This window comes from Falsiroseomonas sp. (assembly GCF_041690465.1).
Lineage (GTDB): Bacteria > Pseudomonadota > Alphaproteobacteria > Acetobacterales > Acetobacteraceae > Falsiroseomonas.
In genome coordinates, this window is record NZ_JAWLHG010000006.1 from 166,126 (window position 1) to 211,131 (window position 45,006).

Sequence of the window (45,006 nt, forward strand, 5' to 3'; positions counted from 1 at the left end):
CCCTCCCCGACCCGCGCGCCCGGCTCGAAGCCTATGCGCGCCAGAACCTGCCCCGCTACACCTCCTACCCCACCGCGCCGCATTTCGGGCCGATGGCGGAGGCCACCTATCGTGGCTGGCTGGCCGCGATCCAGCCGGGCGATACGCTCTCGCTCTACCTGCACATCCCCTTCTGCAAGGAGCTGTGCTGGTACTGCGGCTGCCACACCGCGATCACCCGCAGCCAGGCGCGGCTCTCCCACTACGCCGCCGGGCTGGTGCGGGAGACCGGGTTGCTGGCCGCGGCCCTGCCGGTGCGCCCGCCGGTCGTGTCACTGCATCTCGGCGGCGGCACGCCCTCGGCGATCGGCGCGCGCGGGCTGGGCGAAGTGATGGCGGCGCTGCGCGAGGCCTTCGCCTTCCGCGCCGATGCCGAGCTTTCGGTGGAGCTCGATCCCCGGACTCTGGAGGATGACGCCGTCGCCCTGCTCGGCCGGGCCGGCTTCAACCGCGCCAGCCTCGGCGTGCAGGACATGGATGAAGGCGTGCAGAGGCTGATCGGCCGCATCCAGCCGCGGGAGATGGTGGAGAGCGCCGTGACCCGGCTGCGCGGCGCGGGCATCCAGGCGATCAATTTCGACCTGATGTACGGCCTGCCCGGCCAGGATACGCGGCATGTCGCCGCCAGCGCGCGTTTCGCGGCCGAGATGGGCGCCGACCGCGTCGCTGTGTTCGGCTATGCGCATGTGCCCTGGATGAAGCCGCACCAGAAGGCGATTGCCGAGGACATGCTGCCGGATGTGCTCGCCCGCATGGAACAGGCCGAGGCGGCGGAGCGCGCGTTGCTCGAAGCCGGCTACGTGGCAATCGGCCTCGACCATTTCGCGCGGCCGGAGGACCCGATGGCGGTGGCGAGCCGCGCCGGCGTGCTGCGCCGGAACTTCCAGGGCTACACGACGGATCGCGCGCCGGTGCTGCTCGGCCTCGGCGCCAGCGCGATCGGCGCGTTGCCGCAGGGTTACGCACAGAACCTGCCGGATGAGCGGGCGTGGCTCGCCGCCGTGGAGGGCGGGCACCTGCCGGTGGCGCGCGGGCTGGAACTGACAGAGGACGATCGCATCCGCCGCGCCATCATCGAGGCCGTGATGTGCGACCTGCAGCTCGATCTTCAGCGCGTGCCTGCCCTGGTGTGGGAAAGCGCCGTGCCGCGCCTCGCCCCGCTGCTGCGCGATGGGCTGGCGCGGCTGGAAGATGGGCGGTTGCTGGTGACCGAAGCGGGGCGCCGCTTCGTGCGCCATGTCGCTGCCTGCTTCGATGCCCGCCTCGCCGCTGCGGCCGCACGCCACAGCGCGGCCGTCTGAACCAATCGCTCCCGGACGAGGTGCCGCCGCGGAGAGGCCGCCGCTAGACCGCTTGGCGGCAGATGCGCCCCAGCATCGAGGTCAGCTCCTGCGGATCGTACGGCTTGGCCAGCACCATCGCGTGCTGGTGCCCCGCCGGCAGGCCTGAGGCGCCGTAGCCGGTCGCGATCACATAGGGGATGCCGCGCGAGGCGAGCTCATCGGCAACCGGGGTGGAGGTCTCACCCGCCAGGTTGAGGTCGAGCACCACGGCATCCGGCCGTTCCTGGTCCAGCAGCGCCATTGCCTCTTCCACGGTCGCGGCTGGCCCCATCACGCCGAAGCCGGCATCCAGCAGTGCATCCTCGACCAGCATGGCCACAAGCGCCTCGTCCTCGACAACCAGGACCTTGCGCGATCCGTCCGACATGCAGCACTCCTTGGCCTCGCCGAACCGCGAGGAGCCTCCACGTCTAACGCGGCGTGCGTCGCCGCGTGGCTCACATTCGCGCGTGCGGGGCCCAGGATGCAAGGCATTCGGCACGCCAGCGCGGCGCAACCCATGCCCGCGCCCGCCGCGGGCCACGCGGCGTCGCCACCCGCACCGGCAGAAGCGCGTAGGACGCGCCCTCATAGGCGGCGAGCCGCGACAGCGCCTCGGGCGGGAGACGCGGCAGCAGCAGCCCCTGCACCTCCCCCTTGCCGCGCATCAGCGTGGGATAGGGCGTGCCGCGCAGGCGCACCCGGCGGAACCCCGGGAGCCGCGCCGGCATGGCGCGGCGCAAGGGCGCGCGACCGGCGAAGCGGGCGAAGAGCCGGGGATCGAGCAGCGTGCCGTAGAGGAAGATCGGCACGCCGCCGCCCTCAATGCCCCGCGTTGGCGCCGGAAAAATCCGGCGCGGCCAGGCCCGAGGCCTCCAGCTGGCGGGCGATCTGCGCCTTCAGCCGGTCGAGCCCCGACTCGCTGCCCGCCTCGGCGCGCGCGACCAGCACCGCCTGGGTGTTGGAGGCGCGCAGCAGCCACCAGCCGTCATCGGTCAGCACCCGCACGCCGTCAACGTCCTGCACCCTTGCGCCCTCGGCGGCGAGGCGGTCCTTGACCTCCTGCACCACCTGGAACTTGCGGGTGTCGGCGCAATCGAAGCGCAGCTCCGGCGTGTTGATCACCTGCGGCAGCGCGGCGCGCACGGCGCTGAGCTTCCCGCCCATCCGCGCGACGATGCCGAGCAGGCGCACCGCCGAGTAGGGCGCATCGTCGAAGCCGTACCACTTGTCGGCGAAGAAGATGTGACCCGACATCTCGCCGGCCAGCGGGCTGCCGGTCTCGGCCATCTTCGCCTTGATCAGCGAATGGCCGGTCTTCCACATCAGCGGCGTGCCGCCGGCCTTGGCGATCTCGTCGAACAGCACCTGGCTGGCCTTCACATCGGCGATGATGGTGCCGCCCGGCTTCGCCTTCAGCACGTCGCGCGCGAGCACCACCAGCAGCTGGTCGCCGAACAGGATATGGCCCTCGTCGTCCACCACGCCGATGCGGTCGCCATCGCCATCGAAGGCGATGCCGAGATCGGCACCCTGTTTCGCAACCTCCGCGATGATTTCCTCGAGGTTCTTCGCGACCGTCGGGTCCGGGTGGTGGGCCGGGAAGGTGCCGTCGATCGTGCCGTTGATGACGTAGTGCGTGCCCGGCAGCTTCGCGACCAGCTTCTTCACGATCTCCGCGCCGGACCCATTGCCGGGGTCCCACACCACCTTGAGGGCGCCCGCCTTGCCAGACGCTTCGCCGCCATCCCAGTCCTGCAGCATGCGGGCGACATACTGGTCGGCGACATCCACCTGCCGGTCGGTGCCGACCGCGGAGGGCACCACGTCCCCCTCGGCGGCCATCCGGCCGATCTCCTGGATCTGCTTCCCGAAGAACGGCTTCTTCGACAGCATCATCTTGAAGCCGTTGTAGTCCGGCGGGTTGTGGCTGCCGGTGACCATGACCGCGCCATCCGCCTCCAGCGCGTAGGAGGCGAAGTAGAGCATCGGCGTCGGCCCGCAGCCGATGCGCAGCACTTCCAGCCCGCAGGCGCGCAGCCCGGCGACGAGCTGCGCCTCCAGTTCGGGCGAGGAGAGGCGGCCATCGTAACCGACCGCGACCTTGGTGCCCTTGGCGCGCACGACGAAGGAGCCGAAGCAGCGCCCGATGGCGAAGGCGTCCTCGGGGTGCAGCGTGCGCCCGACGATGCCGCGGATGTCGTACTCGCGCAGCGTCGTGGGATCGAAGCTGTGATGGAAGACAGTCATCAGCGGTCGCGCTCCGGCTCGCCGTTCAGGCGTATTTCTTGAGGATGGCCTGCATGGCCGGTGCCATGTCCTCGCGGGACAGCGCGAAGGCCACCTGGGCTTCGAGATAGCCCGCCTTGTCGCCGCAGTCGAAGCGCCGGCCCTGGTAGCGCAGGCCGTGGAACGGCTGCGCGCCGATCAGCTTCGCCATGCTGTCCGTCAGCTGGATCTCGCCGCCCGCGCCCTTCTCGAACTTCGAAAGGTGGCCGATCACCTCCGGCATCAGCACGTAGCGGCCAATGACCGTGAGGTTGGAGGGCGCCTTCTCGACCGGCGGCTTCTCCACCAGGCCCTTCACCTCGACCAGGTTGCCCTGCGTCGCCCCCGGCGCGATCACGCCGTAGCGCGAGACATGCTCCTTCGGCACCTCCTCGATCGCCACCACGTTCCCGCCGGTCGCCTGATAGGCCTCGGCCATCTGCTGCGTGCAGGAGACGTCGCACAGCATAAGGTCATCGGGCAGCAGGATGGCGAAGGGGTCGTCCTGGATGAAGTTGCGCGCGCACCAGATCGCGTGACCAAGACCGAGCGGCACCTGCTGGCGGGTGGAGACGATGGCGCCGGGCGGCAGCGCCTGCTCGCGCAGCGCCTCCAGCTCCTTCGCCTTGTTGCGCTCGGTCAGCACGCGCTCCAGCTCGAAGGCCACGTCGAACTGGTCCACCAGCATGGACTTGCCGCGGCCGGTGACGAAACAGAACTGCTCGATCCCGGCGGCGCGCGCCTCCTCGACCGCATACTGGATGAGGGGCTTGTCCACCACCGGCAGCATTTCCTTCGCCATCTGCTTGGTGGCGGGCAGGAAGCGGGTCCCGAGACCGGCGACGGGCAGCACGGCCTTCCGGAGCGGCTTTGGCACGATCGGTGTATCTCCTTTGGGCGGTGGTCCCGGCGGAGGAGTGCCATGGACGGCGCGAGGCGTCCATCGGCGGAAGGCGGCTCAGCCGAGCAGGGTGTCGCGAGCCTCGTTCAACCTTGAGGCAAGCCAGTCCGAGCCACCCTGGTCGGGATGGGCGGCACGCATCAACCGCCGGTGGGCGGCGCGGATCTCGGCCTCGCTCGCCCCCTCGGGAAGGCCGAGCACCGAGAGCGCCTCCTCCCGCGTCATCCGGCCGGAGGAGGGGCGGCCGGGCGGCGGGCCGGCATCATGCCAGGCGGCGGCGTCCCGCCAGTCCGGATGGGCGCGGTCGAGCCAGGCCTCCAACAATGGCATGCTTTCAGGGTCGCGCGCTGCCAACTCCGCCAGTAGGTCGAGGAGGCCGGGCAGGTCGAGATCGGCGAGCTCCCGCCCGGCGTAGCGACCCTGCTTGATGCGGCCCCACATGCGGCCCGTGTCGTGGTCGAGGCCCATTTCCAGATGGGCCGTCTCGACATCGCTGGCGCCACCCGGGCTGGCCGCCCCGCCGCGGGCGAAGGTGCGCGCCGCGCGCCAGCCCTGGAACATCCGCCAGACCGCGGGCCCGAACAGCACCGCGGCCCAGAGCGCCTGCGCGCCGCGGCCCGAGGCGAGCAGCACCACCAGCAGCACCGCGCCGAGCAGCCCGCCTCCCCAGGCCGCCGCCTGCTTCACCTGGCCGGGCTTCGCCTCCACGAACAGCTTCGCCAGCGCCAGCAGCGCCAGCAGCGCGAGGACCCCGACCAGGAGATAGGCCACGGCTCAGCCCCTCCGCGGCGCCGGGAGCTGGCCGGCGATCCGCCGGGCGCCGTCCGAGGTGAGCCGCGCCAGCGCCTGCCGGCCGCCGGCGGCGAAGACCGCGACGGCGCGCAGCAGGTCGCGCAGCGTGCCGGCGCTGGCGGCATCGAACGGCGCCCAGGCGCCGCCCGAGAGGCGCGCGACCTGGCGGAAGGCGTTGCCGGCGATCGGGTTCTGCCCCTCCTGGAAGCAGAACACCGGCGTGCCGCGCAGGCCGAGCTCGCCGGCGACGTGGCAGATCGGGTCCACATCCTCCTCCAGCGCGTCGCCGATGAAGATCACGGCGTTGACCTTGTCGCGCTGGGTTTCGGCCAAGGCGTGCTTCAGGGTGCGCAGGATCTGGGTCTGGCCGCCGAGGCAGCTCACGCCGGTCATGCGCCGGGCGAGGTCATCGGCATTGGTCAGGAAGGGGGTGGCGGCGAATTCCTGGAAGCCGCGGTAAAAGGCCAGGCTGACGGCAAGCCCGCCGATCTCCTTCACCGCGAGGAACATCTCGGCCTGCAGGTGGCAGGCGCGGTCCCAGGTGGGCTGACGGGAGGCGGTGGCATCGATGGCGAAGATCAGCCGGCCGGGCTTGCCGGAGGCGGGCCGCACAGTCGGCATGGAGGCGACCTTCTGGATGAAGGCCGCGACGGCGGGGTTGCCCTTCTTCTCCGGGAGGTTGCTCATGAGCGGAATGTGGGCGCGGGGCGGCACGGGGGGAAGGTCTGGCAGCGGGAAGGTCGAGGGGCCATTATAGATCAGTGTCGCCTGCGGGAGTGCTGGATGACCGATGACGCCCGTTCCGAGCCCCTGGACCGAGACGAGGAGGAGCGGCTTGCCCTGGAAGCGGCCGTCGCCGAAGCCCGTGCGGGCGGCCCCGGCATTTCGCACCTGGTCTTCCGCAAGCGTCTGCTCGAAATGATCGCGGAGGCGCGGGCAAGAGCAAACGAATTAGCCCGACGCCGGCACAATGCCGAGGCGGTCGGGAAGTGACAAACAGCGAACGGATCGTGCGCTGGCGCGATGCAGCGAATGACGATCTGGCGCGGATCTTCGCCTATCTTCTGGAGGAGAATCCGCACCAGAAGAGGTCGTCACGGAACGTGTCGTTGCTGCCGATAGTCTTGCCGGCTTCCCCTTCCGCGGTAGACGGGGCCGGGCGCGCGGAACGCGGGAATTGGTGATCGTGCGGCCGTATATCCTGGCCTATGAAGTGACGGGCGACGAAGTCTCGATCCTTCGCCTTTGGCACGCCCGTCAGGACAGGGGCTGAGGGCCATCACGCAGTGAGGGTGGCGTCTATGCTCAGCGCTCTCCGGGGAGCCGAGCACAGTCATTGTCATTTTCCGGGTGGGGATCGAACACGAGGCGGCTAGCCAAGACTTGAGGTGGTCCTTCCCGCGGCACACTGACGTCATACCACTGCACTCCGGAACGCCATGGACCGAACTTGAGCGGCGGCGGCAGGAGGAGTCCCATACTCTGCAAAGCACACCGCATCCGGGCCGCGAAGCGACGGTAGCATGGAACGGTTCGAGCAGCTGCGTTCTCTTCGATGCCGGCGTCGGCACACGTCATACGCGCGTGAGAACGAAGCCCTCTGAAGTCAAGCCGGTTGTCGCGGATGACCCTGTTCAGGTCATCGACGCTCTGCCGCTCAATGGCGCGGGTCATACAAGGACCGATGACGTCACGATCAGCATTATCACACCACCATCTGGTGATCCCTGCCCGCGGTCCAGACATGTTCCAACGGGCGTACTGCGCATGGAACATGTCCCCGTCTCCCGTCGCGCAGCCGCCCAGCGCAACGACGGCAAGCATGGAGGCCAAGGGTCGGGCGAAGTGCGGAAGGGCACGCAAGCGGCTCACTGACATCCCCTACCCCGCCCGCAGCCCATTCGCCTGGGCTGCCGCCAGCGCCGTCATGTTCACGATCCCCCGCGCCGTCACGCTCGGCACCAGCACATGGATGGGCTTGGCCATGCCGAGCAGGATGGGCCCGACCTGAAGCCCCTCGGCGGCCGCCTTCAGCAGGTTGAAGGCGATGTTGGCGGCGTCGATGTCGGGCATCACCAGCAGGTTTGCCGCATCGGTCAGCGTGCTGTCGGGCACCGCGCGGTCTCGGATCGCGGGCACCAGCGCGGCATCGGCGTGCATCTCGCCATCCACCTCGAAGTCCGGCTGCTTCGCCCGCAGCAGCTTCAGCGCCGCCCGCATCTTCTGCGCGCCCGGCGCACCAGAGGCACCGAAGGAGGAATGGCTGAGCAGCGCCGCCTTGGGCACGATGCCGAAGGCGCGGATCTGCTCGGCGGCGAGCAGCGTCATGTCGCAGATCTGCTCCGGCGTCGGGTCCACCGTCAGGTGAGTGTCCACGAAGAACAGGTGCCCGGTCTGCAGGATCAGCGCGGAAAGCGCATAGACGCGGCTCACATCCGGGTTGCGGCCGATCACGTCATAGGCGTGGTGCCAGTGGCTCAGCCAGTCGCCGGTGCCGCCGCAGAGGCAGGCATCGGCGAGCCCGGTTTCCAGCAGCAGCGCGGCAGCGACGGTCGGGCGGTTGCCGACGCGGCGCGCCGCGGCATCCGGCGGCACGCCGCGGCGCCCGACCTTCTGCTGGTAGAGCGGCACCAGCCGGTCGAACACATCGGCATCCGCATTGGGGTCCAGCACGCGGACGGACTGGGAGAAATCCATGCGCAGGCCCATCGCGGCGGCGCGTGCGGCTATCGCCTCGCGCCGCCCGATCAGGATCGGCTCCGCCAGGCCGTCATCGAGCACGGTCTGCACCGCGCGGAGGGTACGCTCGTCATCGCCCTCGGCGAACACCACGCGCGCGAGCCGGCTCCGCGCCACCTCGAAGACCGGGCGCATCAGGTTGCCGGAGCGGAAGACGAAGCGCTCCAGCTCGCGGCGGTACCTGCCCAGATCCTCCAGCGGCCGGCGCGCGACGCCGGATTCGGCAGCCGCCTTCGCCACCGCCGGCGCGATCTCCAGGATCAGCCGGGGGTCGAAGGGCTTGGGGATGATGTAGTCCGGGCCGAACACCGGCGCCTGGCCGCCATAGGCCGCCGCGACCACCTCGGACGCTTCCATCCGCGCCAGCGCGGCGATGGCGTCCGCGGCGGCGACCTTCATCTCCTCATTGATCGTCGTCGCGCCGGCATCCAGCGCGCCGCGGAAGATGAAGGGAAAGCAGAGGACATTGTTGACCTGGTTCGGGTAGTCGCTGCGCCCCGTGGCAACGATTGCGTCCGGCCGCGCGGCGCGCACCGCCTCGGGCAGGATCTCCGGCTCGGGGTTGGCCAGCGCCAGCACCAGCGGCTTGCGCGCCAGCTTGTGCAGCCATTCCGGCTTCAACACGCGCGGCGCGGAGAGGCCGAGGAAGACGTCGGCACCTTCCAGCACCTCCTCAAGCGTGCGGGCCGCGGTGTCCTGCGCGTAGGCGGCCTTGAAGGGATCGGTGTTGGGGCGGCCCGCCCAGACAACGCCGTCGATGTCGCAGATGGTGACGTTCTCGCGCCGGAGCCCCATCGCCACCAGCAGGTCGAGGCAGGCGATCGCCGCGGCGCCCCCGCCGGTGTTCACCACCCGCACATCCTCGATGTGCTTGCCCTGCAGCAGCAGGCCGTTGCGCACCGCGGCGGCGACGATGATGGCGGTGCCGTGCTGGTCGTCGTGGAAGACCGGGATCTTCATGCGGGCGCGCAGCGCGCGCTCGATCGCGAAGCACTCGGGCGCCTTGATGTCTTCCAGGTTGATCGCGCCGAAGCTCGGCTCCAGTGCCGCAACCGCCTCGATGAAGCGGTCGGGGTCGCGCTCCTCCACCTCCAGGTCGATGGAATCGATGCCGGCGAACTTCTTGAACAGGACCGCCTTGCCCTCCATCACCGGCTTGCCGGCCAGCGCGCCGATGGCGCCAAGCCCAAGCACGGCGGTGCCGTTGGAGATCACCGCGACCAGGTTGCCGCGCGCCGTGTAGTCCCAGGCGGCGTCCGGGTTCTTCGCGATCTCCTCGCAGGCGGCGGCGACGCCCGGACTGTAGGCGAGCGCCAGGTCACGCTGGGTCGCCATGCGCTTGGTCGGCTCGATGCTGAGCTTTCCGGGCCGCGGCAGGCGATGGTAGTCAAGCGCGGCCTTGCGGAAATCCTCGTCCATTTGCGGTACCTCCGCCCCCAGGCTAGCCGAGCCGCGCCGGTTGCGCGACCTGGTCGGCCAGGCCTTCCGGTGTCGGGCGAAGCGGCGATGGGGCAGTGCTACGCTGTCTCCCGGGTTGGCGGCCACTGCCACCGTCCTGAGCAGCATCGCGGGAAGCGCTTGCCCTGCAGCGCCCGGTTGCCGCGGGCATTGCGCACGCTTGCAGCGAGCGCGCGGTCCGATCACCACGTCCTCGTGCGGGTGCGCGGTGAGGGCGGGGGCCGGTGTTGCGTGGGGCTGGCATTCCTCGATGCGGGCCAACGCAGTGCGTTGGCCCATCTCGCCCCGCGCGCAGTAGATCCGCTCGTAGAGGCTGCGGGCAGCGGCCTCCTCAGGCTTCAGCGAGGTGACGACGAAGCGCGGATTGGCCTCGCCGCGTGTCCACTTGGCCTTGACCGCGACGCGGCGGCGGCGGCGGCGCGACCAACTGTCGAGCGTCGACCAGCGGAAGTCGCGGACACGGAACGCCCATGACTGGACCAGCCGCTTCCCCGAGACCGCGGGGGCGCTGTCGCAATTGCCGGACAGCATCATCGACGGCGGACCGGTCGCGCTGGACGCGGAGGGCAACCCGGACTTCGCCGCCCTGCAGGCAGCAATGGAGCATAAGACCACCGGCGCACTCATCTTCTACGCCTTCGACGTGCTCGCCATGGGCGGCGAGGACCTGCGCGACCTGCCGCTGACGCAGCGAAAGGATCGCCTGCGCGCGCTGCTGGCGAAGGCGCCGGCGGGCATCAGGTTGGTCGAAGCCTTCGACACGCCGGGCGACGCGATGCTGCGCTTGGCCTATGACCTACATCGGCGGCCGGCTGCTCTCTCTGGTCCGGCCCCCCGACGGCATCCACGGCCAGCGGTTCTTTCAGCGTCACGCCATGCCGGGCACCTCCAGCCTGATCCGCCTCGTGGAGGTCGCCGGCGAGAGCAAGCCGCTGCTCGCGGTGGATCGCCCGGAGGCGCTGACCGCGGTGGCGCAGGCGGGGGTGCTCGAGATCCATCCGTGGAGGGGGGCCAGCATGGGCGACGAGATCCGTCCCGACCGCCTTGTATTCGACCTCGTTCCCGACAAGGGCCTGCCATTCGGGCGCGTCGTCGAAGCCGCGCAGGAGTTGCACTCGCGGCTCGAGAGTCTCGGCCTCGGCGCCTTCTGCAAGGCCACCGGCGGCAAGGGCCTGCACGTCGTCGTGCCGTTGAAGCCGAGGTCGGAGTGGCCCGAGGTGAAGAACTTCTGCCGGGCGATGGTGGAGGTGATGGCGGCGGACGGCCGCGACCGCTTCACGACGACCATGAGCAAGCGGGCGCGGACGGGAAAGATCTTCCTCGACTGCCTCAGGAACGACCGCGGATCGACGGCGGTGGCCGCCTGCCCGCCGCGCGCACGTCCGGGCGCGCCGGTGTCCATGCCGGTGTCCTGGCGCGAGGTGAATGCGAAGCTCGACCCCGGCGCCTTCACTATCGTCACCGCGCCGGCGCGGGTGAGACGGGCCGATCCCTGGGCGGACTACAAGACGGCGGCGCGACCTCTTCCGAGGATCCGATGATGGCGTTGCCGCGCCAGGTCCGCCCACCATCCGGTCCCACACCTACCCCCGGGAACTCCTCGGGGATCGGAAACGCGGTCCTCTGCGGCGACGGCAGCAATCTCGCTCAGAAGCCATACGGCGAAGGTCCGGGCGGCAAGCCGAGTGCGGCGAGGCCGTCCGGGATGGGGCCGTCGTCACCCATCGCCCGGCCCGCGCGGATGCGTGGCAGGTGCAACATCACGACTTTGACCGTGATGGCGGGATAGGCGCGACGGAGCCGGCCGAGCGACGCGCGGGCGGCCGCCCGTTTGCCGAGCGCGAGGTAGTAAGGGGCGAGCACCCGGTTGAGCCCCACGGCGCCGGGGTTCTCCGCCATCGCTCGGCGCAGCCAGGACGCGGCTTCCGCGTGCCGCCCGGCGGCGAAGTGGGCGGTGGCGGTGCCCGCCAGGCAGTTGGCCATCGGCGCTCGCGGCCGCTTCAGGGCGATCGCGCGCCGGAAGTGCGCGAGCGCGGCCTCCGGCTCCCCGTAGTTGGCCCTCACCCAGGCGCTCCTCTCCCAGCTCCAGGCGAAGCTTGGCGCCATGGCCTGGGCGCGCGCCAGCAGCGCGTCGCCTTCCTCGCGGTGCGCCGCCGCGACGATGCTGCCGCGTGCCGCCCGGCGGCGAAGTGGGCGGTGCCGATGCCCGCCAAGCAATTGGCCATCGGCGCTCGCGGCCCCTTCAGGGCGATCGCGCGCTGGAAGTGCGCGAGCGCGGCCTCCGGCTCTCCGTAGTTGGCCCTCACCCAGGCGCTCCTCTTCCAGCTCCAGGCGAAGCTTGGCGCCATGGCCTGGGCGCGCGCCAGCAGCGCGTCGCCGTCCTCGCGGTGGCGCGCCGCCGCGACGATGCTGCCGCGTGCCGCCAGCACCAGCGGATCACCGAGCGGGTCCAGCGCCGCCGCGTGCTCGGCAAACCGCAGCGCGCGCCTCCGCTCGGCCATGGGATCGGGCGCGGTGTGGTAGAGCGCCAACTGCGTGCGGCACCACCCAGCCAGCGCGACCGGCGCCGGGTCGTCGGCGTCCAGGCCCAGCGCCTCTTCCAGAAGCGCCAGTGCCCGTCGCGCACTGGTCGGATCCGCGGCAAGAACGAATGGCAGCGCACGCAGGACCAGGTCGTGCGCCGTGACTTCGCCATCCGGCTTGCTCCGGGCGCGCTCGATCTCCGCTGCCTCGCCCGCCGAGACCGCCCGCACCACGCCTTCGGCCGTGCGGTCCTGCCGCCCGCCGGGATCTGCCGCGGTCCCGTCGAAGGCGTCGCCCCAGACAGGCGCTGCTGCAACGAGAGGGCTACAGGAGCGCGATCGCCGATCCGGCGGTGGTCGCCGCGATCTGCGGTGGCGCCGGCGGCGCCATCGGTGTCGCCTATGTCGAGTGGGCCGGCGCCGGCTACCAGCGCCTGGTCGTCCCCTGGACCCGCATCGCCTCGCTGGCCGATGCGGAGGCGTTCGCCGCCCGACTGCCGGACCTCTGCGGCGCCCGGATCCCGCCGTCACCTCAGACCTCCACACCTCCATCTCCGGCGGGATCGACTTCTCGCGCAGGCTGCTGTCGGAGGTGCCGTGGAGCGCCATGCGGCGGGTGATCGATGTGTCCGGCGACGGCGGCAACAACAGCGGGCCGCCGGTGGAGCAGGCACGCGGCCGCTCCGTCGCCGAGCGCATCGTCATCAACGGCCTGGCGATCGCCAAAGATCACCCGCCTTTCGCCTATGCCGGGCCCGTGCCGCTGGAGGACTACTACCGCGAAGCGGTGATCGGCGGCCCCGGCGCCTTCGTCGTCCCCGCGGAGGACTTCAACCAGTTCGCCAGCGCGGTGCGCCGCAAGATGATCCGCGAGATGGCCGGGCTGCCCAGCCGGCCTCGCATGGCGTTGGCCGATTAGGTGGCGGCAGGCTTTCGCATTCCCGGCCGCACCGCGGGTGAACACGCGTCTGCCCGGCCCATTCAAGCAGGCGAACGGTTGTCTGCGCAGTCAGCGTCCCGCAACGCGACGGGATTCGTCGCAACGCGTAGGGTGCGACGCTCCTCTATCGCGATGGCTGGCCGCTGCGCTCGGTGGAACCTAAGGAAGCCAGTCGCCGAGCCAGACGACCACGCCCGCCCGACGTTGGAGGCGACATGGCCTACCTCGCTCGCAGGTCTGCGCCGAGGACAGGGCCGACCCGCCCGCCGCCTGGCGTGCCAAGCGTAACTTCTCCCGTTCCATCGAACCCCGGGGCGCGGCGTCGGCTGCACCGGCACCGACGCTGCGCTTGGTCATTCAGATCCAGAAGCACGCAACCATGGAGCAGATCGCAGCCGGGCAGCCCTGCTCCGCGGCGAAGGTAAACCGGGGCCGCCGGCCGAAGGCGGCGGCCGAGATCGGGAAAACCAACGCCGCAGATCCGGCCGGGCGCACGAAGCAGCCCCGCGCCGCTTACCAGGCCGCCTGGATGGTGGTCGGCGACGGCTCGCTGGCAATCGGCAACGGATTCCGCGGCCGAGCGGTGCTGAGTCTGGCCATCACCCGCAGTGTCGGGAAGATGAAGCGCTGAAACGGCGCGCCTAGGCCAGCCCCGGAGTCGTGCGGCGCAACGCCTCGTAGGCGGCACGAATGCGGGTGGCGCCGTCCTCGGCCGCTTGGTCGCGCAACTGCTCGAACAGCCGTGTCTTGACGAAGAAGCGCCAGTGCACCGGCAGCGCAGCGAGGATGCCGGTGAGTTCGGCATACGCCGACGGTGTCCAGATCCGCTCGAACGCGTCGCGCTCGGGGCCGAAGTGGAAATGGCCGCCCGTCTCCTCCGCGCGCATCTCGGCACGGCGCCCTTCGGTCGCCGCGATGTCCACCGCACCGCCGCGGATGACGACCCCGTACTCGGCCTCCGCCGCCGCCGGCGAGACATAGCCGTAGCGGACGTCGCGCAGTACCCGCTCTGGCTCGCGGTCCAGCGGGCTACCGCGACCAGCGCCACCGGGAGAATGGATGTGCAGCACCTCGCCCGGATCCAACGCAATGGTATCGATGTTGCCGAGGACGCGCTGCTTCGCCGTGCCGGGGTTAAGTACGAAATCGGAGGGCTTGCCCGCTTTGCCTCCCAACGTGCCCCAGGCGCGGAAGCGGCAGCGGTCGCGGTTGCGCGCGGTGACGCGCGAATTCGGCGCGAACACCGTGAAGTCGAGCGCCGTGCCGAGCCCTCCGCGCCACCGCCCGGCCCCGCCGCTGTCCGGCATCAGGCCGTAGCGCGTGATCTGGATCGGCACCTCCGTCTCGGTGATCTCGATCGGCGTGTTCTTGAGATAGGCGGCATCGGCGCCCGATCCGTTGGTGCCGTCGCGTGTGGGGAAGCCGCCGGCGCCACCGACCACCGGATTGATCGCCGCCAGCACGCTGCGATGCGTGCGGTTGTCGGTGGTCATCACGTTGAGAATGGAGGAATTGCCGGCCGGTGCGGCGGGCATGCGCTCCGGTACCGCCAGGCTGAAGGCGCCGAACACCAGGCTGCGCAGTCGGCCGCAGGTCAGGCTGCGCATGCCAACGGCCGCGGGGAATTGCGGGTTCAGCACCGTGCCTTCCGGCACAATGCAGGTGAAGGGTCGCGTCAGGCCGGAGTTCAGTAGGATCTGCGGATTGAGCGCGGTCAGCACGTAGTAGACCCCCACCAGCAGCAGCGTGTGCCGCGGATCGCTGCCGGTCGGCACGTTCAGCGCCGAGGTGAGCTGCGGATCGGTGCCGGTGAAGTCCAGCACCGCGCTATCGCCGCGGATGGAGAGCCTTAAGGCCAGCCGCACCGGGTTCCCGTTCGGTCCGTCCTCATCGCAGTAGTCGCAGAAGTCGTACTCGCGATCGGGAATGGAGCGCAGGACCTCGCGCGCCTGATGCTCGGCGTAGTCGAGCAGACCGGCGCAACCCGCCTTGAAGCCGGCCGCGCCGAACTTGGCCAGCATGGCGCGGATCTTCCGCTCGCCGGTGTCGAGCGCGCCGCGGAACGCCTTGAGATCGCCGAGGTTCTGCTCCGGCTTGCGCACGTTGAGCAGCATGATACGCACCACTTCCTCGTTCAGCACGCCGGCGCGCACCATCTTCATCGGCGGGAAGCGAATGCCTTCCTGGTGAATCTCGGTCAGCGCGCGGGAGAGGCTGGCCGGCACCGCGCCGCCCATGTCGGTGTTGTGGATGTGGCCGGTGGCATAGGCGACGATCTCGCCCTCATGGAAGATCGGCTTCCACATGTGCATGTCGGGCGCGTGGGTCGCCAGAAACCCGCTGTAAGGATCGTTGGTGAAGCCGATATCGCCGGGCTCGTAGCCTTCCTCGATCATGCGGATGGCGCGGCCGTAGTAGAGGCCAGGATACCAGGTGGCGCCGAGGTCCATCGGCACGGCGATCACGTTGCCGTCGGGGTCGGTGATCTGGACCGTGAAGTCCTCCGTCTCCTTCACGAAGGTGGAATGCGCCGTGCGGTAGAGCGTGTAGGCCATGTTCTCGGCCGCGGCGCGGGCGTGGTTGGCGAAGACCTGCAGGGTGACCTTGTCCATCTCGCGCGCCCTCAGCCTTCTGCTTCCAGGTGTAGGTTGCCATGGGCATCCACGCGGGCGGCGAAGCCGGCGGGGATACAGCTGGTCGCATCCTCCTGCGCAACGATAGCAGGCCCGGCAAAGGCGTGGCCGTGGTGCAGCGCTTCGCGCAGGTAGAGCGGCATGCGTCGGCGGGCGCCATCGTGGAACACCTCCACCAAGCGTGCGGGCGCCGGCGCGCCGTCCACGCGCCGCTCGGGCGGAAAGTCGGGCGGGGCGGTGGCGCCAGCAATCACCAGGCGCAGGTTCACCAACTGCACCGGCGCGGCGCCATCGCTGAAGGCATAAACGGCCTCATGCTGGCGGTGGAAGGCATCGCACAGCGCACCGAGTTCGCCGCGTTCGATCCAGCCGGGCTCGATCGCGGCTTCCAGCTCGAACGACTGGCCGTGATAGCGCATCTCGGCCAGCAGTGTGATGGCCGAGGGGCCGGTGAAGCCCTGCTCATCCCGTAGCCAGCGCTCGGCCTGCGCGCCAAGTTCCGCCAGCGCGCTGCGCAGCATCGGCAGGCTTGCCTGCACCAGGTCAAGGAACAGCGTGCGGATGAAGTCGTTGCGCACATCGGCGATGAGCCCGCCGAGTGCACTGACCACGCCGGGCCGGCGCGGGATCATCACCCGCGCCATACCCAGTTCCCGCGCGAGCAGGCAGCCCAGCATCGGGCCGGCACCGCCGAACGGCATCAGCGTGAAGTCGCGCAGGTCCACGCCGTAGCGGGCGATCAGCTTGTTCACTTCTGCGAACATCGAGGAGACGGCGACCTCCACCACTGCTTCCGCGGTCTCCTCCATCCCCCGGCCAAGCTGATGCGCGAGCCCGCCCACCACTGCCTCGGCGCGACCGCGATCCATGCTGACGGAGCGGTAGGCTAGCGGCGTGTGGCCGAGGAAGCCGAGCACTGCCATCGCATCGGTGATCGTCGCGCGGTCGCCGCCGCGGCCGTAGCAGGCCGGGCCGGGCGAGGAGCCGGCGCTCTCCGGCCCTACCTTCAGCATCCCGAAGCCGTCCACCCAGGCGATCGAGCCGCCGCCATCGCCGATGGACGTCACGGAGACGCTCGGCACATGCAGCGGGAACTCGCCAATCATCTCGCCGGTGCCGAATTGCGGCTGCCCCTCAATCACCAGCGCCACATCGGCACTGGTGCCGCCGATGTCGAGCGTGAGCGCATTCGCCACCCCCGCCTGCCGCGCGAGGAAGGACGCGCCCATCACGCCCGACGCGGTGCCCGAGAGCAACATGCCGATGCAGGCGGTACGGCCGAGCGAGGCCGCCATGATGCCGCCGTTGGATTTGGTGATCATCGGCCGCGCCGGCACGCTGCGCTCGCGCAATGCGGCCTCCAGCCGGTCAAGGTAGAAATCCACGCGCGGATGCACATAGCCGTTCAGCACCGCGGTGGTGGTGCGCTCGTATTCGCGGATCACCGGCCAGACCTCGGCCGAGCCGAACACGAAGAGGTCCGGCGCTTCCCGGCGCAGGATCGCCTTCACCGCCCGCTCATGCGCCGGGTTGCGCCAGGCATGCAGCAGCGCGATCACCACGCCCTGCGCACCGCGTTCGCGCGCCAGCGCCGCAGCACGGCGGACGTCTTCCGTGGAGAGCGGTTCGGATTCGCTGCCGTCCGACAAGATGCGGCCGCCGATCCCGAAGATGCGGTCGCGCGGCACCAGCGGATCGGCGCGGGTGCAGAGCATGCTGTACATGTCCGGCATGCGCAGCCGTGCCAGTTCGATTACGTCCTCAAATCCCGCGGTGGCGAACAGCGCCAGCGGCGCGCCCTTGCGCTGGATCACCGTGTTGATGCCGACGGTCGTGCCGTGAACGAAGGCCGTCATGCCGGCGGGGTCGAGGCCATGCTCCGCCTGCAGCAGCGCCAGGCCCTCCATCACTTCGCGCCCCGGCTCCGCGGGCGTGGTCAGGACCTTCAGCGTGCATAGCGCGCCGGTTGCCTCGTCCAGCGCGCAGAAGTCGATGAAGGTGCCGCCGATATCCACACCCAGCCGCCAGCCCATGCGCGCGCAACCTCTTCCCGGGAACCGCGCCGACTCTATCCGACCGCGCGGGCAGCGCGTAAATCCCGGAGTCGGGGGCTGCGGATAAGGCCGCCTTATATCGTGGCCTTCACCAGCCCGCGGGCGGCAGGCGAGGCGGCATAGTCGCGCAGCGCCTCCTGCAGCAGGCTGCGCAGCTTCTCTTGCGCGAGGGAGAGCGGCTTACGGGTGCCGGTCATCAGCGTTATCGGCAACGCGATGCGCGGGCGGAAGGGCCGCACCACCAGCCCGCTGAAATCGTCCCACGGCAGAAGTCCGTCCACCAGCGCGATCCCGATGCCCTGCCGCACGAAGGACAGCGCGATCACCGAGACATCGATCTCGACCTGCGGCCGGAAGGCCAGCCCCTCCTGCGCCAGCCCGCGAGAGAGCAGCTCGCCCGGCAGATTATCGGCGCGGTAGGAGATCAGCGTTTCGCCTGCCAGCTCGGCCGCACCGACAGATTTGCGCATGGCCAGCGCATGACCCGCCGGCAGCACGCAGACGATTTCGCTGCCGCCGACCGTCTCGGTGCGGATCAGCGGCTGCGGCCGGTCGCTCATCGCCACGCCGAGATCGGCGTCGCCGCGGCCGAGCATCTCGGTCAGCACGCTCACCGGCACCACGTTGGAAACCAGACGCACCGCCGGGCAGGCCTTGCGGAACGCCTGCAAGGCGCGCGGCACGAAGGAAAGCGCCGGCGGCGCCGAGCAGGCGAGCCGCACGGTTCCCGCCTGGCCGCGCCGCAGCTCCATCGCGAAGCGGCGGAAGCCCTCGAAGTCTCGGTGCAGTCGCTCGGCCTCGGGCAGGAGCTGCTCGGCTTCCGGCGTCGGCACCAGCCTTCCACGCTGGCGCTGGAACAGCTTGAAGCCGAGCTGGTCCTCGGCATGCAACAGCAGTTGGCTGAGCGCGGGCTGCGACACACCCAGCGCAGCCGCCGCACCGGTCAGCGTGCCGCACCGCATGATGGCGCGAAAGGCCTCGATCTGGCGGGCGTTCATGGCGCGTATCCGACTCCGGGCATAAGGCCACATTATGCATCCCTGCGGACTGGGTTGTTTACAGTGGATCGGAGGCGTCGGTAGCCTTCCCGCCTTGAGGTGGGGCCGTGCCGGACTCCCCGGGGCGGCGCCGTGCAAGCAACCGGAGAAGCCTCGATGCCCCATCCGTCCAGCCCATCGCTCCGGCGTCGACTGCTCGCCGCTCTTGCCCTGCTGGTCGCCGCACCCGCCCTTCCGGTGGCAGCACAGCCGGCTTGGCCGAGCCAGCCGATCCGGATCGTCGTGCCCTTCGGCCCCGGCGGCGGCACCGACATCTCGATCCGCGCCATGGCGCCGCGCCTGAGCGAGTTCCTCGGCGTGCCGGTCGTTATCGAGAACCGGCCGGGCGCGGGCAGCACGGTCGGCACCGACCATGTCGCGAAATCGGCGCCGGATGGCTACACCTATGTGCACGCGACGCTTTCATCCACGGGCATTGCGGCGGCTCTCTACCGCAACCTGCCGTATGATCCGGTGCGCGACCTGGCGGCGGTGGCGCCGACGATTTGGGTGCCGCTGACGCTCTGCGTCACCACGCGCGGCTGGAACATCCGAACCGCCGAAGAGCTGATCAGCACGCTGCGCGCCAGCCCGGGGCGCTACCAGTTCGGCAGCAACGGCGTCGGCGCGACGGGGCATCTTGCCAGCGCCAACTTCGCCACCCGCATCGGCGCGCAGCTGGAGCACGTGCCGTACCGCAGCGGCGCGCAGACCATCGCGGCGCTGCTCGCGGGCGAGATCCACTACATGCACGACATCTACGGCCTGCTGCGGCCACATCACGAATCCGGGCAGGCGCGCTGCCTGTTCGTCACCGCCGAAGAGCGCTCTGACCAGCTGCCAGGCGTGCCGACGATGCGCGAAGCAGGGGTGCCGGAGTACAGGGCCTATTCCTGGTTCGGCTTGTTCGCCGCCGCGGCCACGCCACGCCCGATCATCAACCGCATGGCCGCCGCGGTGGAGCACGCGCTGGCCGACACCAACGTCGCCGAGCGCTTGAACCAGATGGGCACGCCGCCGATGCGCGGCTGGACCCCCGAACGGTTCGCCGCCTTCGTGCAGGAGGAAGTCACCGCCTGGCGTCCGCTTGTCGAGGCCTCCGGCGCACGCGCCGACTGACCGGAGTACATGCCGTGACGCAGGGCCCCACTGCAATCCTTGCCACCTGGTGCGCAGAGGCGCCGCGTGACTGGTCGGCCGCCTGCCGCGACGGCGCGCGGCGCGCCGTCCTCGACACGCTCGCGGTGATGCTGGCCGGCCAGTCGGAGCCGGCCGTCGCAGCGGTGCGGCGCGGCAGTGCCGGTTGGGGCAGCGGCGGCTGCTTCGTCGTTGGCGCGGCAGGCGGCATGCCCGCGCCGGCGGCGGCGCTGATCAACGGCACTGCGGCGCATGCGATCGATTACGACGACGTGCTCGAACCCTCGATGTCGCACCCAAGCGCCGCGCTGGTGCCGGCGCTGCTTGCGCTGGCGGAGACCACCGGCGCCGGCGCGGCCGAACTGCTGGACGCCTATCTCGTCGGGTTCGAGGTCATGGCGCGGCTCGGCGAGGCAATGAACCTGGAACATTACCGGCGCGGCTGGCACACCACGCTCTCGCTCGGCAGCCCCGGCGTGGCGGCGGCCTGCGGGCGGCTGCTCGGGCTGGATGCACGGCGGATGGCGATGGCGCTCTCGCTCTCCACCAGCATGGCCGGCGGATCGAAGCGCCAGTTCGGCACCGCGGCGAAGCCGCTGCATGCCGGGCTCGCCGCCAAGAATGGGATGATCGCGGCGCAGCTGGCCGCGGCCGGCCTGGAAGGCATCGAGGAAGCGTTCGACGGGAAGTGGGGCTACCTCGAGATGATGGCCGGTGACGCAGCGCCCGGCTTCGCCGGGCTTGCCGACCGGCTCGGCGCACCGCCGGCAATGGAGCAGTACGGTGTATGGCTCAAGGCATATCCCTGCTGCGCTTCCACGCACCGGCCAGTCGATGCGCTGCGCAGGCTGCGAACGGATGCTGCGGATGTGGTCCGGATCGAGGCGTTGGTCTCGGGCATTGCCGCGGCCAATCTGCGCTACCGGGTGCCGACGACCCCTTCGGAGGCACGCTTCAGCCTGCCCTACTGCCTCGCTGCGACGCTGGAGGATGGTTCGCTGAGCATGGCGAGCTTCACCGAGGCGGCCATCGCGCGATCCTCCATCGCGGCCATGATCGAGCGCATCGAGATGCGCGTGGATCCTGAGCTGCGCAGTGACCTGCCAGTCACGGAATCGTCCGAGCGCGCCACGCTGCTGGTCTCTCTGGCAGGTGGCGACACGCGGCGAGAGGTGCGGGTCGTGCCGCATGGTCACCCCGACGACCCGCTGGGCGAGGACGAGCTCGGCGCCAAGTTCCTCGATTGTGCCCGCGACGCCCTGCCGCCGGAGCGCGCCGCGGCGGCGCTGGAACGGCTGCAGCGCTTTGAGAAGCTGAACCGCATGGAGGAGGTCACGACGCTGCTTCGCGCGTGACGCAACAGGGAGGGACGAGAATATGGGACCCCAGGATGCCAGCCGCCCACCCAGCCGCCCACCGGGCATGCGCCGTCGGAGCCTCGTCGCGCTCTCCGCCTCGGGGCTCGCCCTGCCCGGCCTCCTGCGAGCGCAGGAGGCACCGTTTCCCAACCGCCCCATCCGGGTGATCGTGCCCTACGGCGCCGGCGGAGCCACCGACGTCACGATGCGCGTGCTGGCGCCGAAGCTTTCTGAGATCCTCGGTCAGTCGGTCGTGGTGGAGAATCGCGTCGGCAGCGGCGGCACCGTGGGCACCAACTATGTCGCGCGCTCCGCGCCCGATGGCTATACGCTGGTCTGCGCTGCGCTGTCGGCGGTCGGCATCGCCGTGCACCTCTACTCTAACCTGCCCTACGACCCGTTACGCGACCTCACCGCGATTGCACCAACGGTCTATGTGCCGCTCGCCCTCGCGGCGACGACGCGCGGCTGGAACGTGCGCACCGCGCAGGAGCTGATTGCGGAGCTGAAGGCGAATCCCGGCAAGTACCACTACGCCAGCAATGGCGTCGGCACGACCAGTCACTTGGCCGGCGCCAACTTCGTCGCGCATACCGGCACAAACGTGGTGCACGTGCCCTATCGCAGCGCCGGCGCCGCATTTACCGCACTGCTCGCCGGCGAGGTGCAGTTCACGCATGAGGTGCTGAGCGCGCTGAAGCCGCATCAGGAGAGCGGCGGCGCACGCGTGCTGTTCGTCGCCAGTGACCAGCGCTCGCCGGTCATGCCGGAGGTGCCGACGCTCGCCGAGGCGGGCTTGCCGCCGTACAAGGCCTATTCCTGGTTCGGCCTGTTCGGCCCTGCCAACATGCCGGCTGAGCTGGTCGCGAAGCTCAACAGCGCAGTGGACCGCGCGCTGGCGGATCCGGAAACCGGACCGCGGCTGGTCTCGCTCGATGCTGTACTGATGCGCGGCTACTCGCCGCAGCGCTTCGCGCAGTACCTGCGCGACGAGATCGCGGCGTGGGAGCCGCTGGTGCGCGCGTCCGGGGCGCGGGTGGAATAGCCCATCAGCCGCCCGTGTCACGCCGCGTGGCATGCGCAAGCAGCTCCGTGGCGAAAGCCTCCGCCAGCCGGTCGCGGCCACCGCCACGCGCGCGCAGCAGCAGGTACCGGAAGGGTACGGCCGGCGCAAAGGGGAGTGCAACGATCGGCAGCCCGCGTGCCTCGTCCGCCGCCACCAGCGGATTGACCAGCGCGACGCCGAGCCCCGCCGCGACAAGGCGACAGAGAGTTGCGCTGTACGGTGTCTCCAGCCGGATGCGCGGCTCGACTCCCGCCGTGCGGAACACCTGCTCGGAACTGTGCCGCGTGCCGTCCTCCAGCGCGAGCGCAAGGAATGGTTCCTCAGCGATGTCACCTGGGCTGACCGGCGTGCGGCGCCGCGCCAGGCGGTGGCCGCGCGGCACCACCAGCACGCCCGGCAAGGTCAGGAACTCCTCCTCCTCCACGGCCGGGAAGCCACTGCGCGGCGCGGCAAGGCCGAAATCCGCCTGTCGCGTTGCCACCCATTCGTAGACGGTGGTGGAAGGGCGCACCTGCAACGCCACCGTCGCCGCCGGCCGGCTCCGCAGGAAACGGGCGAGCGCATCCACCATCACTCCCCCGGCCAGCGCCGGCAGACAGGCCAGGCGCAGCCGTCCGGTGCCGAAATTGCGGATGTCCTGCGCCGCCACGCGCAACCGGTCGAGACCGCTGAAAGCACGCTCCACCTCGCGCAGGAATGCCTCGCCTTCCGGCGTGAGGCGTGCGGCACCCTGTCCGCGCAGGAACAGCGGGAAGCCGATGCCCGCCTCCAGCCGCGCCACGGAACGCGTGAGCGAAGGCTGCCCTACGTTCAGCGCGCGCGCGGCGCGGGAGAAGCCGCCATGCCGCGCCACGGCGTGGAAGGCCTCCACCTGCTTCAGCTCCATCCGCCCCTCCATGCCTTTGTCGCATGGAAGCTGCGACACAAGGCATTTGACGGCATGGATGCGGGCGCGCGTCAATGCGCCGCATGGAAGGTGCGGCGATCCGGCGCAATCCCGACCTGCTCGGCTTCCGGCCACTCGATGGCGGCCCGGACCTGCCCGTCGGCGACTGGCCCGAAGGCTGCCCACGCGCACGAGCCGCCGGCACGCCCACCAGCCTTGCCGCCATCTACGCGCCGCGCGAACGCAGGCTGCCGCCGCCGGGTGCCCGCATGGCGGAAGCCGGCGATTGGCTTCCCTATCTGCGCTGGGACGGGATGGGCGAAGGGGGCACGCCACTCATCGAATTGCGTGCGCCGGACTCGCTCGGCTCGCTCGCCGTGAAGGCCGAGTGGATGAACCCGACCGGCAGCCACAAGGACCGCATGTCGCCGCTGGTCCTCGCCCGCGCGAGGGAGATCGGCGCGCGCGGCGTGGTCTGCGCCTCCTCGGGCAATGCGGGCGTGTCGCTCGCGGCGTATGCGGCACGCGCCGGCCTGGAATGCTGCGTCGTGGTGACGCCGGCCGTGCCCGACGCGGTGCGTCGCGCCCTGCATGCCCACGGCGCGCGCGTGCTCGGCGCACATGACAGCACCGCGCGATGGACCGTCGCGGCAAGGCTGGCGGCGGAAGGTTGGTATCCCGCCACCAATCACGCCTTGCCCGCCGTCGGCAGCAGCGCCTGGGGCGTCGAAGGCTACCGCACGCTCGCCTTCGAGATTGCGGCCGCAATGTCGGACGGGGTGGACGCCATCTTCGTACCGACGGCACGCGGCGACACCATCTGGGGCCTCGCCACCGGCTTCGCAGCGCTGCGCGAAGCGGGTCTCTCGCGGCATGCCGTGCCGCGGCTGATCGCGGTGGAGCCTTTCCCGCGACTCACCGCGGTGCTCGCCGGGCGTGCGCGTATCACCGATGTTTTCTCCGGCAACACGCGCCAGGCGTCCACCGCCGGTGCGACGACCACCGACCAGGCGCTGCGCGCGGTGCGCGAGTCCGGTGGCGCGGCGATCGTTGTGGACGACGCGGAAGCGGAGGCCGCGCAGGCGGCCCTTGCCGCACGGCACGGCCTGTTCCTTGAACTGTGCGCTGCCGCCTGCTTCGCAGCGCTGCCCCGTGCGGCCAACCTGCTGCCGGATGGAGCACGCGTGGTGCTGATCGGCACCTCCGCCGGCATGCGCGACACCGCCACTGCGCCGCCGCCGCTGTTGGAGATGGCTGCATGATCGGCTCTGCCTTCCATCCCGGCTTCCTCGCCCAGCCCTATTGGTGGGAAGCTGCGCCTCCCGAGACGGCGCGTGACGAACCACTGCCGAAGCGCGTCGACCTGGTCGTCATCGGCAGCGGCTTTGCCGGCCTCTCCGCGGCGCTGGAAGCGGCGCGTGGCGGTGCTTCCGTGGCGGTGCTGGATGCCGGGCCACTCGGCGGCGGTGCCTCCTCGCGCTCAGGCGGCATGGTGAGTTCCGGCCAGAAGCTGGTGCTGACCGCGGCACTGAAGGGGCTGCCGGCAGAGAAGCAGCTCGCCGCGCTTGAGGACAGCAAAGCCACCTTCGAATTCCTGAAGGACCTGATCACCCGCGAGAAGCTGGACGCCGACCTGCAGCTCTGCGGCCGCTTCTTCGGCGCCTTCGCGCCGAAGCACCTGGAGACGCTGAAGCGCAACGCGGAGACGCTTCATGCGCGCACCGGCGTCACCATCCGCATCCTCTCGCGCGAAGAACAGCACGAGGAGGTGGGGAGCGACTACTTCCATGGCGGCTTCGTCGTGGAGGATTATGGCGGCCTGCATCCCGCCAAGCTGAACCGCGCCCTGCGCGAGGCGGCCCGCGCCACGGGCGCGCGGCTGTTCAGCCATGCCCGCGTGCTCGGCACGCTGCGCGACGGCGACGGGCACAAGGTGTCCACGGAGCGCGGCGAGGTCCGCGCGCAGCACGTGCTCTATGCCACCAACGGCTATACCGACACCTCAAGCGCCTGGCTGCAGAAGCGCCTGGTGCCGGTGATGAGCTACCAGATCGCGACCGAGCCGCTTCCGCCAGGCATGATGGATCGCTTGATCCCACGCCTCCGGATGGTGACCGACAGCCGCAAGGAGCTGACCTACACGCGTCCCTCGCCGGACGGCACCCGCATCCTGTTCGGCTGCCGTCCCCGCGCGTTGCAGGTGGAGCCGCAGCGCCTGGCGCTGGCGCTGCGCGCGCGCATGCTCCGCTTCTGGCCGGAGCTGTCGCCCATCCGCATCACCCATGCCTGGGGCGGCTATGTCGCGATGACGGCAGATCGCATCGCGCATGTGACGGAGAAGAACGGCGTGATGCACGCGGTCGGCTGCAACGGCAACGGCGTGGCACTGATGACATTCCTCGGCTGGCACGCCGCGCAGCTGATGCTCGGCCGCACCAACCGGCGTGCCTTCTTCGCCGACATCCCCTTCCCGGCCGTGCCGCCGCTGACCAACACCGCGGCCTTCGTGCAGCTGGCCAGCGCCGCCTACCACCTCCGCGACTTCACCGCCAACCCGGGCGAGGTCGTGGCCGAACGGCTGGGACGACCCCGCCGGAGCACCACCACAACCACGAAGGAGGCAAGAGAGTGAGGATATTCCGCAGGAGTCTGGCAGCGAGTGCGCTGCTGCTCGGTCTCGCGGCCGGGCAGGCGCTGGCACAGCAATTGCCACCACTGCCGCAATCCATCCGCGAGCAGGGCGTGCTGCGAGCCGGCGTGCGCTGCGACCAGCCGCCCTACGGCTTCCGCGGCCCCGATGGCGGATACGCCGGGGTGGAGGTGGAGATGGCGCGTCAGATGGCCGCCTGGGCCTTCGGCAGCGCCGACAAGATCGAGCTGCAATGCGTCACCGCCGCCAACCGCATCCCGCAGCTCAACGCCCGCCGCGTGGACCTGCTGATCGCCACCCTCGGCGTCACGCCCGATCGCGCGCGGGTGGTCGACTTCTCCGAGGCCTATCGCTGGGGCGGATCCGACCTGCTGGTGCGTCGCGACAGCCCGATCCGCGGCCTGGACGACCTGCAGGGCCGCACGGTCATCATGCTGAGCGGCACCACCCAGGCCGCCTGGTTCGACGCCAACATGCCGAACCTCAACACGCTGCGTCTCAACACCGCCTCGGACGCGCTGCAATCCCTGCTGCAGGGGCGCGGCGAAGCCTATGCGCATGATGCGGCGACGCTGATCGTCATCGCCGCGCGCGACCAGAACCTGCGCCTGGTGGGCGAGCCCTTCGCGGTCTCCGACGCTGCCGTCGGGCTGCGCAAGAACGAGCCGGAGTGGATGGCCTGGATCAACGCCGCGCTGGCGCGGATGAAGTCCGAGGGGCTCTACACCCAGTGGCTCGAGAAATGGGTGCCGGCGGAGATCCGCGGGCCCTACACCGCGGCATTCACGCAGCCGCGGCCGAACGCCCGCTGAGCCACGGCTTTGGAATTCGACGTCGCCTATCTGGTGAAGCAGTTGCCGGCGCTACGCGCCGGCTTCCTGCTCACCATCCAGATCAGCCTGATCGCAATGGTGATCTCCATCGTGATCGGGCTGGTCTGCGCCAGCATGCGGGTGATGCGCGTGCCGGTGCTGGCGCAGCTCGTCGCGGCGTATGTCGAGTTCATCCGCAACACCCCGCTGCTGGTGCAGCTGTTCTTCGTGTTCTTCGGCCTGCCCGCGCTCGGCCTCACGTTGTCGCTGTTCTGGTCCGGGGTGCTGGCGCTCACCCTATGGGCCGGCGCCTTTCAGACCGAGAACGTGCGCGGCGGCCTGGCTGCGATCGCGCCCGGTCTGCGGGAGGCGGGGCGCGCGCTCGGCCTCTCGCGCGGGCAGTACCTTCGGCTTGTCGGCCTGCCGCTTGCGGTGCGTGTAGGACTGCCCTCGATGCTCAACACCTGCGTCTCGCTCGTGAAGAACAGCGCCTATGTCTCGGCGATCGGCCTGCGTGACCTGGCGGGGGTCGCCTTCGACCGCATCGCCAGCGACTTCCGCGCCTTCGAAATGCTGGCCGTGCTGCTGGTGGGCTATCTCGTCCTGGTGCTGTCGCTCAGCTTTGCCGTGCGGGTCATCGAGCATCGGTTGCAGGCGCCCTTCCGCGCATGAGTTACAGCCTCGCCCTCATCGTCGAGAACGCGCCGCTGCTGCTGATCGGCCTGCGCGCAACGCTGCTGCTCGCCGCGGTCACGCTGCTCTCCTCCACCATCCTGGGCGTGGTGCTCGGCACGCTCGCCACCGTGAAGCCGCGCTGGGTGCGCGTGCTGGTCGCGCTCTACGTCGAGACCTTTCGCGATATCCCGTTGATCGTCACCATCTTCACCATCTTCTTCGGCGCGCCCTTTCTCGGCGTGCCGCTGGAGCCATTCCCCGCCGTCGCACTCGGCCTCTCCCTGTGGGGCGGCGCGAATGGGGCGGAGATCGTGCGCGGCGGCATCAATGCCGTGCACAACGGCCAGCGCGAGGCGGCCACCGCGCTCGGCCTCAGGCTGTGGAAGATCTACCTGCTGATCCTTTGGCCGCAGGCATTGCGCGCGGTACTGCCTGCCTTCACCGGGCTGCTGGCGCTGATCGTGCAATCCACCTCGCTCGGCGCGCTCGTCGGCGTGACCGAGTTCCTCAAGGCGGGCGGCCTCATCATCGAGCGCAGCACGGTGATGCAAGGCATTAATCCGGCCTTTGGGATCTACACCTTCGTGCTGCTCGTCTACTTCTCCATCTGCTCGGTCCTCACCTGGCTGTCGCGCCGGCTCGAACGCCGGCTCGGCCGCTCCTCCACCAGCACCATCCGCGCGCCCGACGCGTCGAGCCTCTGAGTCCCCTTCCGGAGTAGCCCCATGTCGCACGCATCCAAGGTCAGCCGCCGCCTCGCCCAGGGGATTGCGCCGGAGGTGCTGGAGCACATCTACACCCCACGCCTGGCGGGCGAACTGGTGCTCACTTTCCCCTATCTCGGCGCGCTGAACGCCGCGCATCTCGTCATGCTTGCGCGCCAGGGCATCGTGACGCCGGCGCAGGCTGCCGCGATTGCCCGCGGGCTGCTGAAGATGGAGGACGAGGGACCCGATGCGATCACGCCCGACCCGGCGCTGGAGGACGCCTACTTCAACGTCGAGGCGCGACTGATCGCGCTCGTCGGCGCCGATCCCGGCGGCCGGCTGCATATCGCGCGCAGCCGAAACGACCTCTCCGCTGCGCTCGACCGGTTGCGTGTGCGCGACGCGGTGCTGCGCCTGCTCGACGGCGCCGCCGCGCTGCGCCGTACCCTGATCGCTCGCGGCGCGCTTTTCGCCGAAGTGGTGATGCCTGGCTACACGCATCTGCAACCCGCACAGCCTATCACCTTCGGCTATTATCTCACCGGCCTCGCCTCCGCGCTGGAGCGCGACGCGGCGCGGCTGCTGGATGCCTGGCCCCGGCTCAACCTTTCGCCGATGGGCGCTGCGGCGCTCGCCACCACCACCTTCCCCGTGGACCGTGCGCTGACGGCGCGGCTGCTCGGCTTCGAAGGGCTCCTCGAGCACGGGCTGGACTGCGTCGCCAGCCGGGATTTCTCGGTGGAGGTGGTTGCGGCCGCCGCGCAACTCGCCCTCACGCTGAGCCGCTTCGCCGAGGACATGCATGTCGCGGTCAGCCACGAATTCTCCTCGATCGAGTTCCCGGACTCGGTCTGCGGCACCTCCTCGATCATGCCGCAGAAGAAGAACCCGGTCGTGCTCGAGCACCTGAAAGGCAAGGCCGGGCATGTCGTGGCGGCCTTCGCCTCGGCCGGCGCAATCATCCGCGGCAGCCACTTCACCAATACGTTGGATGCGCACCGCGAAGGCCAGGCGATGATCTGGCCGGCGCTCGCCGAGACGGAGCGGGCGCTGGCGCTTGCCGGCATCGCCGCGGCGACGGCGGAGCCGAACGCGGAGCTGCTGCTGGCCCGCGCACGGGCGAACTTCTCCACCGCAACCGACCTGGCCGATGCGCTGGTGCGCGGCGCCGGCATGGACTTCCGCACCGCCCACCACGTCGCAGGCGCGGTGGTGCGGCGGCTGATGGAGGCCGGGCGCGGCGCACATGAGGCGACGGTCGAGATCGTGGACGCGGCGGCCGTGGAGGTTGCCGGTCGGCCGGCGGACCTGGATGCCAGCGCGGTGGCGCAGGCTCTGGATCCCACCCGCTCGGTCGCCGCGCGCACCGTGCCCGGCGGCACGGCGCCCGCAGAGGTGCGGCGCATGGCCGCCCGCATGAGGGAACAGCTGACGGCAGACGAGGCGCGCGTCGGAGCATGGCGCGAAAGGCTGGCGGCGGCTGCGTCGGAGCGCCAGGCAGCGCTGCGCGCCCTCGCCGCCGGTTGAAGCGTCAGCGCTACCAGCCCAGCGCGTAGCCGGGCCGGCGCGGATCGGCGCCGGCCGTCAGGATGCCTGTGCCGAGGTCAGCGTGGATTGCGCAGACCGCCCCGGCCCGCCAGATCCGCTCCGGCCACCAGGTCACCTGGTGGCCGCGCGCCGCCAGCGCCTCGCCGGTGGCGCGCGCGATCCGCGCCTCGATGCAGAGGCGCCCGGGATGGTAGGCGTGCGGCTCGAAGCTGTCCGGGAAGCTGTAGGTGGCGATGCGCGGGTGCTCCACCGCGTCCTGTGGGTCCATCCCGAACAGCAGCACGTTCAGCAAAGTCTGCAGCATCGCCTGGGTCTGGACGTCGCCGCCCGGCGTGCCGAAAGGCAGCACGAAGCGTCCGGGTGCGACCGCCATCGCCGGATTCGGGGTGAGTCGCGGCCGCTTCCCAGGGGCGAGCCGGCTCGGATGCCCCGGCGTGGTCCAGGATTGCGAGCCACGGGAAGAGGGGCAGAGCCCGGTGCCCGGCACGACAGGCGTGTCGTTCGAGACATCGCTCGGCGTGGCGGAGACGGTGTTGCCCCAGCGATCCACGACGCAGATGTAGGAGGTGTCGCGCGGCAGGTCGCACGGCGGGCCTTCGCGCCACGCCGCCCCGGCGCCCGGTGCCGTGCCACGCGGCGCGGCGCCAGGCGGCGTGCCGGCGGGCGGCATCTCCGGCCAGGCGCGGGCGGGATCGACCTGCGCGCGGCGCGCGGCGCCATAGACGGGGTCGAGCAGGCCGGCGATCGGCACATCCACGTGGTTCGGATCACCGTAGAAGGCCTCGCGGTCGGCGAAGGCGAGCTTCCGCGCCTCGGCGATCCAGTGCAGGTAGTCCGCGGAGTTGTGGCCCGCCGCCTGCAGCGCCGCCGCATCGAGGATGTTGAGCGCCTGCCCCAGGGCCGGCCCCTGGCACCATGGCCCGCAGGTATAGACGTCGGCACCCGCGCATCGTGCCGAAGCGGGCGAGCGCGGTGATCCAGGCATCCGGTGCGGCGGGCACCACGGTGCGCAGCACGCCATCCGGAATCGCGCCGTTGTGGTTGCGCAGGAACAGCTCGGGATCCGTCGCGGCGGGCCAGGTGCCCAGGCCCGCGATGGTCCACACCTCGCCATCGCCCATGCGCAGCATGATCGGCGCGACGCCGGCGACGTTGACGATATCCGGTTGCAGCACGCCCAGCGCGATGCCGCCTGCCACTGCCGCATCCACGGCGTTGCCGCCGGCTTCCAGAATGGCGAAGGCGGCATGCGCCGCGCCGTAATGGCCTGCCGAGACCATGTGGCGCGTGCCGCGCAGCGCCGGGCGCTGCGCATAGGTCTCACCAGCTTCGCGGGTCGTCATGCTCATCGGCGTCGATCCTACCGTGGCAGGTGGCCGATCCGGTCCATCAGCGCCGTCAGCCGCCGCATGCCGGCCAGCATGGCCTCCGACGCGGCGCCGCGCGAGCCGGGATCAGCGTCCACTCCGGTGTTGGCCAGCGCCGTCTTCACCGTGGGCTCCGTCACCATCGCCTGCAGCTCCGTGTTCAGCCGCGCCAGCACCGGTTCCGGTGTGCCGGCGGGCGCGGCCAGCGCATACCAGCCGGCGGAATCATAGCCGGGCACGGTCTCGGCGATGGCGGGGATGTCGGGCGCGCTCGGACTGCGGCGTGCGCTGGTCACACCGAGCGCGCGGAAGTGCCCCGCGAGCAGGGTCGGCATGGCCCCGGCCAGACTCGGGCAGTGCAGCTCGATCTGGCCGCTGATCGTGTCCGTCGTCGCCTGTGCCGTGGAGCTGTAGGGAATCTCCTCCAGCTGGATCTCCGCCATGGATTTCAGCAGCTCCATGCCGATCCAGGATCCGGACCCCGGGCCGGAGGAGGCATAGCGCAGCCGGCCCGGCGCCTTCTTCGCCTCCGCGATCAGCTCGGTGATCGAACCGATGGTCACGCGCGGCCCGGTGACAAGCACGTTGGGCGCGAACCCGATGGTGCCGACCAGCGCGAAATCCTCTACTGGGTTGAAGGCCACCTGGCGGAACAGCCGCGGCGCGATGCTGGTGGAGGTGGACATGAGCAGCAGCTGCGGCCGAGATGTGCGCGGAACAGCCGCTCGAGCTGCCGCACGGAGACGCCTGCGCTGTGGGCGAGCTCCGCGCGCGGCAGCGGATCCTCCAGCGCCTCCTCCATCTCCGCCAGCACCTGCAGCAGGCCGGGATGGCCGACCTCGTAGCGCTCGCGCAGACTCATCCGCTGCGGCTCGTCCTTGTCGCGCGGACGGGTATGCAGGAACCACTCCGCGACCGCGTGCGCCAGCGGCCGTCCGTATTCCGCCTCGATCAGCGCCACCGCCATGTCCAGCGCGGCGGTGCCGCCGGAGCAGGTGCAGCGCTCGCGGTCGATCTCGTAGAGCGACTGCGTGTGCAGCAGGTCCGGGAAACGCTCCCGCATTGCCGGGATATATTCCCAGTGCGCCGTGCAACGGTAACCGGAGAGCAGGCCCGCGCGCGCCAGGATCTCCGTTCCGCCGGAGACGCCTCCGATGCGGATGCCGCGCGACGCCTGGGCGCGCAGCCAGGCGAGCGTCGCGGGATCCTCGAACTCCGTCGGGTTGCCACCGGCGCAGAGCAGCAGGTCGTCCACCTCGCAAGGCCGGTCGATGCCCTGGTCGGGCAGGATCGCGATGCCATTCGAGGCTTCCACCGGGCGGCCATGGGGCGAGATGTGCCGCCAGGTGTAGAGCGCCTCCTCCGCCAGTTCGTTGGCAGCGCGGTAGGGCTCCATCGCGCAGCCATAGGCCAGCACCGCGAAGCCCGGGATGAGGAGGAAGCCGATGCGACGCGGTCCGCTGCGCCCGTTGTGCCGCACCGGCACGCGCGGGCGCCGGTCGCGTCCGCGCGGATCGGGTGGGCCGGAGGTGGCCGGCAGGGAGCGGGCCGTCGCCATGGCGTGGATCCTGCCCATATCCCGTGCCGCGCGTCACGTCGTTGCGGACACCTCGCAGCCGAATTCCGCTGCGGCTTCCAGCACGTCATGCGCCAGGCTCTCGCCGAAGGAGCGGTAGCACGCGATGTGCCAGGCGTCCTCCGCCGTCGGCGGACGCCAGAGCGTGACGCCCATATGGCCCGCGAGCGTCAGCGCGGCGGCGCCGGGCGGGAAGACCGACTCATCCAGATCGATGGGGACGAGCTTTGCCAGCATCTCGCGCACGGCAGGGCCGGAGAGCCGCAGCACGGCGCGCGCTCCAGTCAGGTCGGTGACGGAGGCGGCGCCACCTAGCTGGGCGGCAAGAGCACGCGCAAAGCCGAAGCGCGCGACGTCCTCGCGCCCCGCATCCAGGGCGAGCCACTGTCCAGGCCCGGTCCAGACCAGCTCGAGCGCACCGGCGGCGGTGCAGCCGGCGCGCTGCGGCAGAGCCAGGCCGAAGCCATCCAGCAGCGCAATGGCCAAGGCGGCGTCCTGGCCGGCGCGCAGCGCGAGCGAGGCGGCCGCCAGGTCGCCGCGCTCGGTCACCGCCACACCCGGGGCGCCGTCGGCACGGCCATGCCGGCCCGGCGGCAGATGCCCGGCCAGCGGCGAGCGCGGTAGCATCGTGAGATCAGCCACGGGTCCGACCTCCCTCCGGATCGACGAAGACTGGCGAACAGACCTCCGCATCCATATCGCCATTGCGCAGGGGATCGAGCACGCGGATCCGCTGCCCGACGCGCTCCGCGCCGCGATCCAGCAGCGCCAGCGCGATCGGCATGCCGAGCGTCGGCGAGTGGCAGGCCGAGGTCACGTAGCCCTGGCCGTTCGATGTCACGACCTGCGCCCCGATCTCGTAGAGATGCGCGCCGGCGCGGATCGGCGAGCGCCCGTCCGCCGGCTTCAGCCCGACCAGCACATGCCGCGCCGGATCCACCAGCGCCGGACGCTCGGCCAGGCGGCGGCCGATGCAGTCCTTCTTCGTGGACACCATCTTCCCGAGGCCGATGTCGCGGGCCGTGGTCTGCCCGTTCAGCTCCCCGCCGGCCGGATGCCCCTTCTCGATGCGCAGCACGCCGAGCGCCTCGGTGCCATAGGGCGTGACGCCGAGCGGCGCGCCGCGCGCCATGATGCGCTGCATCGCGGCCTCGCCGTAGTCGCCCGGCACACCGAGCTCATAGGCCAGCTCGCCGGAAAAGGAGAGGCGATACAGGCGGCACGGCACGCCGGCGACGCTCACCTCGATGCAGGCCATGTGCGGCAGTGCGCCGTTGGAGATGTCCGGCGCGGGATCGATCACCGCCGCCACCAGGTCGCGCGCACGTGGCCCGGCGATGGAGACCTGCGCCCAGGCATCGGTGACCGAGAGCAGTGAAACGTCCAGGTCCGGCCGCAGCACCTGGTGGCAGAACTCCATATGCTGCATCACCTTGCCGGCATTCGCCGTGGTGGTGGTGACGAAGAAGCGGTCGGGCGCGAGGCGCGCGACGGTGCCGTCATCCATCACGAAGCCGTCTTCGCGCAGCATCACGCCGTAGCGCACGCGACCAACCGCAAGGGTCGAGATCATGTTCCCGTAGACGAGATCGAGCAACGCCGCAGCACCAGGGCCGACCACCTCGATCTTGCCGAGGGTGGAGACGTCGCAGACGCCGACGCCGGCGCGCACGGCGAGAGCCTCGCGGTCCACGCTGTCGCGCCAGCCAGCCTCGCCGGGGCGGGCGTACCATTCGGCGCGGTACCAGGGCCCGACCTCGACGAAGCTGGCGCCGTTCGCGGCGGCCCAGCGATGCAGCGGCGTGCGACGCGCGGGGCGGAAATGCCGGCCGCGATGCGGGCCGGCAATGGCGCCGATGGCCACCGGCGTCCAGGGCGGGCGATGCGTGGTGGTACCGGTGCCGGGAATGCCGAGGCCGGTGATGTTGGCCATCACCGCCAGCCCCGTGACATTCGCCGTCTTGCCCTGGTCGGTCGCCATGCCAAGGGTGGTGTAGCGTTTCAGGTGCTCGACGCTGCGGAAGCCTTCGCGATGCGCCAGCGCGACATCCTTGTCCGTGACGTCGTGCTGGAAATCCACGAAGGCCTTGCCGTGTCCGCGTGGCACGTGGAAGAGCGGCGCGAGATCGCCCGGCGCGTCCTCCGCCCGCGGAATCGCCGGGCCGTTGCTCGCGAAACCGCAATCCCGCGCGGCCGCCACGCCCTCCCGCGCGCCCTCGGCCAGGGCGGTATGGGTGGAGAAGCGGCCACGCGCGGCGCCGGCAACGCCCATCCCGGCCGGCAGGTCGCCGGGCACGAAGGCATGGATCGCCTCGTCCCAGCGCGGCCGGCCGCCCAGATGGCAGGAGAGATGCAGCGAGGGATTCCAGCCACCGGCCATGGCGAGCAGGTCCGCTCCCACGCCCTCCTCGCCGCCCTGCGCGTTGGCGATCTGCACCGAGACCAGGTGCCGCCCGCCCTGCGTGCCGACTACACGTCCACCGACGACGAGCCGCGCGTCAAGCTGCGAAGCAAGCTGTGCCTGCGCTGCTGGCACCTCACGCCGTGCATCCACCACGGCCTCGATCCGCGCGCCGGCGCGGGCGAGGTCTGCGACGCTGCGCCAACCATCGTCGCCCGCGGTGAACACCACCGCACGCGCCCCGGGCAGCACGGCGAAACGGTTGACGTAGCTGCGCACGGCACCGGCGAGCATCACGCCGGGGCGGTCGTTGCCGCCGAACACTACCGGCCGCTCGATTGCGCCGGCGGCGAGCACGACGCGGCGCGCGACGATTTTCCAGTAGCGCTGCCGCGGCAGATGCGCCGGCGGCTGCGGCAGGTGGTCGGCCACGCGCTCCAAGGCCGTGACGACACCGCCATCGAGCAGCGCGAAGGCAGTGGTGCGGCGCAGGATCCGCACGCGCGGCAGCGTGGCGAGTTCCGACTCCACCTGCCGCGCCCATTCGGCGCCGGGGCGGCCATCCACCTCCTCGACTTCCGAGAGCAGCCTTCCGCCGACCGCCACATCCTCCTCCAGCAGCAACACGCGCGCGCCGGCGCGACCGGCGGCAAGCGCCGCCATGAGGCCGGCCGCACCGCCGCCCACGACCAGCACGTCACAATGCAGATGCGCGCGCTCGTATCGGTCGGGGTCCGGCCCGTCCGGCGCGCGGCCGAGGCCTGCGGCGCGGCGGATCAGCGGCTCGTAGAGCTTCTCCCAGAAGGAAGCCGGCCACATGAACGTCTTGTAGTAGAAGCCCGCCGCGATCAGTGGCGCGAAGAAGCCGTTCACCGCACCGAGGTCTAAGGCGAGCGACGGCCAGCGGTTCTGGCTGCGCGCCTCCAGCCCCTCGAACAGTTCGATCTGCGTGGCGCGCGTGTTCGGCTCCCGCCGTGCGCCGCTGTGCAGTTCCACCAGCGCGTTCGGCTCCTCCGCGCCGGCGGAGAGAATGCCGCGCGGACGGTGATACTTGAACGACCGCGCGACCAGCCGCACACCATTTGCCAGCAGCGCCGAGGCCAGCGTGTCGCCGGGATTACCGGCGAAGCGCTTTCCGTCGAAGCTGAAGGAGAGGGTACGCGTGCGATCGATCTGGCCGCCGGTCTTCAGCCGCCAGGGTTGCGTGGGCGCTGCCGCGCCGCTCGCAAGGTTCTCGCGAGCCGGCGTGACCGGCCCCTGCGGCGCGTTCATGCCGGCGTCTCCCGCGCCGCGCGCACGCCGATCACGGCATGGGTCCAGGTATCGCGCTCCACCACCAGCCAAGTGCGGCAGCCATGCTGGTGATGCCACAACTCGCGATGGACGCCGCGGGCGTTCTCGCGCTCATGCACATAGGCGACCCACGCCTCAAGCGGCGCATCGGGCGCGGGGCGCACGGGATCGGCGGCGCCGAGCACGGTGAACTCGTCATTGCCGCGCTCGCCGCAGTGAGGGCAGGTGATTCGCATGGTGGCGCTCTCAGTGAAGGTTCGCCTGGGCGCCGGCACCCTTCTCGTCCAGCACCGCGCCGGTGGCGAAGCGGTCGAGGCGGAAGCCGGCATTCAGCGCATGCGGCGCGCAGGTGGCGATGGTGTGCGCGAAGCACCAGCCCGAGGCGGGCGTCGCCTTGAACCCCCCATAGCACCAGCCGCAATTGAGGAAGAGACCGTCGATCGGCGTGCGGTCGATGATGGGCGAGCCATCCATGCTCATGTCCATCACGCCGCCCCATTGGCGCAGGTAGCGCAGGCGGGAGAAGGCGGGAAACAGCGCAACGCCGCTCTCCATCACCTCCTCCACAGCCGGCAGGCTGCCGCGCTGGGCGTACGTGTTGTAGCCGTCGATATCACCGCCGAAAACCAGGCCCCCCTTGTCGGACTGGCTGACGTAGAAGTGCCCCGCGCCGAAGGTGACGACCATGTCGAGCACCGGTTTCACCGCCTCGCTGACGAAGGCCTGCAGCACATGCGTCTCGATCGGCAGGCGCAGCCCGGCCATGGCGGCGACGCGGCCCGAATTGCCGGCCGCCGCAAGCCCGACGCGCTTCGCGCCGATGAAGCCGCGCGTGGTCTCGACGCCGGTGACGCGGCCGGCTTCCACGCGAATGCCGGCCACCTCCGTGTGCTGCAGGATGTCCACGCCGCGGCGGTCCGCGGCGCGCGCATAGCCCCACGCGACGGCGTCGTGCCGTACGGTGCCGCCGCGCCGTTGCAGCAGGCCGCCCTTCACCGGGAAGCGGGCGCTGTCCATGTCGATGCCGGGCACCATGGCGCGCACCGCCGCGGCGTCCAGCAGTTCCGCATCCACGCCCGCCAGCCGCATCGCATTGCCGCGACGCGCATAGGCGTCGCGCTGCGAATCGGAGTGGTATAGGTTCAGCACGCCGCGCTGCGAGACCATGGCGTTGTAGTTGATGTCCTGCTCCAGCCCTTCCCATAGCTGCAGCGACTTCTCGTAGAAGTGCGTGTTTGCCGGCAGCAAGTAGTTGGAGCGGATGATCGTGGTGTTCCGCCCGACATTGCCGGAGCCGACATAGCCCTTCTCCAGCACGGCGACGTCGGTGATGCCGTGCTCCTTCGCCAGATAGTAGGCGGTGGCCAGCCCATGCCCGCCGCCGCCGACGATCAGCGTGTCATAGAAGGGCTTCGGCGGCGGGTCGCGCCACGCCGGAGTCCAAAGCCTGTTGCCGGTGACGGCATTCTTCAGGAGGCTGAAGATCGAGTAGTGCATGTGCCCTGTTCCTCGGGGCGAAGTTTCGCAGGACCGCGCCGCTGCCCTTGCCTGCCGGCGACTTGGCCTTGCCCGCGACCGACTAGCCGCCCCAGACCTCGCCCAGGAAGCGCAGCCAGTTCTCGCCCAGCACGCCACGGATCCGCGTCTCGCTCCAGCCGCGGCGCTGCATGGCACGGGTGAGATTCGGGTAATCCGCCAGCGTCTCCAGCCCCTTGACGAAGGGCGCGGTGCCGCGCGTGGGCACCATCCGGCGTGCATAGCCCTTGTCGTGACGCAGCCAATCGAAGAAGTCCTCGCCGTAATCCTCGGTGAAGTCGGTGCCGATGCCGACATTCCCCTCACCGCAGAGGTTGATCACGTATTCGAAGACGTCGATGCAGTCGTCCAGCGTGCTCGCCGCACCGGTCTTCATGAATGGCGGATAGGTGGTGACGCCGACGAAGCCGCCGCACTCCACGATGAAGCGCAGCGCCGCGTCCGACTTGTTGCGCGGATGATCGTAGAGCCCTGCCGGGCAGATATGCGAATAGGCGCAAGGCTTCTTCGAATGCCTGATCGCGTCGTCCGCCGTCCTCGCCCCGACATGGGAAAGGTCCACCAGCATGCCGAGGCGGTTCATTTCCTCCACCACCTCGCGCCCGAAGCCGGAAAGGCCGCTGTCATTCTCCTCCCAGCAGCCGGCGCCGACCAGGTTCTGCGTGTTGTAGGTGAGTTGCACCACCCCGACGCCGAGCGCCTTGAACAGCTGCAGCGTGTCCAGCCGGTCCTCGATCGCGGAGGTGTTCTGGAAGCCCAGGATGATGCCGACCTTGCCGAGTTCCTTTGCCTTGCGGATGTCGGCGACGGAGTGGACCTGCATGAGGATGTCGGGCTGGTCGGAGATCGCACACTTGAACCTGGCGATGTTCAGCATCGTGTCTCGGAAATTCTCCCAGACGCAAACCGTGCAGTTCGCTGCGGTGAGTCCGCCGCGCTGCATGTTGGCATAGACCTTGGGGCTCCACTTCGAGACCACGAGGCCGTCGATCAGAACCTAGTTCCGGTGCAGATAATCGTCCATGAGGGGATGCCTTTCAGGGAACCAGCGATGCCGCCTGCCGGGAGGTCATGAACTGCACGCGCGGCCGGCCGCGCACATGCCGCAGGTGCCGCCGCAGCATGCGCAGTCGGCCGGGATGGCCGATCAGCTGTACATGCAGCGTCAGGTGGTAGAAGGCGCCCGGCGCTTCGTAGAGGCCGTCGAACTCCTCGGTCCAGACCTGCTCGGCATCCGTCGCCGGACGGATCACGCGCCCGATCTGCCCGCCGTAGAGAAAGTAGGGCGCATCGGCCAGATGCCACTGCACCGGTAGCTCCACCAGAGGAAGCGGCTTGCCGTCGCGCATGTGCCGATAGGGGCGCAGAGCGTCGTGGTAGTTGGTGGAGACGCTCACGCCATGCTTCAGCAGCAGGTCCAGCGTGCGCGGCGAGAACTCCCAGGACGGCGAACGCCAGGTGGTCGGTCGCTGGCCGGTGATGCGCGCGAGCGAGTCGAGCCCGGCCACCAGCTCGTGCTCCTCCTGCTCCGCCGTCAGGGTGTGCACAGGCAGGTGGGCATAGCCATGGCTGCCGATCTCGTGGCCGCGATCGGCGCAGAGCTTCACCGCATCGGGGTAGCGGTCCGCAATCATGCCAGGGACGAAGAAGGTGGCGCACACGCCGTGCTCGTCCAGCACATCGAGCAGCGGAGCTAGCCCCTCGCGGATGGCGAAGGCGCCGTGCGAGAGCAGCACCGGACGCTCCTTGTTCTCCGGCGCCTTGCCGACCCAGATCGCCTCCGCGTCCAGGCAGATCCCGACCACCACCGGAAAGATGTCGCTCATGCTGGGGTATCCTCAGTGAGATGGGCGAGCATCGGCCAGGACTCCGCCTCCTCGGCGAAGTGGCAGGCGGCGCGGCGGTCTCTGCCAATGACGCGCAGCGGCGGGTCCTGCTCGGCGCAGACGCGCCGCGCGACGGGGCAGCGCGTATGGAAGCGGCAGCCCGGCGGCGGCGAGAGCGGTGAGGGCGGATCGCCGCCCAGCGGTTCCGTGCGCAGCGCGCGCGCCAGCACGGGATCCGGCACCGGGCAGGCATTGATCAGCGCCGTCGAATATGGATGGCGCGGGCGTCGGAACAGTGCCTCCGTCGGGCCTTCCTCCACCACGCGCCCGAGATACATCACCACGACGCGGTCGCAGACCGAGCGCACCACGCCGAGGTCGTGCGTGATAAACAGCCAGACGACGCCGAGCTCGTCGCGCAGGCGCTGCATGAGCGAGAGGATCTGCGCACGGATCGAGATGTCGAGGGCTGAGACCGCCTCATCCGCCACGATCACCTCCGGCCGCACTGCCAGTGCGCGCGCGATCCCAATGCGCTGGCGTTGGCCGCCGGAGAACTGGTGCGGGTAGCGATCCAGGAACGCCACGCCCGGACTCAGGCCCACGCGATCCAGCAGCCGCGCCACCTCCGCGCGCATCTCTGCTTGCGGCACTATGCCGTGGATGCGGAGCGAGCGCGCCAGCGTGCCGAAGACCGTGCGGCGCGGATTCAAGCTGTCGAATGGATCCTGGAACACCATCTGCACGGCGCGGCGATAGGCGAGCATGTCCTTCCGATCGAGGCCGCTGACCTCCGCCCCGCGGAAGCGCACGCTGCCTGCACTCGGCGGCACCAGGCCGAGGATGCTGCGCGCCAGCGTCGTCTTGCCGCAGCCGCTCTCGCCGACCACGGCGACGATCTCGCCGGGCGCGACATCCACGCTCACGCCGTCCAGCGCCCGCACCCAGCGGCGCCCCCGGCCGAGCCAGCCTCCGCCGACGGGAAAGCGCACGTCCAGGTCGCGCACCTCAAGAAGCGACGGCATCGGACCCGCTCCTTGCATGCAGCCAGCAGCGGGCGGTGCGGCCTGGCGCCGGTTCCAGCAGCGGCGGCGCCTCGCGGTCGCAGGGAGCGAAGCGCGAGGGGCAGCGCGGATGGAAGCGGCAGCCGGAAGGCGGGGTCAGCAGGCTCGGGGGCTGGCCCTCGATGGCGGCGAAGTCGGCGACGCGGCGATGCGGCGGCAGAGCGGCAGCGAGCAGCGCACGGGTGTAGGGATGCTGCGGCGAACGGAACAGCTCGCGCACCTCGGCATGCTCGACAATCTGGCCGGCATACATGACATAGACGCGGTCGCAGTACTCCGCGACCAGGCCGAGATCGTGCGTGATCAGCAGCATCGCGCTGCCGAGTTCCCGCCGCAGCCCGGCCAGCAGGCGCATGATCTGCGCCTGGACGGTGACATCTAGCGCAGTGGTCGGCTCATCCGCCACCAGCAGCGCGGGGCGGCAGGCCACCGCCATGGCGATCAGCGCACGCTGGCGCATGCCGCCGGAGAGCTGGTGCGGGAAGTTGCGCGCGACCGCCACCGGATCGGGAATGCGCACGCTGCGCAGTGCTTCCTCCGCGGCGGCGCGCGCTGCGCCGCGGGAGAGGCCGCGATGCAGGGCCACCGTCTCCGCGATCTGGTCGCCGACGCGCATCAGCGGGTTGAGGAAGGTCATGGGGTCCTGGAAGACCATGGCAATGCGGTCGCCGCGCAGCTTGCGCATGGCGGCGTCGTTCAGGGGTAGAAGGTCGCGACCCTCGAACGCTACGCGGCCGGCGACGGTGCGCACGGGCGGGCGGACCAGGCGCATGAGCGAAAGCGCGGTCATGGACTTGCCGCAGCCGGACTCGCCGACCAGCGCCACCGCCTCGCCGGCCATCACATGCAGGTCCACGCCATCCACGGCGCGCAGCGTACCGGCATGGGTGGCGATGTGCGTCCGGAGCCCCTGGACGGAGAGCAGCGGCTCCATCTCAGCGTTCCCGCGCGCGCGGATCAAGCACGTCGTTCAGCCCGTCGCCCAGCAGGTTCAGCGCCAGCACGGCGAGGAAGATCAGCGCGCCGGGAAAGGCGGAGGTCCACCAGGCGCTGCGCATGATCTGCTGCGCCTCCTGCAGCATGACGCCGAGACTCACCACGGACGGGTCGCCAAGGCCGAGGTAGGACAGGCCCGCTTCGAGCAGCATCGCCTGCCCGATCAGCAGAGAGGTGTTCACCACCACCGGCCCCATCGCGTTGGGCAGAATTTCGCCCGCGATCAGTGCAGTACGCGAGGCGCCGGCGATCCGCGCCGCGTCCACGAACTGGCGGTTGCGCAGCGTCAGCACTTCTGAGCGCACCAGCCGCGCCACCTCCGGCCAGCCCAGGATGGCGATGGCGAAGATGATGTTGGCGAGTCCTGCGCCGAAGAAGGCCACCAGCAGGATCGCCAGGAAGAAGCGCGGGATGACCTGGAAGATCTCCGTCACGCGCATCAGCGCGTCGTCAATCAGGCCGCCGAAGAACCCCGCCGTGCCGCCGACCAGCAGGCCGATCAGCGTCGCGGCGCCTGCGGCGCTCAGCCCGACCAGCAGCGAGATGCGCAGGCCGCCCGCCGCACGGCTCAGCACGTCGCGGCCGAGCTCGTCCGTGCCCATCAGGTGCGGCACGCCGGGCGGCGCCATGCTCGGCCCCACGCCGGTGCGCGACGGGTCGAAAGGCACCAGCGTCGGCCCGAGCAGCGCGAAGGCACCGAGCAGAACGACGACGGCGGCCGCCACCACCGCCGCGCGGTTGCGGCGGAAGATGCGCCACGCGGAGGGCGCCGGCGGGACGGCGGTCTCAGCGGTAGACGACACGGGGATCGATGAGTGCATAGATTATGTCGGTCAGCACATTCGCCAGGATGACCATCACGGAAAGCACCGTGAACAGCCCCATCAGCAGCGGATAGTCGCGCGGGCCGATCGCGTCGTAGAGCAGGCGGCCGGTGCCGGGCCAGGCGAAGACCGTCTCGGTCAGCACGGAGCCGGCCAGCATGAAGCCGAAGTTCAGCCCGATCACGGTGACGACCGGCAGCATGGCGTTGCGCAGCGCATGGCCATAGACCACGCGACTCTCCGGCAGGCCCTTGGCGCGCGCCGTGGTGATGAAGTCGAGCGCCAGCGTCTCCTGCATCTTCACCCGCGTCAGGCGGAACACCAGCGCGAGGTGGTAGACGCTGTAGGTTGCGACCGGCAGCACCAGGTGATGCGCCACGTCCAGCACCATGCCGATCCCCTCGCGCGGCGCGCGCAGGCTCATCATGCCCTGGGTCGGGAACATCGCGAGATGCAGCGAGAAGACCAGCAGCATGATCTGGCCGAGCCAGAACACCGGCATGGAATAGCCGGCCAGCGCCAACAGCGTCGCGGCATTGTCGGTGAGCGAGTAGGGACGCCGCGCCGCCACCGCGCCGAGCAGGACGCCGAGCAGGCTCGCCACCACCAGCGCCGAACCCATCAGCAGCAGCGTCGCCGGCCGGCGCGACAGGATCAGCGTCAGCACGTCCTCCCGGAAGCGCAGCGAGTAGCCGAGGTCGAGTTGCGCAACCTTGCCGAGATGGGCCAGCAACTGCGTGAGAAACGGCTGGTCCAGCCCGAATTCCTCGCGCAGCTGCGCGATGTACTCCTCTGTCGCGTCGGAGGAGCCGAGCAGGAAGTCGATCGGATCGCCCGGCGCCGCCTGGATCAGTGTGAAGTTGATCAGGAAGATGACGAGGACGAGCGGCACAGCCTGCAACGGGCGCCGCCCGGCATACAGCAGCAGTGGCGGCGCCATACCCGGCGCGTCTCCTCGCCTCAGCGCACCTCGTAGGCGTCCTCGCGGTTCTCGATGTAGCCCTGGGGCCCCGTCACCACATTGGCGAACTTCGAGGACGCCGCGTGGATCGGCGGCAGCTCGTAGAGCGGCAGCGCCGGCAGGTCCTGCATCAGTATGCGCTGGATCTCATGCCAGGCCTGCGCCCGCTCGGCGGGGTCGGTGATCGCCGTCTCGCGGTCGAAGAATGCATCCACCTCGGGGTTGGAGTAGCCCATGCCGTTCACGAAGGGCGCGCGGCGGATCTGCTTCGTGTGGTAGCGCGGCGTCACGCTGACCGTCGGATCGGGCCCGGTGGTGAAGAGCTGCATCGCCAGGTCGAAATCCCACTGCCGGAAGACGCGGTCGATGAAGGAGGTGCGGTCGAAGGTCTGCACCGTCACGTCGATGCCGACATCGCGCAGGTTGTCCTTGATGATCTCCGCCCCCCGCCCCTCGTAGTCGCGGCCGGCGGCCCAGAACAGGCGCAGCGGGAAGCGCCTGCCGTCGGCGCTGCGGCGCGCGCCGGCCTCCTCGAGCATCGCGTTGGCCTTCGCCGGGTCGAAGGCGTAGTCGTGCCGATCGGTAAAGGCCCAGGCTATCGTGCTGCCGACATGGCTCTGCGCCACCTTTGCCTCGCCAAACAGCGCGCGTTCATTGATCGACCTCCGGTCGATGGCATGCGCGAGCGCCTGGCGCACCTTCGCGTTCTTCAGCTGCTCGTGGCGGTGGTTGATGAGCATCAGCCCGTTCGTCGCCGCCGCGTCGCCCTTCTGGTAGAGCGTGAAGCGCCGGTCGCTGCGTAGCTGGCCAATGCGGTCGTAAGGCACGATGTACCAGTGCAGGAAGTCGATCTCGCCGCGCTCAAAGGCGAGCAGCCGCGCCGCCGGGTCCGACGACACCTGGAACACCAGGCGGTCAAGGTACGGCCGGTTCGCCTTGAAGTAGGTCGGGTTGCGGTTCAGCTCGATGAAGCCGCCGCGCTGCCAGCGCGAGAAGGTGAAGGGACCGCTGCCGACCGGGCGCTGGTTGGCCGGGTTGGTGCGGGGATCGGTGCCTTCGTAGATATGCTTCGGCATGATCAGCGCACCGGAGGACAGCACGCTGCCCAGCATGGTCAGAAAGGGCGCGAAGGGCGCCTTCAGGCGGAACTCAAAGGCATGCGGCCCCGTCGCTTTCGCGCTCTCGACATTCGGCCACCAGGAGCCGGCGCGCGGATGCACCTTCGCGATGATCTCGTTGAAGGTGTATTAGGCATCCGTCGCGGTAACCGGCCTGCCGTCGTGCCAGCGCGCGTTCTGCGCCAGCTCGAAGGTATAGACGCGGCCACCGGGCGAGATGGTCCAGCGCTGCGCGAGGTCTGGGATCGGTTCCAGCTTCTCGTTCAGTAGCACCAGCGCGTTGAACAGGTTATTCGCAACCATCATCGCCGGCGTATCGGTGGCGAGATGCGATGTCAGCGTTGCGATAGCTGAGACTTGATCGGACAGTCTGTGTTGGTTCTCGAAGGATGGAGCCGGTAGGCGGGGCGCGGTCCTTGCCCTCGCGCTCGGACCGCGGCCCGCCCACCGGCGGGACGGAGAACCTGGAGATGACACAGGAACAGAAGATCATTCGCGCC

The 45,006-nt window shown here is 70.2% G+C and carries 41 protein-coding genes and 5 pseudogenes (1 of these 46 only partly in view); 17 read left to right on the forward strand and 29 right to left on the reverse strand.

Annotated elements, in window-relative coordinates; all coding sequences use genetic code 11:
- Positions 1-1,340, forward strand: partial view of an oxygen-independent coproporphyrinogen III oxidase gene (gene hemN, locus ACESM1_RS09190; RefSeq protein ID WP_372619435.1) — the 3' portion only. Its footprint begins 7 nt before the window's first position; 1,340 of the gene's 1,347 nt are visible here — the last part of the coding sequence; the start codon falls outside the window, past its left edge; the stop codon is at positions 1,338-1,340.
- A gap of 43 nt (positions 1,341-1,383) precedes the next feature.
- Here hemN and ACESM1_RS09195 read toward each other — a convergent pair whose 3' ends face one another.
- The 6 genes from ACESM1_RS09195 to ACESM1_RS09220 form a co-directional block, all read right to left on the reverse strand.
- Entirely contained in the window at positions 1,384-1,749 is a 366-nt protein-coding gene (locus ACESM1_RS09195; RefSeq protein WP_372619437.1) for a response regulator, read from the reverse strand.
- A 70-nt stretch (positions 1,750-1,819) separates the two neighbouring features.
- The gene (locus tag ACESM1_RS09200) at positions 1,820-2,173 is read right to left on the reverse strand and encodes a gamma-glutamylcyclotransferase family protein (protein ID WP_372619439.1); all 354 of its coding nucleotides are present in this window, start codon (positions 2,171-2,173) and stop codon (positions 1,820-1,822) included.
- 10 nt (positions 2,174-2,183) lie between these two features.
- Complete coding sequence (gene pgmG / locus ACESM1_RS09205) at positions 2,184-3,611, reverse strand: phosphoglucomutase/phosphomannomutase PgmG (protein ID WP_372619441.1); 1,428 nt, start codon at positions 3,609-3,611, stop codon at positions 2,184-2,186.
- Between the two features lie 25 nt (positions 3,612-3,636).
- Positions 3,637-4,506, reverse strand: coding sequence for a UTP--glucose-1-phosphate uridylyltransferase (locus ACESM1_RS09210; protein ID WP_372619443.1), 870 nt, complete (start codon positions 4,504-4,506; stop codon positions 3,637-3,639).
- Positions 4,507-4,587: 81 nt separating this feature from the next.
- Positions 4,588-5,301 (reverse strand): hypothetical protein, encoded by a 714-nt coding sequence (locus ACESM1_RS09215; RefSeq protein WP_372619445.1) that lies wholly within the window; start codon positions 5,299-5,301, stop codon positions 4,588-4,590.
- 3 nt (positions 5,302-5,304) lie between these two features.
- Complete coding sequence (locus ACESM1_RS09220; RefSeq protein ID WP_372619447.1) at positions 5,305-6,009, reverse strand: VWA domain-containing protein; 705 nt, start codon at positions 6,007-6,009, stop codon at positions 5,305-5,307.
- Positions 6,010-6,105: 96 nt separating this feature from the next.
- Between ACESM1_RS09220 and ACESM1_RS09225 the strand changes: the two genes are divergently transcribed.
- Both ACESM1_RS09225 and ACESM1_RS09230 read left to right on the forward strand, forming a co-directional pair.
- Positions 6,106-6,315, forward strand: a complete 210-nt coding sequence (locus tag ACESM1_RS09225) for a hypothetical protein (RefSeq protein WP_372619449.1) — start codon at positions 6,106-6,108, stop codon at positions 6,313-6,315.
- Between the two features lie 127 nt (positions 6,316-6,442).
- A pseudogene (locus ACESM1_RS09230) lies at positions 6,443-6,595 on the forward strand (type II toxin-antitoxin system RelE/ParE family toxin); the annotation flags it as partial.
- Between the two features lie 608 nt (positions 6,596-7,203).
- On the opposite strand, the gene ACESM1_RS09235 reads toward ACESM1_RS09230, so the two are convergent.
- Positions 7,204-9,480, reverse strand: coding sequence for an NADP-dependent malic enzyme (locus ACESM1_RS09235; protein WP_372619513.1), 2,277 nt, complete (start codon positions 9,478-9,480; stop codon positions 7,204-7,206).
- Positions 9,481-9,798: 318 nt separating this feature from the next.
- A pseudogene (locus tag ACESM1_RS09240) lies at positions 9,799-10,053 on the reverse strand (transposase); the annotation flags it as partial.
- Between ACESM1_RS09240 and ACESM1_RS09245 the strand changes: the two are divergent.
- A pseudogene (locus tag ACESM1_RS09245) lies at positions 9,947-10,228 on the forward strand (hypothetical protein); the annotation flags it as partial. The pseudogenes ACESM1_RS09240 and ACESM1_RS09245 overlap by 107 nt on opposite strands.
- A gap of 82 nt (positions 10,229-10,310) precedes the next feature.
- Positions 10,311-11,060: a non-homologous end-joining DNA ligase gene (ligD, locus tag ACESM1_RS09250; RefSeq protein WP_372619451.1), complete on the forward strand. Its 750-nt coding sequence runs from the start codon at positions 10,311-10,313 to the stop codon at positions 11,058-11,060.
- A 106-nt stretch (positions 11,061-11,166) separates the two neighbouring features.
- Here the strand turns inward: ligD and ACESM1_RS09255 are convergent, their stop codons facing one another.
- Together ACESM1_RS09255 and ACESM1_RS09260 are read right to left on the reverse strand one after the other, a co-directional pair.
- Positions 11,167-11,583 (reverse strand): tetratricopeptide repeat protein, encoded by a 417-nt coding sequence (locus tag ACESM1_RS09255; protein ID WP_372619453.1) that lies wholly within the window; start codon positions 11,581-11,583, stop codon positions 11,167-11,169.
- Entirely contained in the window at positions 11,580-12,272 is a 693-nt protein-coding gene (locus tag ACESM1_RS09260) for a hypothetical protein (protein WP_372619455.1), read from the reverse strand. Before ACESM1_RS09260 ends, ACESM1_RS09255 begins: the two co-directional genes overlap by 4 nt.
- Before the next feature lie 122 nt (positions 12,273-12,394).
- Here ACESM1_RS09260 and ACESM1_RS09265 point away from each other — a divergent pair, with 122 nt between their 5' ends.
- The 3 genes from ACESM1_RS09265 to ACESM1_RS09275 all read left to right on the forward strand — a co-directional run bounded on the left by ACESM1_RS09265 (position 12,395) and on the right by ACESM1_RS09275 (position 13,612).
- The gene (locus tag ACESM1_RS09265) at positions 12,395-12,661 is read left to right on the forward strand and encodes a DUF1194 domain-containing protein (protein ID WP_372619457.1); all 267 of its coding nucleotides are present in this window, start codon (positions 12,395-12,397) and stop codon (positions 12,659-12,661) included.
- Positions 12,634-12,960, forward strand: a complete 327-nt coding sequence (locus ACESM1_RS09270; RefSeq protein WP_372619459.1) for a DUF1194 domain-containing protein — start codon at positions 12,634-12,636, stop codon at positions 12,958-12,960. Before ACESM1_RS09265 ends, ACESM1_RS09270 begins: the two co-directional genes overlap by 28 nt.
- Before the next feature lie 400 nt (positions 12,961-13,360).
- A complete protein-coding gene (locus ACESM1_RS09275) occupies positions 13,361-13,612 on the forward strand; it encodes a hypothetical protein (RefSeq protein ID WP_372619460.1) in 252 nt (83 codons plus the stop codon).
- A gap of 10 nt (positions 13,613-13,622) precedes the next feature.
- Here ACESM1_RS09275 and ACESM1_RS09280 read toward each other — a convergent pair whose 3' ends face one another.
- The 3 genes from ACESM1_RS09280 to ACESM1_RS09290 form a co-directional block, all read right to left on the reverse strand.
- The gene (locus tag ACESM1_RS09280; protein ID WP_372619462.1) at positions 13,623-15,593 is read right to left on the reverse strand and encodes a hydantoinase B/oxoprolinase family protein; all 1,971 of its coding nucleotides are present in this window, start codon (positions 15,591-15,593) and stop codon (positions 13,623-13,625) included.
- 11 nt (positions 15,594-15,604) lie between these two features.
- Positions 15,605-17,647, reverse strand: a complete 2,043-nt coding sequence (locus ACESM1_RS09285) for a hydantoinase/oxoprolinase family protein (RefSeq protein WP_372619463.1) — start codon at positions 17,645-17,647, stop codon at positions 15,605-15,607.
- Positions 17,648-17,742: 95 nt separating this feature from the next.
- A complete protein-coding gene (locus ACESM1_RS09290) occupies positions 17,743-18,666 on the reverse strand; it encodes a LysR family transcriptional regulator (RefSeq protein WP_372619465.1) in 924 nt (307 codons plus the stop codon).
- 156 nt (positions 18,667-18,822) lie between these two features.
- On the opposite strand from ACESM1_RS09290, the gene ACESM1_RS09295 reads away from it, so the two are divergent.
- The 3 genes from ACESM1_RS09295 (at position 18,823) to ACESM1_RS09305 (ending at position 22,245) form a co-directional block, all read left to right on the forward strand.
- Positions 18,823-19,824 (forward strand): Bug family tripartite tricarboxylate transporter substrate binding protein, encoded by a 1,002-nt coding sequence (locus ACESM1_RS09295; protein ID WP_372619467.1) that lies wholly within the window; start codon positions 18,823-18,825, stop codon positions 19,822-19,824.
- A gap of 14 nt (positions 19,825-19,838) precedes the next feature.
- On the forward strand, positions 19,839-21,197 hold the full coding sequence (locus ACESM1_RS09300) for an MmgE/PrpD family protein (RefSeq protein WP_372619469.1): 1,359 nt from the start codon (positions 19,839-19,841) through the stop codon (positions 21,195-21,197).
- A gap of 67 nt (positions 21,198-21,264) precedes the next feature.
- Positions 21,265-22,245 carry a Bug family tripartite tricarboxylate transporter substrate binding protein gene (locus ACESM1_RS09305; protein ID WP_372619470.1) on the forward strand — a complete coding sequence of 327 codons (981 nt, stop codon included), beginning with the start codon at positions 21,265-21,267 and terminating at the stop codon, positions 22,243-22,245.
- 4 nt (positions 22,246-22,249) lie between these two features.
- Here ACESM1_RS09305 and ACESM1_RS09310 read toward each other — a convergent pair whose 3' ends face one another.
- On the reverse strand, positions 22,250-23,152 hold the full coding sequence (locus ACESM1_RS09310; protein WP_372619472.1) for a LysR family transcriptional regulator: 903 nt from the start codon (positions 23,150-23,152) through the stop codon (positions 22,250-22,252).
- Between the two features lie 74 nt (positions 23,153-23,226).
- On the opposite strand from ACESM1_RS09310, the gene ACESM1_RS09315 reads away from it, so the two are divergent.
- Genes ACESM1_RS09315 through argH form a run of 6 tightly spaced genes read left to right on the forward strand, consistent with a single transcriptional unit; the run spans position 23,227 to position 29,523 of the window.
- The gene (locus ACESM1_RS09315; RefSeq protein WP_372619473.1) at positions 23,227-24,414 is read left to right on the forward strand and encodes a pyridoxal-phosphate dependent enzyme; all 1,188 of its coding nucleotides are present in this window, start codon (positions 23,227-23,229) and stop codon (positions 24,412-24,414) included.
- Complete coding sequence (locus ACESM1_RS09320; RefSeq protein WP_372619474.1) at positions 24,411-25,784, forward strand: NAD(P)/FAD-dependent oxidoreductase; 1,374 nt, start codon at positions 24,411-24,413, stop codon at positions 25,782-25,784. The genes ACESM1_RS09315 and ACESM1_RS09320 overlap by 4 nt, the downstream gene beginning before the upstream one ends.
- Positions 25,781-26,614, forward strand: a complete 834-nt coding sequence (locus tag ACESM1_RS09325; protein WP_372619476.1) for a transporter substrate-binding domain-containing protein — start codon at positions 25,781-25,783, stop codon at positions 26,612-26,614. Before ACESM1_RS09320 ends, ACESM1_RS09325 begins: the two co-directional genes overlap by 4 nt.
- Positions 26,615-26,623: 9 nt before the next feature.
- The gene (locus ACESM1_RS09330; protein WP_372619478.1) at positions 26,624-27,286 is read left to right on the forward strand and encodes an amino acid ABC transporter permease; all 663 of its coding nucleotides are present in this window, start codon (positions 26,624-26,626) and stop codon (positions 27,284-27,286) included.
- Positions 27,283-27,993 (forward strand): amino acid ABC transporter permease, encoded by a 711-nt coding sequence (locus ACESM1_RS09335; RefSeq protein ID WP_372619480.1) that lies wholly within the window; start codon positions 27,283-27,285, stop codon positions 27,991-27,993. Before ACESM1_RS09330 ends, ACESM1_RS09335 begins: the two co-directional genes overlap by 4 nt.
- 21 nt (positions 27,994-28,014) lie before the next feature.
- Positions 28,015-29,523: an argininosuccinate lyase gene (gene argH / locus ACESM1_RS09340; RefSeq protein ID WP_372619482.1), complete on the forward strand. Its 1,509-nt coding sequence runs from the start codon at positions 28,015-28,017 to the stop codon at positions 29,521-29,523.
- Between the two features lie 10 nt (positions 29,524-29,533).
- Here argH and ACESM1_RS09345 read toward each other — a convergent pair whose 3' ends face one another.
- From ACESM1_RS09345 to ACESM1_RS09415, 15 genes and pseudogenes are all read right to left on the reverse strand, one after another.
- Positions 29,534-30,565, reverse strand: a complete 1,032-nt coding sequence (locus tag ACESM1_RS09345) for a gamma-glutamyltransferase (protein ID WP_372619483.1) — start codon at positions 30,563-30,565, stop codon at positions 29,534-29,536.
- Positions 30,504-30,893, reverse strand: a pseudogene (locus tag ACESM1_RS09350) (gamma-glutamyltransferase); the annotation flags it as partial. The gene ACESM1_RS09345 and the pseudogene ACESM1_RS09350, both read right to left, overlap by 62 nt.
- Positions 30,894-30,904: 11 nt before the next feature.
- Positions 30,905-31,597 carry a Bug family tripartite tricarboxylate transporter substrate binding protein gene (locus ACESM1_RS09355; RefSeq protein WP_372619485.1) on the reverse strand — a complete coding sequence of 231 codons (693 nt, stop codon included), beginning with the start codon at positions 31,595-31,597 and terminating at the stop codon, positions 30,905-30,907.
- The gene (locus ACESM1_RS09360) at positions 31,537-32,469 is read right to left on the reverse strand and encodes a GlxA family transcriptional regulator (RefSeq protein WP_372619487.1); all 933 of its coding nucleotides are present in this window, start codon (positions 32,467-32,469) and stop codon (positions 31,537-31,539) included. The genes ACESM1_RS09355 and ACESM1_RS09360 overlap by 61 nt, the downstream gene beginning before the upstream one ends.
- Before the next feature lie 33 nt (positions 32,470-32,502).
- Positions 32,503-33,129, reverse strand: a complete 627-nt coding sequence (locus ACESM1_RS09365; protein WP_372619489.1) for a sarcosine oxidase subunit gamma — start codon at positions 33,127-33,129, stop codon at positions 32,503-32,505.
- Complete coding sequence (locus ACESM1_RS09370) at positions 33,122-36,160, reverse strand: sarcosine oxidase subunit alpha family protein (RefSeq protein WP_372619490.1); 3,039 nt, start codon at positions 36,158-36,160, stop codon at positions 33,122-33,124. Before ACESM1_RS09370 ends, ACESM1_RS09365 begins: the two co-directional genes overlap by 8 nt.
- Positions 36,157-36,417, reverse strand: a complete 261-nt coding sequence (locus ACESM1_RS09375; RefSeq protein ID WP_372619492.1) for a sarcosine oxidase subunit delta — start codon at positions 36,415-36,417, stop codon at positions 36,157-36,159. The genes ACESM1_RS09370 and ACESM1_RS09375 overlap by 4 nt, the downstream gene beginning before the upstream one ends.
- Positions 36,418-36,427: 10 nt before the next feature.
- Entirely contained in the window at positions 36,428-37,678 is a 1,251-nt protein-coding gene (locus ACESM1_RS09380) for a sarcosine oxidase subunit beta family protein (protein WP_372619494.1), read from the reverse strand.
- A gap of 82 nt (positions 37,679-37,760) precedes the next feature.
- Positions 37,761-38,696 (reverse strand): dipeptidase, encoded by a 936-nt coding sequence (locus ACESM1_RS09385; RefSeq protein WP_372619496.1) that lies wholly within the window; start codon positions 38,694-38,696, stop codon positions 37,761-37,763.
- 58 nt (positions 38,697-38,754) lie between these two features.
- The gene (locus ACESM1_RS09390; protein WP_372619497.1) at positions 38,755-39,543 is read right to left on the reverse strand and encodes a polysaccharide deacetylase family protein; all 789 of its coding nucleotides are present in this window, start codon (positions 39,541-39,543) and stop codon (positions 38,755-38,757) included.
- Positions 39,540-40,568, reverse strand: coding sequence for an ABC transporter ATP-binding protein (locus tag ACESM1_RS09395; protein ID WP_372619498.1), 1,029 nt, complete (start codon positions 40,566-40,568; stop codon positions 39,540-39,542). The genes ACESM1_RS09390 and ACESM1_RS09395 overlap by 4 nt, the downstream gene beginning before the upstream one ends.
- Positions 40,552-41,541, reverse strand: a complete 990-nt coding sequence (locus ACESM1_RS09400; RefSeq protein ID WP_372619500.1) for an ABC transporter ATP-binding protein — start codon at positions 41,539-41,541, stop codon at positions 40,552-40,554. Before ACESM1_RS09400 ends, ACESM1_RS09395 begins: the two co-directional genes overlap by 17 nt.
- A gap of 1 nt (position 41,542) precedes the next feature.
- Positions 41,543-42,406 (reverse strand): ABC transporter permease, encoded by an 864-nt coding sequence (locus tag ACESM1_RS09405; protein WP_372619502.1) that lies wholly within the window; start codon positions 42,404-42,406, stop codon positions 41,543-41,545.
- On the reverse strand, positions 42,390-43,367 hold the full coding sequence (locus ACESM1_RS09410; RefSeq protein ID WP_372619503.1) for an ABC transporter permease: 978 nt from the start codon (positions 43,365-43,367) through the stop codon (positions 42,390-42,392). The genes ACESM1_RS09405 and ACESM1_RS09410 overlap by 17 nt, the downstream gene beginning before the upstream one ends.
- 20 nt (positions 43,368-43,387) lie before the next feature.
- Positions 43,388-44,812, reverse strand: a pseudogene (locus ACESM1_RS09415) (ABC transporter substrate-binding protein).
- Positions 44,813-45,006 lie beyond the last annotated feature (194 nt).

Excerpts from the sequence above, each read along its gene's own strand:
- ACESM1_RS09195 (WP_372619437.1), bottom strand. The coding sequence starts at position 1,749 with ATGTCGGACGGATCGCGCAAGGTCCTGGTTGTCGAGGACGAGGCGCTT.
- pgmG (WP_372619441.1), bottom strand. The coding sequence starts at position 3,611 with ATGACTGTCTTCCATCACAGCTTCGATCCCACGACGCTGCGCGAGTAC.
- ACESM1_RS09220 (WP_372619447.1), bottom strand. The coding sequence starts at position 6,009 with ATGAGCAACCTCCCGGAGAAGAAGGGCAACCCCGCCGTCGCGGCCTTC.
- ACESM1_RS09225 (WP_372619449.1), top strand. The coding sequence starts at position 6,106 with ATGACCGATGACGCCCGTTCCGAGCCCCTGGACCGAGACGAGGAGGAG.
- ACESM1_RS09235 (WP_372619513.1), bottom strand. The coding sequence starts at position 9,480 with ATGGACGAGGATTTCCGCAAGGCCGCGCTTGACTACCATCGCCTGCCG.
- ligD (WP_372619451.1), top strand. The coding sequence starts at position 10,311 with ATGACCTACATCGGCGGCCGGCTGCTCTCTCTGGTCCGGCCCCCCGAC.
- ACESM1_RS09275 (WP_372619460.1), top strand. The coding sequence starts at position 13,361 with ATGGAGCAGATCGCAGCCGGGCAGCCCTGCTCCGCGGCGAAGGTAAAC.
- ACESM1_RS09280 (WP_372619462.1), bottom strand. The coding sequence starts at position 15,593 with ATGGACAAGGTCACCCTGCAGGTCTTCGCCAACCACGCCCGCGCCGCG.
- ACESM1_RS09285 (WP_372619463.1), bottom strand. The coding sequence starts at position 17,647 with ATGGGCTGGCGGCTGGGTGTGGATATCGGCGGCACCTTCATCGACTTC.
- ACESM1_RS09290 (WP_372619465.1), bottom strand. The coding sequence starts at position 18,666 with ATGAACGCCCGCCAGATCGAGGCCTTTCGCGCCATCATGCGGTGCGGC.
- ACESM1_RS09295 (WP_372619467.1), top strand. The coding sequence starts at position 18,823 with ATGCCCCATCCGTCCAGCCCATCGCTCCGGCGTCGACTGCTCGCCGCT.
- ACESM1_RS09305 (WP_372619470.1), top strand. The coding sequence starts at position 21,265 with ATGCGCCGTCGGAGCCTCGTCGCGCTCTCCGCCTCGGGGCTCGCCCTG.
- ACESM1_RS09310 (WP_372619472.1), bottom strand. The coding sequence starts at position 23,152 with ATGGAGCTGAAGCAGGTGGAGGCCTTCCACGCCGTGGCGCGGCATGGC.
- ACESM1_RS09315 (WP_372619473.1), top strand. The coding sequence starts at position 23,227 with ATGCGCCGCATGGAAGGTGCGGCGATCCGGCGCAATCCCGACCTGCTC.
- ACESM1_RS09320 (WP_372619474.1), top strand. The coding sequence starts at position 24,411 with ATGATCGGCTCTGCCTTCCATCCCGGCTTCCTCGCCCAGCCCTATTGG.
- ACESM1_RS09335 (WP_372619480.1), top strand. The coding sequence starts at position 27,283 with ATGAGTTACAGCCTCGCCCTCATCGTCGAGAACGCGCCGCTGCTGCTG.
- argH (WP_372619482.1), top strand. The coding sequence starts at position 28,015 with ATGTCGCACGCATCCAAGGTCAGCCGCCGCCTCGCCCAGGGGATTGCG.
- ACESM1_RS09345 (WP_372619483.1), bottom strand. The coding sequence starts at position 30,565 with ATGGCGTGCTGCGCACCGTGGTGCCCGCCGCACCGGATGCCTGGATCA.
- ACESM1_RS09355 (WP_372619485.1), bottom strand. The coding sequence starts at position 31,597 with ATGTCCACCTCCACCAGCATCGCGCCGCGGCTGTTCCGCCAGGTGGCC.
- ACESM1_RS09360 (WP_372619487.1), bottom strand. The coding sequence starts at position 32,469 with ATGGCGACGGCCCGCTCCCTGCCGGCCACCTCCGGCCCACCCGATCCG.
- ACESM1_RS09370 (WP_372619490.1), bottom strand. The coding sequence starts at position 36,160 with ATGAACGCGCCGCAGGGGCCGGTCACGCCGGCTCGCGAGAACCTTGCG.
- ACESM1_RS09375 (WP_372619492.1), bottom strand. The coding sequence starts at position 36,417 with ATGCGAATCACCTGCCCTCACTGCGGCGAGCGCGGCAATGACGAGTTC.
- ACESM1_RS09380 (WP_372619494.1), bottom strand. The coding sequence starts at position 37,678 with ATGCACTACTCGATCTTCAGCCTCCTGAAGAATGCCGTCACCGGCAAC.
- ACESM1_RS09390 (WP_372619497.1), bottom strand. The coding sequence starts at position 39,543 with ATGAGCGACATCTTTCCGGTGGTGGTCGGGATCTGCCTGGACGCGGAG.
- ACESM1_RS09395 (WP_372619498.1), bottom strand. The coding sequence starts at position 40,568 with ATGCCGTCGCTTCTTGAGGTGCGCGACCTGGACGTGCGCTTTCCCGTC.
- ACESM1_RS09400 (WP_372619500.1), bottom strand. The coding sequence starts at position 41,541 with ATGGAGCCGCTGCTCTCCGTCCAGGGGCTCCGGACGCACATCGCCACC.
- ACESM1_RS09410 (WP_372619503.1), bottom strand. The coding sequence starts at position 43,367 with ATGGCGCCGCCACTGCTGCTGTATGCCGGGCGGCGCCCGTTGCAGGCT.